The 56,651-nt window shown below is 70.9% G+C and carries 51 protein-coding genes, 1 tRNA gene and 1 pseudogene; 19 read left to right on the top strand and 34 right to left on the bottom strand.

Annotation, left to right across the window (positions count from 1 at the left end; all coding sequences use genetic code 11):
* The first annotated feature begins 177 nt into the window (after window positions 1–177).
* Entirely contained in the window at window positions 178–3,063 is a 2,886-nt protein-coding gene (locus IG62_RS48915; RefSeq protein ID WP_037839026.1) for a beta-glucosidase family protein, read from the top strand.
* Window positions 3,064–3,567: 504 nt separating this feature from the next.
* Here IG62_RS48915 and IG62_RS0122620 read toward each other — a convergent pair.
* The 3 genes from IG62_RS0122620 to IG62_RS0122610 all read right to left on the bottom strand — a co-directional run bounded on the left by IG62_RS0122620 (window position 3,568) and on the right by IG62_RS0122610 (window position 6,680).
* Entirely contained in the window at window positions 3,568–4,266 is a 699-nt protein-coding gene (locus IG62_RS0122620; protein ID WP_030806136.1) for a DUF4097 family beta strand repeat-containing protein, read from the bottom strand.
* Between the two features lie 222 nt (window positions 4,267–4,488).
* Entirely contained in the window at window positions 4,489–5,550 is a 1,062-nt protein-coding gene (locus tag IG62_RS0122615; protein ID WP_030806133.1) for an aldose epimerase family protein, read from the bottom strand.
* Window positions 5,551–5,750: 200 nt separating this feature from the next.
* Entirely contained in the window at window positions 5,751–6,680 is a 930-nt protein-coding gene (locus IG62_RS0122610) for an SGNH/GDSL hydrolase family protein (protein ID WP_030806130.1), read from the bottom strand.
* 323 nt (window positions 6,681–7,003) lie between these two features.
* Between IG62_RS0122610 and IG62_RS0122605 the strand changes: the two genes are divergently transcribed.
* Together IG62_RS0122605 and IG62_RS0122600 are read left to right on the top strand one after the other, a co-directional pair.
* Window positions 7,004–7,498, top strand: a complete 495-nt coding sequence (locus IG62_RS0122605) for a DUF3145 domain-containing protein (RefSeq protein WP_030414591.1) — start codon at window positions 7,004–7,006, stop codon at window positions 7,496–7,498.
* Between the two features lie 119 nt (window positions 7,499–7,617).
* Entirely contained in the window at window positions 7,618–8,508 is an 891-nt protein-coding gene (locus IG62_RS0122600) for an NAD(P)-dependent oxidoreductase (protein WP_030806128.1), read from the top strand.
* 80 nt (window positions 8,509–8,588) lie between these two features.
* On the opposite strand, the gene fabF is transcribed toward IG62_RS0122600, so the two are convergent.
* The 5 genes from fabF to IG62_RS0122575 all read right to left on the bottom strand — a co-directional run bounded on the left by fabF (window position 8,589) and on the right by IG62_RS0122575 (window position 13,582).
* Complete coding sequence (fabF, locus tag IG62_RS0122595; protein ID WP_030806125.1) at window positions 8,589–9,854, bottom strand: beta-ketoacyl-ACP synthase II; 1,266 nt, start codon at window positions 9,852–9,854, stop codon at window positions 8,589–8,591.
* Between the two features lie 77 nt (window positions 9,855–9,931).
* On the bottom strand, window positions 9,932–10,180 hold the full coding sequence (locus IG62_RS0122590) for an acyl carrier protein (protein ID WP_006605825.1): 249 nt from the start codon (window positions 10,178–10,180) through the stop codon (window positions 9,932–9,934).
* A 105-nt stretch (window positions 10,181–10,285) separates the two neighbouring features.
* Window positions 10,286–11,332: a ketoacyl-ACP synthase III gene (locus tag IG62_RS0122585; protein ID WP_030806121.1), complete on the bottom strand. Its 1,047-nt coding sequence runs from the start codon at window positions 11,330–11,332 to the stop codon at window positions 10,286–10,288.
* Between the two features lie 13 nt (window positions 11,333–11,345).
* Window positions 11,346–12,308: an ACP S-malonyltransferase gene (locus tag IG62_RS0122580; protein WP_030806117.1), complete on the bottom strand. Its 963-nt coding sequence runs from the start codon at window positions 12,306–12,308 to the stop codon at window positions 11,346–11,348.
* 89 nt (window positions 12,309–12,397) lie between these two features.
* Window positions 12,398–13,582 (bottom strand): PucR family transcriptional regulator, encoded by a 1,185-nt coding sequence (locus tag IG62_RS0122575; protein WP_030806114.1) that lies wholly within the window; start codon window positions 13,580–13,582, stop codon window positions 12,398–12,400.
* A gap of 57 nt (window positions 13,583–13,639) precedes the next feature.
* Here IG62_RS0122575 and IG62_RS0122570 point away from each other — a divergent pair, with 57 nt between their 5' ends.
* Window positions 13,640–14,311, top strand: coding sequence for a pirin family protein (locus IG62_RS0122570; RefSeq protein ID WP_030806111.1), 672 nt, complete (start codon window positions 13,640–13,642; stop codon window positions 14,309–14,311).
* A gap of 115 nt (window positions 14,312–14,426) precedes the next feature.
* Here the strand turns inward: IG62_RS0122570 and IG62_RS0122565 are convergent, their stop codons facing one another.
* Window positions 14,427–15,248 (bottom strand): serine hydrolase domain-containing protein, encoded by an 822-nt coding sequence (locus IG62_RS0122565; RefSeq protein WP_199812512.1) that lies wholly within the window; start codon window positions 15,246–15,248, stop codon window positions 14,427–14,429.
* Between the two features lie 168 nt (window positions 15,249–15,416).
* Here IG62_RS0122565 and IG62_RS0122560 point away from each other — a divergent pair, with 168 nt between their 5' ends.
* Both IG62_RS0122560 and IG62_RS0122555 read left to right on the top strand, forming a co-directional pair.
* A complete protein-coding gene (locus tag IG62_RS0122560) occupies window positions 15,417–15,908 on the top strand; it encodes a MerR family transcriptional regulator (protein WP_030806105.1) in 492 nt (163 codons plus the stop codon).
* A 6-nt stretch (window positions 15,909–15,914) separates the two neighbouring features.
* Entirely contained in the window at window positions 15,915–16,940 is a 1,026-nt protein-coding gene (locus IG62_RS0122555; RefSeq protein WP_030806102.1) for an aldo/keto reductase, read from the top strand.
* 169 nt (window positions 16,941–17,109) lie between these two features.
* Here the strand turns inward: IG62_RS0122555 and IG62_RS0122550 are convergent, their stop codons facing one another.
* The 7 genes from IG62_RS0122550 to IG62_RS0122520 form a co-directional block, all read right to left on the bottom strand.
* On the bottom strand, window positions 17,110–18,330 hold the full coding sequence (locus IG62_RS0122550; protein WP_030806099.1) for an acyltransferase family protein: 1,221 nt from the start codon (window positions 18,328–18,330) through the stop codon (window positions 17,110–17,112).
* Window positions 18,331–18,454: 124 nt separating this feature from the next.
* Complete coding sequence (locus tag IG62_RS0122545) at window positions 18,455–19,624, bottom strand: alpha/beta hydrolase (protein ID WP_030806096.1); 1,170 nt, start codon at window positions 19,622–19,624, stop codon at window positions 18,455–18,457.
* 469 nt (window positions 19,625–20,093) lie between these two features.
* Window positions 20,094–20,777 carry a response regulator gene (locus tag IG62_RS0122540; protein WP_030806093.1) on the bottom strand — a complete coding sequence of 228 codons (684 nt, stop codon included), beginning with the start codon at window positions 20,775–20,777 and terminating at the stop codon, window positions 20,094–20,096.
* Window positions 20,774–22,207 (bottom strand): sensor histidine kinase, encoded by a 1,434-nt coding sequence (locus tag IG62_RS0122535; protein ID WP_037839002.1) that lies wholly within the window; start codon window positions 22,205–22,207, stop codon window positions 20,774–20,776. Before IG62_RS0122535 ends, IG62_RS0122540 begins: the two co-directional genes overlap by 4 nt.
* A 159-nt stretch (window positions 22,208–22,366) precedes the next feature.
* Entirely contained in the window at window positions 22,367–23,248 is an 882-nt protein-coding gene (locus IG62_RS0122530) for a DUF4429 domain-containing protein (protein WP_030806087.1), read from the bottom strand.
* A gap of 213 nt (window positions 23,249–23,461) precedes the next feature.
* A complete protein-coding gene (locus tag IG62_RS0122525; RefSeq protein WP_030806084.1) occupies window positions 23,462–24,676 on the bottom strand; it encodes an alpha/beta hydrolase in 1,215 nt (404 codons plus the stop codon).
* Window positions 24,677–24,874: 198 nt separating this feature from the next.
* The gene (locus tag IG62_RS0122520; RefSeq protein WP_030806082.1) at window positions 24,875–25,534 is read right to left on the bottom strand and encodes a TetR/AcrR family transcriptional regulator; all 660 of its coding nucleotides are present in this window, start codon (window positions 25,532–25,534) and stop codon (window positions 24,875–24,877) included.
* Between the two features lie 115 nt (window positions 25,535–25,649).
* On the opposite strand from IG62_RS0122520, the gene IG62_RS0122515 reads away from it, so the two are divergent.
* Entirely contained in the window at window positions 25,650–27,251 is a 1,602-nt protein-coding gene (locus IG62_RS0122515; RefSeq protein ID WP_030806080.1) for an MFS transporter, read from the top strand.
* Between the two features lie 583 nt (window positions 27,252–27,834).
* Window positions 27,835–28,260 (top strand): peptidase inhibitor family I36 protein, encoded by a 426-nt coding sequence (locus IG62_RS0122510; protein WP_030806077.1) that lies wholly within the window; start codon window positions 27,835–27,837, stop codon window positions 28,258–28,260.
* Between the two features lie 128 nt (window positions 28,261–28,388).
* Here IG62_RS0122510 and aceE read toward each other — a convergent pair whose 3' ends face one another.
* Entirely contained in the window at window positions 28,389–31,121 is a 2,733-nt protein-coding gene (aceE, locus tag IG62_RS0122505; protein ID WP_030806075.1) for a pyruvate dehydrogenase (acetyl-transferring), homodimeric type, read from the bottom strand.
* A 519-nt stretch (window positions 31,122–31,640) separates the two neighbouring features.
* Here aceE and IG62_RS0122500 point away from each other — a divergent pair.
* The 6 genes from IG62_RS0122500 to IG62_RS0122475 all read left to right on the top strand — a co-directional run bounded on the left by IG62_RS0122500 (window position 31,641) and on the right by IG62_RS0122475 (window position 36,209).
* A complete protein-coding gene (locus IG62_RS0122500; RefSeq protein WP_030414571.1) occupies window positions 31,641–32,072 on the top strand; it encodes a DUF3052 domain-containing protein in 432 nt (143 codons plus the stop codon).
* A gap of 145 nt (window positions 32,073–32,217) precedes the next feature.
* A complete protein-coding gene (locus IG62_RS0122495) occupies window positions 32,218–32,676 on the top strand; it encodes a peroxiredoxin (RefSeq protein WP_030806072.1) in 459 nt (152 codons plus the stop codon).
* Window positions 32,677–32,846: 170 nt separating this feature from the next.
* Window positions 32,847–33,422 (top strand): TerD family protein, encoded by a 576-nt coding sequence (locus IG62_RS0122490; RefSeq protein ID WP_030806070.1) that lies wholly within the window; start codon window positions 32,847–32,849, stop codon window positions 33,420–33,422.
* A 178-nt stretch (window positions 33,423–33,600) separates the two neighbouring features.
* A complete protein-coding gene (locus IG62_RS0122485; protein WP_030806064.1) occupies window positions 33,601–34,176 on the top strand; it encodes a TerD family protein in 576 nt (191 codons plus the stop codon).
* 52 nt (window positions 34,177–34,228) lie between these two features.
* Window positions 34,229–35,368, top strand: coding sequence for a DUF475 domain-containing protein (locus IG62_RS0122480; RefSeq protein WP_030806058.1), 1,140 nt, complete (start codon window positions 34,229–34,231; stop codon window positions 35,366–35,368).
* Window positions 35,369–35,465: 97 nt separating this feature from the next.
* A complete protein-coding gene (locus IG62_RS0122475; protein ID WP_030806057.1) occupies window positions 35,466–36,209 on the top strand; it encodes a TerD family protein in 744 nt (247 codons plus the stop codon).
* A 31-nt stretch (window positions 36,210–36,240) separates the two neighbouring features.
* Here the strand turns inward: IG62_RS0122475 and IG62_RS0122470 are convergent, their stop codons facing one another.
* A complete protein-coding gene (locus IG62_RS0122470; RefSeq protein WP_030806056.1) occupies window positions 36,241–37,353 on the bottom strand; it encodes a TerD family protein in 1,113 nt (370 codons plus the stop codon).
* 218 nt (window positions 37,354–37,571) lie between these two features.
* Between IG62_RS0122470 and IG62_RS0122465 the strand changes: the two genes are divergently transcribed.
* The 4 genes from IG62_RS0122465 to IG62_RS0122450 all read left to right on the top strand — a co-directional run bounded on the left by IG62_RS0122465 (window position 37,572) and on the right by IG62_RS0122450 (window position 42,815).
* Window positions 37,572–38,744: an HpcH/HpaI aldolase/citrate lyase family protein gene (locus IG62_RS0122465; protein WP_030806051.1), complete on the top strand. Its 1,173-nt coding sequence runs from the start codon at window positions 37,572–37,574 to the stop codon at window positions 38,742–38,744.
* A gap of 28 nt (window positions 38,745–38,772) precedes the next feature.
* Window positions 38,773–41,256, top strand: a complete 2,484-nt coding sequence (locus tag IG62_RS0122460) for a phosphoribosyltransferase (protein ID WP_030806049.1) — start codon at window positions 38,773–38,775, stop codon at window positions 41,254–41,256.
* Window positions 41,253–42,083, top strand: coding sequence for a hypothetical protein (locus IG62_RS0122455; RefSeq protein ID WP_030806047.1), 831 nt, complete (start codon window positions 41,253–41,255; stop codon window positions 42,081–42,083). Before IG62_RS0122460 ends, IG62_RS0122455 begins: the two co-directional genes overlap by 4 nt.
* Window positions 42,084–42,191: 108 nt before the next feature.
* Window positions 42,192–42,815 (top strand): O-methyltransferase, encoded by a 624-nt coding sequence (locus tag IG62_RS0122450; protein ID WP_199812514.1) that lies wholly within the window; start codon window positions 42,192–42,194, stop codon window positions 42,813–42,815.
* A 223-nt stretch (window positions 42,816–43,038) separates the two neighbouring features.
* Here the strand turns inward: IG62_RS0122450 and IG62_RS0122445 are convergent, their stop codons facing one another.
* The 7 genes from IG62_RS0122445 to IG62_RS0122415 form a co-directional block, all read right to left on the bottom strand.
* Window positions 43,039–43,257: an FmdB family zinc ribbon protein gene (locus IG62_RS0122445; RefSeq protein ID WP_030806040.1), complete on the bottom strand. Its 219-nt coding sequence runs from the start codon at window positions 43,255–43,257 to the stop codon at window positions 43,039–43,041.
* Window positions 43,258–43,282: 25 nt separating this feature from the next.
* A complete protein-coding gene (locus tag IG62_RS0122440; protein WP_051798427.1) occupies window positions 43,283–44,260 on the bottom strand; it encodes a sugar kinase in 978 nt (325 codons plus the stop codon).
* A gap of 269 nt (window positions 44,261–44,529) precedes the next feature.
* On the bottom strand, window positions 44,530–45,150 hold the full coding sequence (locus tag IG62_RS0122435; RefSeq protein ID WP_030806029.1) for a bifunctional 4-hydroxy-2-oxoglutarate aldolase/2-dehydro-3-deoxy-phosphogluconate aldolase: 621 nt from the start codon (window positions 45,148–45,150) through the stop codon (window positions 44,530–44,532).
* A gap of 340 nt (window positions 45,151–45,490) precedes the next feature.
* Entirely contained in the window at window positions 45,491–46,636 is a 1,146-nt protein-coding gene (dgoD, locus tag IG62_RS0122430) for a galactonate dehydratase (protein WP_030806026.1), read from the bottom strand.
* Window positions 46,637–46,940: 304 nt separating this feature from the next.
* Window positions 46,941–47,645, bottom strand: coding sequence for a FadR/GntR family transcriptional regulator (locus tag IG62_RS0122425; protein WP_030806024.1), 705 nt, complete (start codon window positions 47,643–47,645; stop codon window positions 46,941–46,943).
* A gap of 401 nt (window positions 47,646–48,046) precedes the next feature.
* Window positions 48,047–48,874 carry a DUF4383 domain-containing protein gene (locus tag IG62_RS42150; RefSeq protein ID WP_051798425.1) on the bottom strand — a complete coding sequence of 276 codons (828 nt, stop codon included), beginning with the start codon at window positions 48,872–48,874 and terminating at the stop codon, window positions 48,047–48,049.
* A 375-nt stretch (window positions 48,875–49,249) separates the two neighbouring features.
* Window positions 49,250–50,638, bottom strand: coding sequence for a hypothetical protein (locus IG62_RS0122415; RefSeq protein WP_030806020.1), 1,389 nt, complete (start codon window positions 50,636–50,638; stop codon window positions 49,250–49,252).
* Window positions 50,639–50,780: 142 nt separating this feature from the next.
* Between IG62_RS0122415 and IG62_RS0122410 the strand changes: the two genes are divergently transcribed.
* Window positions 50,781–50,855: transfer RNA gene (locus tag IG62_RS0122410), tRNA-Val, on the top strand.
* 63 nt (window positions 50,856–50,918) lie between these two features.
* On the opposite strand, the gene IG62_RS0122405 is transcribed toward IG62_RS0122410, so the two are convergent.
* The 9 genes and pseudogenes from IG62_RS0122405 to IG62_RS42145 all read right to left on the bottom strand — a co-directional run.
* Entirely contained in the window at window positions 50,919–52,070 is a 1,152-nt protein-coding gene (locus IG62_RS0122405; RefSeq protein ID WP_030806019.1) for a tyrosine-type recombinase/integrase, read from the bottom strand.
* On the bottom strand, window positions 52,070–52,270 hold the full coding sequence (locus IG62_RS0122400) for a helix-turn-helix domain-containing protein (protein WP_030806017.1): 201 nt from the start codon (window positions 52,268–52,270) through the stop codon (window positions 52,070–52,072). The genes IG62_RS0122405 and IG62_RS0122400 overlap by 1 nt, the downstream gene beginning before the upstream one ends.
* Window positions 52,271–52,461: 191 nt before the next feature.
* Complete coding sequence (locus IG62_RS0122395; RefSeq protein ID WP_030806015.1) at window positions 52,462–52,650, bottom strand: helix-turn-helix transcriptional regulator; 189 nt, start codon at window positions 52,648–52,650, stop codon at window positions 52,462–52,464.
* Window positions 52,651–52,714: 64 nt separating this feature from the next.
* Complete coding sequence (locus IG62_RS0122390) at window positions 52,715–52,924, bottom strand: helix-turn-helix domain-containing protein (protein WP_030806012.1); 210 nt, start codon at window positions 52,922–52,924, stop codon at window positions 52,715–52,717.
* A 341-nt stretch (window positions 52,925–53,265) separates the two neighbouring features.
* A complete protein-coding gene (locus IG62_RS0122385) occupies window positions 53,266–54,804 on the bottom strand; it encodes a YfjI family protein (protein ID WP_030806009.1) in 1,539 nt (512 codons plus the stop codon).
* Window positions 54,801–55,151, bottom strand: a complete 351-nt coding sequence (locus IG62_RS48910) for a hypothetical protein (RefSeq protein WP_234326685.1) — start codon at window positions 55,149–55,151, stop codon at window positions 54,801–54,803. Before IG62_RS48910 ends, IG62_RS0122385 begins: the two co-directional genes overlap by 4 nt.
* On the bottom strand, window positions 55,148–56,053 hold the full coding sequence (locus tag IG62_RS0122380; RefSeq protein ID WP_030806006.1) for a bifunctional DNA primase/polymerase: 906 nt from the start codon (window positions 56,051–56,053) through the stop codon (window positions 55,148–55,150). Before IG62_RS0122380 ends, IG62_RS48910 begins: the two co-directional genes overlap by 4 nt.
* A gap of 98 nt (window positions 56,054–56,151) precedes the next feature.
* Window positions 56,152–56,475, bottom strand: coding sequence for a hypothetical protein (locus tag IG62_RS0122375; protein WP_030806003.1), 324 nt, complete (start codon window positions 56,473–56,475; stop codon window positions 56,152–56,154).
* Window positions 56,472–56,651, bottom strand: a pseudogene (locus tag IG62_RS42145) (DNA cytosine methyltransferase); the annotation flags it as partial. The gene IG62_RS0122375 and the pseudogene IG62_RS42145, both read right to left, overlap by 4 nt.

Raw genomic sequence — 56,651 nt, 5'->3', positions numbered from 1 at the left:
TCAACAGCGAGACCGGAGAGCTGTATGACCGATGCCCAGCCAGACCGCCCGTCCCGCGACACCGCCCCCGTCCATGCCTCCACCCGTGCGGATGCACACGCCGAGATGCACGCCGACGACCACACGGAGGCATACGGCGAGATGCACCCCGGCGACCACGCGGAGGCATACGGCGGAATGCACCCCGACGAACACGAGGAAGCACTCGCAGGCGAACACGCCGCGGCCGTCGAACGGGCGCTCACCGCGCTCGACCTCGACACCAAGGTCCGCCTGCTGTCCGGTCAGGACATGTGGACCCTGCCGGCCGTCCCCGAGATCGGCCTGCGGTCGCTGGTGATGTCGGACGGCCCGATCGGCGTGCGCGGCCAGGAGTGGAGCGCCGAAGACCCCTCGGTCGCCCTGCCCAGCCCCACCGCGCTGGCCGCCACCTGGGACCCCGAACTCGCCCGCCGCGCCGGGCACCTGCTCGCCCAGGAGGCCCGCCGCAAGGGCGTGCACGTCCTCCTGGCGCCGACCGTCAATCTGCACCGCTCCCCATTGGGCGGCCGCCACTTCGAGTGCTACTCGGAAGACCCGCTTCTCACCGGCGCGATCGGCACCGGATACGTACGCGGGGTGCAGGAAGGCGGCGTCGCCACCACGGTCAAGCACTTCGTCGGCAACGACGCCGAGACCGACCGGCTCACCGTCGACAACCGCATCGCTCCCCGCCCGCTCCGCGAGCTGTACCTCGCGCCGTTCGAGCACATCGTCACCCACGCCCGCCCCTGGGGCATCATGACGGCGTACAACCAGGTCAACGGCTCGACGATGACCGAACACCGCTACCTCGTCCAGGAGGTCCTGCGCGGCGAATGGGGCTTCGACGGCTGCAACGTCTCCGACTGGACAGCCGCCCGTGACACCGTCCGGGCGCTGCGTGGTGGCCTGGACGTGGCGATGCCCGGCCCGCGTACCGTCTACGGCGCACCGCTCGCCGAAGCCGTCCGAGCCGGCGAGGTGGCCGAATGCGAGGTGGACGACGCGGTCCGCCGCGTACTCCTGCTCGCCGCTCGGACGGGATGCCTCGCGGGCGTACCAGCCGCCGTCGCCCCGGCCGACGTTCCCCAGTACGTCGACGGTCCCGCGATGGCCCGCGAGATCGCCCGACGCGCGTTCGTCCTGCTCCGCAACGAGCCGGTCGGCGGTGAACCGCTGGCCGACGCGCCGGTAGCGGACAAACCAGCAACCCAGGCTTCGGGGACCCATACGTCGGCGGCCCATACGTCGGCAACCCAGGCTTCGGCTATCCACGCGTCGGTAGCCGAGGAACCGGGAGCCCACGAAGCGGCAGCCCACGACCCGGAAGGACGTGAAGCGGCGGCCCACGAACCGGAAGGACGTGGAACGGCGGTGATCGGTGAGGCGGTGGGGGCCCAACCAGTGGGGGATGCCGCCCGCCGGGTACTACCCCTCGACGTAACGACGATCCGCTCCCTCGCCGTCATCGGAGCCACCGCGCGCGACGCCCGCGTCCTCGGCGGCGGATCCGCGACCGTCTTCCCCGACCGGATCGTCGCCCCGCTGGACGGACTACGCGCGGCCCTGCCCGACGACGTCGAGGTCACCTTCGCCGTCGGCGCCGACCCGCGCACCCGGATCCCACACGCCCGTGCAGGGTTCACCCTGCACGCCCGTTACCTCGACTCGAACGGCAACCTGCTGGCCGAGACTCCGCAGTTCGACGGGAAAGTGCAGGTGATGGGGCGCTTCCCCGCCGGCGTCACCCGGCACAACCTCAGTGCCGTCGAACTGACCGGCACCTACACCCCACACCTCGGCGGCGCCCACACCTTCGCCGTCGCCGGCACCGGCGCCCTCCGGCTGACCGTGGGCGGGACAGTCCTCTTCGACGACACCGTCACACCCGAGGGCAGCGACCCCTTCGAGGCGTTCATGAACCCCGTCGAGCAGAAGCTGACGGCGGAACTGGCAGCGGGGGAGCAGGTCGACGTCACCCTGCGGTTCGTACCGCGCAGCCTCGGGCCGGGAGAGGGGCTGGACGCGCTGAACTTCACCCTCGGCCACAACGCGCCGCAGCTCGACGCGGACGCCGAGATCGAGGAAGCGGTCCGCGCCGCGGCCGCCGCGGATGTCGCGGTCGTGGTCGTCGCCACGACCGAAGAGGTCGAGTCGGAGGGCTACGACCGAAGCGATCTACGTCTTCCCGGCCGCCAGGACGAGCTGGTCACCCGCGTCGCCGCGGTCAACCCGCGCACCGTCGTCGTGGTCAACTCCGGCTCCCCGGTGGAACTTCCCTGGCGCGAGCAGGTCGCCGCCGTCCTGCTGAGCTGGTTCCCCGGACAGGAGGCAGGTGCCGCACTCGCCGACGTCCTGCTCGGGATCCACGAGCCCGGCGGCCGGCTCCCCACCACCTGGCCGGCCCGCCTCGACGATGCCCCGGTCACCACCGTCACCCCCACCAACGGTCAACTCGCCTACTCCGAAGGCCCGTTCATCGGCTACCGCGCCTGGCAACGCTCCGCGTCGCTCCCCGCCCCCGCCTACCCCTTCGGCCACGGCCTCGGCTACACCGACTGGGAGTACGAGTCCCTGGACACCACCCCCGACTCGGTACGCGTACGCCTCCGCAACACAGGCCCCCGCCCCGGCCGCGAAATCATCCAGATCTACCTGGCCCCCGCCCTCACTCCCACCACCCCGAACAGTGCTGAGCCCGCCCCGACGGCGACCGCCCACGCCACCTCGCCCACCCTGAACGGCACCGATCCCGCCCCGTACACCGCCACGTCCGAGCCCGGCCCCGCCCCGACCGCAACCGCCGACGCCACCCCAAAGGCACCGGCACCCGAACGACCGGCCCGCTGGCTGGTCGGCTTCGCCGTCGTCGAGGCCGGCCCCGGTGAGAGCACCGAGGCCGAAATCCCGCTCCCGGACCGCGCCTTCGAGATCTGGGACGAGGAGGCGGGCCACTGGCGCCGAATCAAGGGCGTCTACACCGTCGAGGCAGCCCACAGCCTCACCGACCGCCGCCTCACAGCGGAGGTCACCGCCACCTGATAGCCGTGGTCACCGCCGGTTGATAGCGAGGTCACCGCCACCTGTCAGCCCAGGCCACCGCCACCTGACAGCCAGAGTCGGTCACCGCCGCCTGACTCAAGCCCCCGAGCCTGGGCCCCCGCGGAGCGCATCCACATCACGGCACCCGGATACAGCACGTCCATATCGCGGCACCCTGGCTACAGCGCATCCACATCACGGCAGTCCTGATACGCCCGTCCACAAACACGGCCCCCCGGCGCGCTGCACCCACTCGCCCTGCCGATGCAGCACCGCACACACGCACCGTTCGAGACCGCCGCCCTGCCAGGGGCCCGCATCGGCCCGAACCGAAGGGGGCTCCGAGAAGTGCGGCCGACAGGCGATGACAGTTGCCCACAAGTGACGACTGGTGCCCAGAGACGATGACAGGTGACAAGAGGTGCCGACGGATGGCGACGACCCGTGGGTGGGCGATGAGAAGGTGGGCGATGAGAAGACGGCGACCGCGACCGCGATCGGTCCTTAAGAGGTCTGCACCGACACATCGCCTCCGCTCGTGTGGGCCGTCACCTTGTGCGGGGAGCGCGGGTCCGTCGGTACGGAGACCTTGCTGGTGCCGCCGGCGGTTGTGGCCTTGACCGCGTAGCTTCCCTTCGGGAGGCGGACGGTGACGTCGCCTCCGCTGGTGCGGGCCGAGATGTCGTCGGGCATCGTGGTCAGCGTCAGGTCGACGTCTCCGCCGCTGGTTCTGGCCTGGGCTCTGCGGGCCGTGGAGTCCGCGATGGTGACGTCACCGCCGCTGGTCTCCGCGTCGATGGCGCCCGAGGTGCCGCGGACGGTGACATCCCCGCCGCTGGTGTGCAGATTGACGGAGGCATCGCGCGGCAGCAGCACGCGGAAGTCCACCTCGCACTTGCGGCCCATGCCGCAGTCCTCGGCCTTCAGGGTCAGCCGGCTGTCCTTGACGCTGTGGGCCGGGGTCGGCTTGCGGTCGTTGTAGCGGTACTTCTCCGTGACCTTCACCGAGCCGCCGGCCGCGACCGGGATCACCTCGATGTCCCCGCCATGGGTCGTCGCCGAGAGAGCAGTGATCTTTCCGTCCACGGTGTACGTGCGCTTCGCCTCTTTGGTCGGGCCGAAACCGGAGAGCGAGCAGCCGGCCACCAGCGCGGTCAATGCCGCACAGGACAGGACGAGATGAGGAGCGCGGAGGCGGGCCATGGTGATACGTCTCCCGAGACGAAGGAAAGGGGACCGAAGCGGTTCCGGACCGGGTGGGCCGGACACTGATCATCTTCGGGTATCGCGAATCGGGAATCGTCACCGCAGGGTATGACCTTTGGCATCACCGCACGGTATGAGAGGCCCCTAGGGGAGACGCCCCAGCGACGCCCCAGAACCCCTAAGGGGTGCCCCCTGGGGAGTCCCGCAACAGCCCCCGGCTCACGCCGCGCCCGCCTCCGCCGGGCGTACCGAGAAGCGGTACACGGTCTCCGAGTGGTAGACCTCGTTGGGGCGCAGGACGGTGCTGGGGTAGTCCGGGCGGTGGGGGGAGTCCGGGAAGTGTTGGGTCTCGAGGGCCAGGCCGGCCGCCGGTCCGTAGGGCAGGCCGGAGAAGCCGGTGAGGGAGCCGTCGAGGTGGTCGGCGGTGTAGAGCTGCAGACCGGGTTCTGTCGTGGCCAGCTCCAGGGCACGGCCGGAGGCCGGGTCGTACAGCTCCGCGACCGGGCGTGGGGTGGTGGTCACGCCGCCGTCCAGCACGAAGTTGTGGTCGTACGGGCCGCCCACTGCGCGGGCGGTCCGGAAGTCGAAGCGGGTGCCGGCGACCTCGGCCGGCGCGCCGGGCAGCGGAATGCCGGTGTCGTCGACGGGCGTGTAGCGGCTCGCGGCGAGCCGCAGCTCGTGCCCGGTGGCGCTGCCGCTGCCGTCCCCACCCAGGTGGAGATAGGTGTGGTTGGTGAGGTTCACGACGGTGGGGGCGTCGGTGTGCGCGTCGTAGGAGAGGTGCAGGGCGCCGCCGCGCGGGCCGGGGGAGAGGGTGTAGGCCACCCGCACGTCCAGGTTGCCGGGGAAGCCCTCCTCGCCGTCGGGGCTGACCCGGTGGAGCTCCACTCCGTTCTCGATCTGCCGCGCGTCCCACACCACTCGGGAGAAGTTGCGCGGCCCGCCGTGCAAGCTGTTGCGCCCGTCGTTCGCCGTCAGCGGGTACGTCCTGCCGTCGAGGGGGAAGGCGGCCCCGGCGACCCTGTTGGCGTAGCGGCCGACCAGCGCGCCGAAGTGGGAGCCGCCGTGGGCCACGTAGGAGGTCAGGTCGCGGAAGCCGAGCGCCAGCTGGCCGGACCTGCCGTCCCGGTCGGGAGCCTCGACGGTCTGGACGATGCCGCCGTACGTCAGGATCCGCACCCGTAGTGCGTCCGGGCCGGTGCCCGACTCCAGGGTCCAGCGGTCGACGCCGGTTCCGTCGTCCAGCATGCCGAAGGGTTCCCTGCTGACCTGCGTCTTCATGGGCATGAGCCTATGCCTGGTCGGGAGCCGATGCCTGGGGGAGGCGATCTGCCGCGCGCCCACGGGGCAACGCTGCCCACGCGCAGACCGTCCGCCCAACACGCCGAGCATCACCCGCCCAACACGCCGAACCCCACCCGCCCAAAGGTACGAGCCTGCCCAACGGACCCGCTGGACCGACCGCCCGCTGGCCGGCCCCGCTACCCCTGCCTGCGCGTGATCGTCCGGAACGCCAGTTCCGCCAGTTCCTTCTGGCCGCCGGCGCCCGGGTGGAACCAGTCCCAGGTGCTCAACTGGCGGCCGCTGAAGCGGTAGTCGAAGACAGCGGGGTCGAAGCGGCACAGCGGGTCCTTGCCGCAGACCTCGGCCAGCGCCGAGTTGTAGGCCATGACCCGCTCGCGCACCTTCTCCCGCCGGTCCTGGGCCGACTTCGTCAGGTCGTCCGGGTCCCGCAGCATCGAGCCGCAGATGCCGAGCTTCCAGACTTCCTTGCCGAGCGGGTTCTTGCGCCCCTCGGCCCACAGCCGCAACAGGTCGGGCACCGACGCGACATAGACCTGTGTGTGCGGCAGGGCGCGCCGCAGCGCCTTCAGGGAGCGCGTGAAGTCGGCGCGGAAGGAGGCGGTGGGGGTCATCGCCCCGACGTTGGGGCGGCAGGCGTCGTTGGCGCCGATCAGGACCGTGACCAGCTCGGGCTTCCGTACGGCCGCGGCGGCTACCTGGCCGGGCAGGTCGTTCATCAGGGCGCCGGCCCGGGCGAAGTTCCAGCTGTGGGTGGCGGGACGTTTCACCAGGCGTCTGGCGAGGCTGTCGACCTTGGGGTCGGTGCCGGTGGACCAGGAGACCTCGGGGCATTCGGAGAGGATGGTGCAGGCGTTGAAGCCGACGGTGATCGAGTCGCCGAGCGCCGCGATCGAGCCGGGGTGGGTGCGCCAGGCGGACGCCTGTTTCGCCTGCCGTCCGGCCGACGGGCTGGAGTGGGGACGGGCGCTGTCGCCGGCACTACAGGAAGCGAGGGCGAGCAGCAGGGTGAAGACGGCGGAGACGGCGGAGACAGCGGTGACGGTGCGTGTGCGACGTGCGCGACGACCGTGGCGACGGAGGCGAAAGGGCCGATCGATCTGGGTCATCCCCTGTCCCCTCCGGCGTGCGAGTGATATCTCTTCGGGTACCGACGGTACGTCACCCCCTCGTCCGGCACCGCGCGGTAGCTTTGCCCCGTGCCTGCCGGGCGGTGACCCAAAGTGGCACGTGCGGTCGGCACAGACAAATTACATGACGTCATTTCCTGTCCCTTTTGCGGCAAATTCCGCCTAATGGTGTTTACTGTAGGTCACCTCGCATGCTGGTGCCGAAGTGATCACTGGGGCAGAATGGCAACTGTCCCGGCCGCAACCGGAACGGGCACGAGGCCGCTGGGGAAGGCGAACCTCGAACCGCACTGGAGGTCCCGGTGACGACACGTGGAGTTCTGTACGTCCACTCCGCTCCGCGCGCGCTGTGCCCGCACGTCGAATGGGCCGTGGCGGGCGTCCTCGGGGTGCGCGTCAACCTCGACTGGATCCGACAGCCGGCGTCGCCGGGCACGTGGAGAGCCGAATTCTCCTGGCAGGGCGAGGCCGGTACGGCCTCCAAGCTTGCCTCCGCGCTGCGCGGCTGGCACCTGCTGCGCTTCGAGGTGACCGCGGAACCCTGCGCCACCGCTGAGGGTGAGCGTTACAGCTCCACCCCCGACCTGGGCATCTTCCACGCCGTCACGGGCATCCACGGCGACATCCTGATCCCCGAGGACCGGCTGCGCGCCGCCGTCGCCCGCTCCGCGCGCGGCGAGACCGAGCTGGCCGCCGAGGTCGCCAAGCTCCTCGGCAAGCCCTGGGACGACGAACTGGAGCCCTTCCGGTACGCCGGTGAGGGCGCCCCGGTGCGCTGGCTCCACCAGGTCGTATGAGGTGTCACCCGCCCGTGCGCTGCCTCCGCCAGGGCGTCTGACGTTTCCACCGCTGCGTCCGTAGGGCGACACACCGCCCCGGTTGCCCTGGAGTGCGCTCTAAGACTTAGCGTGCCCTCATGGCCGACAACAACTCTTCCGACACCCTGTCAGTAGCCGTCCTGGGCACCGGAATCATGGGCACGGCGATGGCCCGCAACCTCGCCCGGGCCGGGCTGGACGTCCGTGCGTGGAACCGTACCCGGGCCCGGGCCGAGCCGCTGGCGGCCGACGGGGTGCGGATCGCCGACACGCCCGCGGAGGCGGTGGGCGGCGTCGATGTGGTGCTCACCATGCTGCTCGACGGAAACGCCGTCCTCGACGCGGTGCGGCAGGCCGCCCCGGCGCTGCCCGACGGCGCCCTCTGGCTCCAGATGAGCACCGTGGGCGACGAGGCGGTCGACCCGCTCGCCCGTTTCGCCGACGACCATGGACTGCGGTTCGTCGACGCCCCCGTATTGGGCACCAAGGCACCTGCCGAGAAGGGGGAGTTGACGATTCTGGCGGCCGGCTCACCGGACGTGCGGGAGCGCGCCGAGCGGGTCTTCGGGATCGTCGGCAGCCGCACCCAGTGGGTGGGCGAGGACGGCGCGAGCGGGGCCGCCAGCCGGCTCAAACTGGTCGTCAACAACTGGGTGATGACCCTCATCACCGGCACGGGGGAGACCATGGCGCTGGCCAAGGGACTCGGTGTGGACCCGGGCGATGTGCTCGCGGCGGTCGCCGGCGGGGCGTTGGACGTGCCGTACCTGCGGATGAAGTCCGACCTCATCCTCTCCGGTGAGTACCCCGCGAGCTTCACCGTCTCCGCCGCCCGTAAGGACACCCGTCTGATCACCGAGGCCGCCCACCGGGCCGGCGTACGGGTGGACCTGACCGAGGCGGCCGCCGAGCGCTTCCGCCGGGCCGAGGCGCAGGGCCACGGCGACGAGGACGGCGCCGCGGCGTACTTCGCCAGCTTCGACGACTGAGAGCAGCGGACCGGGAAAGACGGAGGGCCCGCCCGGTGAACGTCACCGGGCGGGCCCTCCTACGCGTCTACCGGCGCGCCTCAGACCGTGCGGAAGGCGAGCACGACGTTGTGGCCGCCGAAGCCGAACGAGTCGTTCAGAGCTGCGATCGTGCCCTCGGCCGGCAGCTTGCGGGCCTCGCCGCGGACGATGTCCGCGTCGGCCTCCGGGTCGAGCTGGTCGATGTTGATCGTCGGCGGGGCGATGCGGTTCTTGAGCGCGAGGATCGTGGCCACCGTCTCGATGCCGCCCGCGCCGCCCAGGAGGTGGCCGGTCATCGACTTCGTGCTGGTGATGGCCATGTGATCGACGTCGTCACCGAACGCCTTGCGCAGCGCCCTGAGCTCACCGACGTCACCGGCCGGGGTCGACGTCGCGTGCGCGTTCACGTGCACGATCTCCGCCGGGTTGAGACCGGTGTTGTCGAGCAGGTTCGTCAGCGCCGCCGCGATGCCGTTGCCGGACGGCTCGGGCTGCGTGATGTGGTGTGCGTCGGCGGAGATGCCCTGGCCGATGGCCTCGGCGTAGATCGTGGCTCCGCGGGCCTTGGCGTGCTCCTCGGACTCCAGGATGATCACGCCGGCGCCCTCGCCGAGCACGAAGCCGTTGCGGTCGACGTCCCACGGGCGGGAGGCGCCCTGCGGGTCGTCGTTGTTCTTGGACATCGCCATCATGTTGCCGAACGCGACGATCGGCAGCGGGTGGATGGCGGCTTCCGTGCCACCGGCGACGACGACGTCGGCGCGGCCCGAGCGGATCATCTCGATGGCGTAGCCGATGGCCTCGGCGCCCGACGCGCACGCCGAGACCGGCGTGTGCACACCGGCGCGGGCGTTGAACTCGATGCCGACGTTGGCTGACGGCGAGTTCGGCATCAGCATCGGCACGGTGTGCGGGGAGACGCGGCGTACGCCCTTCTCCTTGAGCACGTCGTACTGGTCGAGCAGGGTCGTCACACCACCGATGCCGGAGGCGATGACGGCGCCCAGACGGTCGGGGTTGACCGACGTGTCCTCGCCCGCCTTGGCGGTGAAGCCCGCGTCCTTCCAGGCTTCCTGGGCCGCGACGAGCGCGAACTGCGCCGAGCGGTCCAGCTTGCGGGCCTGCGGCCGCGGGATGATCTCGGACGGCTCAACGGCGATCTGCCCGGCGATGCGGACGGGCAGCTCGGCGGCCCAGTCCTGGTCGAGGGTGCTCACGCCGGAGCGTCCGGCGAGCAGGGCCTCCCAGGTCGAAGCGCTGTCGCCACCCAGCGGTGTGGTTGCGCCGATACCGGTGACGACCACGGTGCGATTGGTCGTGTTCACGGGAATTCTTACTCCACGGGTAGAGGGGTCTGAATCGACGGCGCCACCGCGGGGTGGCGACATGCGCGGGAGCTGGATCAGCTCTGGTGCTTGAGGATGTAGTCGGTCGCGTCGCCGACGGTCTTGAGGTTCTTGACGTCGTCGTCCGGGATCTTCACGTCGAAGCGCTCTTCGGCGGCGACGACGACCTCGACCATGGACAGCGAGTCAACGTCCAGGTCGTCGGTGAAGGACTTGTCCACCTGGACGTCCTCGGTGGGGATCCCGGCGATCTCGTTCACGATCTCGGCGAGACCGGCAACGATCTCTTCCTGAGTGGCGGCCATGATGGCGCTCCTTCGGTCATTTTAAGGGGAAACTGCGTTACTTGCGGTGAAGATCCGTGCGGCGACCGGCACGTCCGGAGACGGACGGTGCTGCGCAGATCTTGCCTAGGGGAGGGTAACGACCGTCGCGGCGTACACGAGACCCGCCCCGAAGCCGATGACCAGCGCGGTGTCGCCGCTCTTGGCCTGTCCGGTCGCCAACAGCCGCTCCATGGCGAGCGGAATGGAGGCGGCCGAGGTGTTGCCGGTGGTCTCCACGTCGCGGGCGACCGTCACGCTCTCCGGCAGCTTCAGAGTCTTCACCATCGAGTCGATGATCCGCATGTTGGCCTGGTGCGGGATGAAGACGTCCAGGTCGTCCGGGCTGACTCCGGCCGCGTCCAGCGCCTGCTGGGCGACCTTCGCCATCTCGAACACCGCCCACCGGAAGACCGCTTGGCCCTCCTGGGTGATGGCGGGGTACCGGATCTCCTCCAGGGCGGGGCGCGCCTCGGGCCCGTCGCCTCCGGGGACCGGCGTGGAACGGTAGACGTCCCAGCCGAGGGTCTGCTTGATCGTTTCGGCCTTGTCGCCCTCCGAGCCCCAGACCGTCGGGCCGATCTCCGGCTCGTTGGCCGGGCCGACGACCACCGCGCCGGCTCCGTCACCGAACAGGAAGGCCGTCGCACGGTCCTCCAGGTCGGTCAGGTCCGACAGTCGCTCGACGCCGATGACCAGGACGTACTCCGCCGAACCCTCCGTCACCAGGCCCTTGGCGAGGGTCAGTCCGTAGCCGAAGCCCGCGCAGCCCGCCGAGATGTCGAAGGCGGCCGGCTTGCCGGCGCCGATGCGGTGCGCGATCTCGGTCGCGATCGCCGGGGTCTGCTTGAAGTGCGAGACGGTGGAGACGATCACGGCGCCGATCTGCTCGGGCGTGATGCCGGCGTCGGCGATGGCCTTGCCGGACGCCTCGACCGACATCTGCGCCACGGTCTCCTCGGGGCCCGCCCAGTGGCGGGTCGCGATGCCGGACCGCGAGCGGATCCACTCGTCGGACGAGTCGATGTGCTTGAGGATCTCGTCGTTGGGCACGACACGGGTCGGCCGGTAGCCGCCGACGCCCATGATCCGGGCGTACGGAGCGCCCTTGGAGGGCTTGATCTTCGAGGTCATGCGCTTCGGACTCCTATTCGACCGGTGCCGAGCCAGCTGCGGTGGCGGCGGACGCCTCGGCGATCAGCGTGCGGGCCGCGTCGAGGTCGTCGGGCGACTTGAGGGCGAGGGTCCGCACGCCGGGCAGGGCGCGCTTGGCCAGGCCGGTGAGCGTGCCGCCGGGGGCGGCCTCGATGAGCGCGGTGACGCCGAGCGCCTTGAAGGTCTCCATGCACAGGTCCCAGCGCACGGGGTTGGCCACCTGGCCGACCAGCCGCTGCACCAGTTCCTGGCCGGAGGAGACCAGCTGCCCGTCCTTGTTGGAGACGTAGCGGGTGTGCGGATCGGCGACCGACAGCGAAGCGGTCGCGGATTCCAGCGCGGAGACGGCGGGTGCCATGTGGTGAGTATGGAACGCGCCGGCCACCTTCAGCGGTACGACCCGGCGAGTGCCCTCCGGCTTGTTCTCGACCAGCGCGGCGATCTGCTCGGCGGTGCCGGCCGCGACGATCTGGCCGGCGCCGTTGACGTTCGCCGGGGTCAGGCCCAGTCGCTCCAGATGGGGGAGCACGACGGCCTCGTCGCCACCCAGGAGGGCGGCCATGCCGGTTTCGGTGACGGCGGCGGCCTCGGCCATCGCCAGGCCGCGGCGGCGTACCAGCCCCATCGCGGCCTCGTCGGAGAGCGTGCCGGTCAGCGCGGCGGCAGCGAGCTCACCGACGCTGTGGCCGGCCGCGGCACCGACCTTGGCGGAGAAGTCGTCGGCCGTCGCGAACAGCTGACGGGTGGAGATCAGAGCGGACGCCACCAGCAGCGGCTGCGCCACCGCGGTGTCGCGGATTTCCTCTTCGTCCGCCTTCGTGCCGTAGTGGACCAGGTCGAGGTCGATGGCGGCCGACCACTCACGGAGCCGGTCTTCGACACCGGGGAGGTCGAGCCATGGGGTCAGGAAGCCGGGCGTCTGGGCGCCTTGGCCGGGAGCGACGAGTACGAGCACCCTCACACTCTCTCTTGTGGGTGGTTCCGCCCGCCCGTGGGGACAAGGACGAAGAACCATCGGGGGAATTGTTGGTCTCCGACAAAAGTCTAGAGTTGCGCCTCACCGTCAGCCAGACGCCCCAGAATCAGCGCGATACGGAGGGTGAAGGCCGAGCGCACATCGGAGGGTGACCACCCGGTGACGTCCGTCACACGTCGCAGCCGATAGCGCACGGTGTTGGGATGGACGAACAGCATCCGGGCCGCGCCCTCCAGACTGCTCGCCTGCTCAAGATAGACGCTCAGCGTCTCCAGGAGCGCCGACCCGGCTTCCTCCAGTGGTCTGTAGATCTCCTCCACCAACTGCTCCCGCGCGACCGGGTCCGAGGCCATCGCACGTTCCGGAAGCAGATCGTCCGCGAGCACCGGGCGCGGTGCGTCCGGCCAGGCCGCGCACGCCCGCAGACCGGCCGCCGCGGCCTGCGCGGAACGGGTCGCCGCCAGGAGGTCGGAGACCACCGGGCCGGCCACCACGGGGCCGGCGGCATACGGGCCGATCAGCGCCTTCGCCGCCTTGAGCGGATTGTCCGAACCGCCCGCGATCACCACCAGGCGCGTGCCCAGCACCCCGGTCAGCACCTGCAGCTTGGCGTGCCGGGCGGCCCGCCGGATCGCCTCCACGGTCAGCTCGCTGTCGCCGTCCGGGGCGGTGCCCAGCACCACACACACGTGCTCGGGGGAGTTCCAGCCCAGCGCCGCCGCCCGGGAGACCGCGCCCTCGTCGGCCTCTCCGGAGAGCACCGCGTTGACCACCAGCGACTCCAGGCGGGCGTCCCAGGCGCCGCGGGCCTCGGCGGCCTGCGCGTACACCTGGGCGGTGGCGAAGGCGATCTCCCGGGCGTAGACCAGGAGCGCCTCGCGCAGCACGGACTCGTCGCCGGGGGCCGCGACCTCGTCGATCGCCGCCTCCATGACCTCGATGGTCGTCCGGACCATCTCCACGGTCTGGCGCAGCGTGATCGCCCGGGTCAGCTCGCGCGGCGCGGTGCCGAAGACGTCGGTGCTGATCGCCTGCGGGGTCTCCGGATGCCGGAACCACTCGGTGAACGCGGCGATACCGGCCTGGGCGACCAGGCCGATCCAGGAGCGGTTCTCCGGGGGCATCGCGCGGTACCACGGCAGCGTGGCGTCCATGCGGGCGATGGCCGCGGCCGCCAGCGTGCCGGAGGAATTCTCCAGGCGCCGGAGGGTCGCGGAGTGCGGGTGCGCGTCGCGCGATGCGGGTTCAGACACGGGACAAGCCTGCACTATCGGGGCGAGGAGGTGAGGGGGCGGGGCTACCGTGGGCCCATGATTCAGGTGCGCAGGGGCGAGGAACGCTATCGGGGCGGCGATCCGGAGGCCGGGATCGAGTCACTCCACGCATTCTCCTTCGGGCCCCACTTCGACCCGGACAATCTGCGCTTCGGTGCACTTATCGCCTGCAATGAGGAGCGGCTGGCGGCCGGTGCCGGCTTCGACGAGCATCCGCACCGTGACACCGAGATCGTGACCTGGGTGGTCGAAGGTGAGCTGACCCACCGCGACTCGGCCGGCCACGAGACCACCGTACGGCCCGGCGATCTCCAGCGGCTCAGCTCCGCCGGCGGCGTGCGGCACGTGGAGCGCAACGCGGGCGGGGCCCCGCTGCGCTTCGTCCAGATGTGGCTGGCCCCGCACGAATTCGGCGGAGAGCCGGCGTACGAGATCGTCCGCGGCATCGCCGACGGCACGCCGTACGCGGTCCAGCGGGCCGGCGCCCTGCTGCATGTGCGCCGCCTCACGGACGGCGAGCGCACCGCCGTCCCGGACGCGGAGCGGGTGTACGTGCACGTCGTGCGGGGAGCGGTCAGGATCGGTGGGCAGCGCCTGGAGGCGGGCGACGCGGCGCGGATCACGGACCGGACCGGGCTGGAGATGACGGCGCTGGCGGCCGCGGAGTGCCTGATGTGGGAGATGGGGCCGGAGTCGGTCCACGGGTGAGCGGGGCCGCGGCGGGGTCGGGCGAGCCGCGGCGGGCCGCGATTCCGCACGAGCCGCGGCGGGCGCGGTTCCGCTTCGTGGTCCTACGGGGACACGCGCCCGGCCACCGGCCGCGTCAGACCGCCCGCGCCAGCTCGTCCAGCACCGCGTCGGTCAGCGTCGGCCAGACCTCGATCGCCCAGGGCCCGAAGGCCCGGTCGGTCAGCGCCACACAGGCGGCCCCGGCCTCCGGGTCCACCCACAGGAACGTCCCGGACTGCCCGAAGTGCCCGTAGGTGCGGGGCGAGGACCCGGCGCCCGTCCAGTGCGGCGACTTGCCGTCGCGGATCTCGAAACCCAAGCCCCAGTCGTTCGGCTTCTGGTGGCCGTAGCCCGGCAGCACACCCGTCAGCCCGGGGAAGGCCACCTGCGTCGCCTCCGCGAGCGTCTGCAGTGCGAGCAGCCGCGGCGCCTGCAGTTCGGCCGCGAACCGGATCAGGTCGGCGACCGTGGAGACGCCGTCCTTGGCGGGCGAGCCGGGCAGTTCCGTCGCGGTCATGCCGAGCGGCGCCAGCACCGCCTCGTGCAGATACTGCGGGAAGGGGATGTCGGTCGCCTTGGCGATGTGGTCGCCCAGCACCTCGAAGCCGGTGTTGGAGTAGATCCGACGGGTGCCGGGGGCGGCCATCACACGCTGCTCGTCGAAGGCGAGCCCCGAGGTGTGCGCGAGCAGATGACGGACCGTGGAACCCTCCGGACCGGCCGGCTCGTCCAGCTCGACGGCGCCCTCCTCGACGGCCAGCAGGGCGGCGTACGCGGCCAGCGGCTTCGTCACCGACGCCAGCGGAAACCGCTGCTCCAAAGGGCCGTACGATCCGGCCACCGACCCGTCGGCTCGTACGACGGCGGCCGCAGCGGTGGGCACCGGCCAGTTCTCGATCATCCGCAGGCTCTGCATGCTCCGAGCCTAGCCTTCCCAAATTCAGGTCAAGTCTGCGCCCGATCCGCGCTTGCTTGGAGTGCGCTCGAACTCTCTAGCGTTGAAGACGTCGCAAGGCATCCGGCGTGAAGCCGCGAGGTCCGCGGCGAAGTCGAGAGCAATCCGGCGAAACAGGGGAGACGGGGCATGACGGTCACGCAGAGCGAACCGGTGACGAGCGGCCTGGCAGCGACCGCCGAACGGCCGGTGAAGGTCCGCAACTGCGGCCCCCCGCCGCTCCCGCACCCCAAGCCCACCGGCCAGGACCGGTACACGATCAGCGAGGTCTCGGAGCACACCGGGCTCAGCGCCCACACCCTCCGCTGGTACGAGCGGATAGGCCTGATGCCGCACGTGAACCGTACGCACACCGGGCAGCGCCGGTTCAGCAACCGCGATCTGGACTGGCTGAGCCTGGTCACCAAGCTGCGGCTGACCGGCATGCCGGTCGCCGACATGGTCCGCTACGCCGAACTTGTCCGGCAGGGCGAGAGCACCTTCGCCGAGCGTGAGCAGTTGCTGACCGCGCACCGCGAGGACGTGCGGCAGCGCATCACGGAGCTGCAGAGCACGCTGGACGTACTCGACTACAAGATCGACATCTACGCCGACGCCCGGCGGGCGTCCGAGAGGTTCTGAGGTTTCATGGGTAGCGAGAAGATCGAGACGGTCGAGCTGGGCACCGGCGGCCCCCGCGTCGGAGTGCAGGGCCTCGGCTGTATGGGCATGAGTTTCGCCTACGGGCCCACGGACGCCGACGAGGCACGGGCCACCCTGGAGCGCGCGCTGGAGCTGGGCGTGACGCTCTACGACACCGCCGACATGTACGGCAGCGGGGAGAACGAGAAGTTCATCGCCCCCTTCATCCAGGCGCACCGCGACGAGGTCGTCCTGGCCACCAAGTTCGCCATCTCCCCCGACCCGGACGCCCCGGACGACCCGTACCGGCGCATCATCCGCAACGACCGCGCCTACATCCGCCAGGCCGTCGAAGGCAGCCTCAAGCGGCTGGGCGTCGACGAGATCGACCTCTACTACATGCACCGCCGCAACCCGGACGTCCCCCTGGAGGAGTCGATCGGGGCGATGGCCGAACTGGTCACCGAGGGCAAGGTCAAGCACCTGGGACTGAGCGAGGTGACCGGCACCGAACTGCGCGCGGCGCACGCCATCCACCCGATCGCGGCCGTCCAGTCCGAGTGGTCCCTCTTCAGCCGGGACATCGAGTCCGGCGTGGTGCCCGCCGCGGCCGAGCTCGGCGTCGGCCTGGTGCCCTACTCGCCGCTCGGCCGCGGCTTCCTGACCGGCGCGTTCGTGCACGCCGACCAGGAGCTCAGCACGGACGACTTCCGTCGTACCCAGCCGCGCTTCACCGGCGACAACGCGGCCGCCAACGCCGCACTGCTGGAACCGGTCCGGACGGTCGCCGACTCCCACGACGCCACGCTCGGGCAGATCGCCCTGGCCTGGGTGCAGCAGCAGGCCGCCGTGCACGGCCTGGCCGTCGTCCCGATCCCCGGCACCCGCAAGCGCCACCGGGTCGAGGAGAACACCGCCGCCACCCGCATCCGGCTCACCCACGAGGAACTGGCCCTCCTGGAGCCGATCGCCGACAAGGTGGCGGGCGAGCGCTACGCGGACATGACGCACACGTCGGCGGGGCGGGAGTAGCCCGCGGGCTGGGGGTGGGCCGATCACGGGGTGTCCTGCTTGGGCGTCGGTCCGGGGCCGCCCGGGTGGCCCGGGCCGTCCGGGGGCTCGGATGGGCCGGGTGGCTCGACGGGCATGCCCCGGGCTGCCGAGGCCTGGGCCGCTGCGCCCGGGCTGCTGCGCCCCGGCCCTACGCCAGCCCCAGCGCGAACGCCGCGAACGCGGTAGCCAGGACCGCGGCGAGGCCGCGGCGGGCACGGGTGACATCCGTCCAAGGGGCCTCGAAACGGCGGGTGCTGCGGGCGATCAGCAGCAGGGCGACGGCGAAGACCGGCAGCCAGGCGAGCCGGACGAGGATCCACCCCGGCGTGACGGGCGCGACGGTCAGACCGGGCACCGCTCCGAGGAAGGACGCGGGCACCGCCGCGGACAGCATCGCCGTCTGGTGCCAGCACAGGATCGTCATCGCCGACAGGTTGATGACCACGACCGGCGCCCACAGCGCGGGCCGGCGCAGAAGGCGGGCGATCCGGTCCCGGAGCAGGATCGCTGCACCGGACTGGGCCGCCGCCAGCGCCAGGACCAGCAGCGACGGCGGATGCGAGTTCGTACGGTCCTGGCCGGGGACGCCCACCATGCTCGCCGGGTAGTGGAAGAACAGCAGCAGTGCCGCGAACAGAGCCGCCCCGCCGAACAGGAGCGTCCAGGCGGCCCGCCGGCCGAGCCGCCGCTCGCCCCAGGAGACGCCCAGCTGATAGGCGAACATCCACCCGGGGACCAGATTCAGCAGGCTCAGCCAGGACGGCATGGCGTCGGCGAACGGCCCGTAGCGCAGGAAGTCCACCGCCGCCACGGCCACCAGCAGCGGCGCGGCAGCCCAGGCGCCCATACGGCTCGCCGCGCGGACGCAGTACGGCGTCAGCGTGGTGATCGCCGCGTACACGCCGACGAACCACAGTGGCTGGATGACCAGCGTCGCGCCCGTCCGCAGGGTCGCATCCGGTACGCCCACGCTGTAGAGCAGCGGCAGCAGCGCCGCCCATACGGCCGTGACGCCGAGCACCGGCCGGCCAAGTCTGATGAGCCGTCCGCGCAGCCAACCGCCCACGGACTCGTCGCGCCCGAGGGCGCGCCGGTAGGACAGCACCGAGGCGTAGCCGCCGACCAGGAAGAAGATGCCGAGCATCTGCAGCACCCAACTGGCGGGCGCGAGTAAGCCCAAGGCGGTCAGCGGACTGGCGTTGTGCAGCGCACCCTCGGCGTCCAGGGTGAAGCCACCGAGCAGCCAGTGGCCGGTGGGTACCGCGAGCAGCGCGAGCGCCCGCAGCCCGTCGATCGCCCGGTCCCGCTCCGCGGGGGTACGCGCCTCGATCGCGCGGACGGCTGAGCGGACTGTGGATGTGGTTTTCATGGGGATCCTTGGCCTCTGCGTCCTGAAGGTGGGTGATGCAGGGAGGTGCAGGGAGGTGGAGGGGTACGGGGCGACCATGCGGTGACGTGCCGCGTGGTGACATGCCGCGCCCCGCTTGTGCGCGTCAGCTGACGCGGCCGTACCGGCCCAGCACGATGGCCGCGAAGTTCTGGAGCGAGTCCGTACCGGGGGCGAAGTAGCCGGTGTGGCCCTCGGCCCGCTTCGCGGAGACGTGCCGGGCGCCGAATTCGGGGTCGGTGGGGTCCTCGCCGTGGCCGAGGCCCAGCAACTCGACGTTCGGGACATCGCCGATCCAGTCGGACGCGTCCCGAGCCGCCCAGACCCGGGCGGAGGTGTGCAGTTCCGCCACATCGTCCCGGCGCATACCGGGGGAGCCGAAGACGATCAGATCGGCGATGCGACCCTGACCACCCAGCCGCGGCACCGCCAGTCCGCAGACCACCGAGCCGTAGCTGTGGCACAGCACGGCCGGTGCCGGCACGCCGGTGGCCGCCAGCCCGGACAGGAAGCGGGCCAGCCGGGGCGCACCGGCCTCGGCGAGCCGGCCGGTGACGGCGTCCGGGCCGATGCCGACCGGGGTGGTGTACCCGACCCAGGCGATGACGGCGGTACGGGTTCCGGGAGCGTCGGCGGTCATCTGGGTACGCAGCGACCTGGCCATCCCGGTCGGCGTGCCGTACGGGTCCTTGGCGCGGTCGAACGACGCCAGGTCGATGTCCGAGCCCGGCACGATCACGGCGGTGTGTTCCGCGGCGACCAAGTCCCCGTACACCTCCGCCACTTGACCACGTCCGCGCGGGTCGAAGGCGAGGATCCGGCGGCCGGGCTTGAGCAGTGCGGCACACCGGTCGGCCGCCTTCCTGGCCTGCTGGTGGTCCTGGAGGGTGCCGGCCGGATCCGCCGCACGGGCCAGCTGACGGGCTCGTTCCGCCTTCAGGGCAAGGGAGTTTGCCCTGTACCGCAGGGTGATCGGGGCGCCGTCGAGATTGCCCACGGTGAGCGGGTGCCGGACGGCGAGAGCCTGCTGCTGGGCATCGGTCAGCGAGGCGAAGAAGCGGGCGACGGCGGTCGGTCGGGCGGTCGCCGGATCCGGCAACCGCACGCCGAGGGAGTGGTCCGCGCGCCAGGCGGAGGCACCGGGCGGCGGGCCGGTAACGGCGGTCTGCGCGGAACCTGCCGCCCAGCCGCCGGTTCCGGCGGCCACGGTCACCGCGAGCGCGGCGGCGATCAGCGTGCGCTTGCTGCGTCGTGCGACGGTGCGCAGCACGGACATGGTGTGTCTCCCTCTCCCGTTGGTGTGGCGGAGGAAAGGTAGGAAGACGGTGCATGACACGGCGTCACACCGCGGAGCCAACTCCGGGGTGATACCGGGGTAGGGGGTCCGGCACCGCGCTCGTCCTCAGGAAGGAGCGCGCGCGAAAAGGGCGTTGGGGGAACGTAGGGGGCCGTGGAGGGAACGTAGGAAACGGAGGAGGGGCGTAGGGGTTGCGCGGGTGGACGGGCTACGCGAATCGCGTCAGGGGGCGGGCGACGGGCCACGGCCCCAGCCACCGGCCCGAAGAGGACCGGCAACCGGGGCCGCGTTAGCCGAGGCGTGTCGCCCCCACCGCTTCCACTCCAGCTCCAGCTACAGCTCCAGGGAAAGCTGCAACCACAGCTCCCACCACAGCCTCACCGACGCTTCAACCACAGCTGCCACCACAGCTTCAGCTACAGCTTCAACGACAGCTCCCTCTACTGCTCTAACTGCCACTCCCCGGCGCCACCAGCCCCGACTCGTACGCGAAGATCACGGCCTGCGCGCGGTCCCGCAGTTCCAGTTTGGCCAGCACCCGCCCGATGTGGGTCTTCACGGTCTGCTCGGCGAGGATCAGCGCCTCGGCGATCTCCTGGTTCGACAGACCGCGGGCGATCAGCTCCAGCACCTCGGTCTCCCGCGGAGTCAGGCCGTTCAGCCGCAGCGAGGCACGGTCCTTGCGGGGCGCCGGCCGCTGGCGGGCGAAATCGGCGATCAGCCGACGGGTCACCGACGGCGCGAGCAGGGCCTCCCCCGCCGCCACCACGCGCACCGCGGAGATCAGATCGGCCGGCGGGGCGTCCTTGAGCAGGAACCCCGAGGCCCCCGCGCGCAGCGCCTCGTACACGTAGTCGTCGACGTCGAAGGTGGTCAGCATGAGCACCTTGGGGCGGTGGGTGACGCCGCGCGGCGGAGCGAGCAGTTGCCGGGCCGCTTCCAGCCCGTCCATCTCCGGCATCCGGACGTCCATCAGCACCACATCGGGGTGCGTCCGACGGCTCAGCTCCACCCCTTGCACACCATCGGGAGCGTCGCCCACCACATCGATGTCGCTCTGCGCGGCGAGCAGCGCGGCAAACCCCGCGCGCACCATGGCCTGGTCGTCGACGATGATCACGCGCGTGGTCATGAAGAGGCGGAATCCTTCGCTGAGAGGGGAGATCCCGAGGGGGAAGCGGCGGAGCCGGACGCGGGGGAGCCGGGCGCGGGCGCGAGAGGCAGCTGGGCCGCGACCCGGAAGCCGCCGTCGGGCAGCGGACCGGTGTCGAGCGAACCGTCCACCAGCCGCACCCGCTCCCGCATCCCGACCAGGCCGTGGCCGGTCCCGCTCGTCTCGAACGGCGCGGAGGGCGCGGATGCCACGGGCGGGGCGGAGTTGACGATCAGCACCGTCAGCCGGGTGCGGTCCGCGGTCGGTATGACCGACACCCGGGTCTGTGCGCGGGGGGCGTGCCGCACCACATTGGCCAGCGCCTCCTGCACGATGCGGTACGCGGACAGATCCACCGCCGGTTCGAGCACCACCGGCTCCTCCGGCAGCACCAACTCCACCGGCACACCGGCCCGTACGGTCCCCTCGACCAGCTTCGGCAGCATCGCCACCCCGGGCTGCGGGGTCTTCTCCGGGCCGCCGCCCTGCCGTTCCGTCTCCTCGCTGCGCAGCACGCCGAGCAGCCGGCGCATCTCCGTCAGGGACTCGCGCGCGGTCGCGGCGATCGACCCGAACTCCTCCTCCGCCTCCTTGGGTATCCCGCTGATGCGGTACGGGGCGCTGTCCGCCTGGACCGTGATCACCGACATGTGGTGGGCGACCACGTCGTGCAGTTCGCGGGCGATCCGGGTGCGTTCCTCCAGGAGCGTTCGGCGGGCGCGTTCGGCCTCGCTGATGGTCTCCTGCTCGATCAACTTCCGCTGTGCGTCGCCCCGTTCTCGCAGAGTGGCGCCCATCAGCAGCATCACGCCGGCGAGCACGAACGTCAGCACCCAGGTGCTCTGGCTGCGCTCCGGGGTCATTATCTCGGAGAGTATTCCGGCGAAGCCGGTCGTCAGCCAGACGGCTATCAGGGTGCGCCGGCGCTCGCGCAGGGACAGTGCCAGCATCAGTGCGAGATAGCCGACGATCGCCGGGGGCGTCCAGGGCCAGGCGCGGTCCGCCACGCCGTCGACCACGGTGAGCCCCAGGGCGCAGACGACATCCGCGGCGAAGATCACCCACCAGGCCTGCAGCGGCCGGGTCACGGCCAGCATCAGGGGCACGGTCTGGGCGGTGGCGAGCGCGCCGGCCAGACCGCCGCTCATGCCGTAGTCGTTGCCGAGGACGTTGATGGTCGTCGGCAGCAACGACACCGTGAACGGGAAGGCGACGAGGTACGGCACCCGGCGCAGCCAGCGGCTCTGCACGCCGGCGAACAGTGGGATGCCGGGTTCGGTCGGGGTGCCGAGCTCGACGGCGAGGATGCGCAGCGCCTGCCGTGCGGCGCGCAGCGCTCTCGACCGGGCCGGCTCGCGCTCGGCGCTGCGGGCCGCCTCGGGGGCTGGGGTTGGGGATCGTCCGTTCATCGCGGAGTCAATGTAAGCGGACGGCCTGGGCCCGGGCGTCATACCACGGGTCGGCCTTCGGCCCCGTACCACGGTATGACCCACCACCGCACGAAACCGCCGCACGAGACCGCGGCACGACACCGCCGGTCGGCAGCCGGCCCGCGGTGAGCCGGGGTCCTACAGCTCGGCCAGCAGTTCGGCCTTCTTCATACTGAACTCGTCGTCCGTCAGCAGCCCGGCGTCGTGCAGCTCGCCCAAGTGCCGTATCCGGTCCGCGATGTCCGCGGGGTCCCGGCCTGCGTCCCCGGCCCGGCGGCACACCGGTTCGCGCTCCGCGCTCTCCTGCTCCGGCTCGGCGGCGCGCACCGCCTGCAGTACCGCTGCGGCGAACGGCAGCGACTCGTGGACGGGGCCGTACCCCAGCCCGAACACCACCGCTGCCGGGTCCTGATCGGCCTCGCCCTTGCCTGGTTCGGCCGCCCCGCGTTCCAACAGCCGGAGGTAGCCGTTGAAGATCTCCGGCGAGCGCCACTCGACGCCGGCCAACTCGCCGACCGTGAAGGTCTGGTCGCCGCACTTCCACTTCGCCGACGATGCCCCGGTCCAGAACCAGCGGAAGGCGACCGAACGGCCGTCGAAGGAGGCCTTGCCGTCGTACGCCTTGAAGTGGAGCGGAGGTTCCGGTGCGGTCACCAGATGACGCTCGGCCGGTTCCTTGGCGTCGGGGCCCAGCGCCGTGCGCAGCTCGTCCGCGTAGAACTCCGCCAGGGTCGCGCGTTCGGCCGGCAGCACCAGCCGATACGGATCGGCCTCCTCCTTCAGCTGCCCGTTCGCCGCCTCCATCAGGGGGTCGGCACCAGGCCTGGGCACGGCGTGCAGCACCACCGTGCCGCGTCTGCCCTCGGACAGCTCGACGGAGCTCAGCGCCTCGTACGGAATGCGTCGCTCGCCGAGCGCCTGGAAGAGCTTCGGCCTGCGGATCCCCCGTTCGAAGCGGATGAGTACGGAGTCCGTGTCGAACTCCCAGACGGCATGAAAACCGGCCAGCACATCACCCATGCGGCTCATCGTATGCGGGCGGTTGCCCGCCCGTCCCCCTTCCGGACACCTTGAAGGCGCCTGCCAGGACTACGCGCGTCACGCGCCTCGGCCCAGCCGCTTCCGGCCCTCGCCCCATTGACGCGCTCGCCACCGGGGACGGTTCCCGTCGGCACGGCCCGTCCCCGGGCGCCGGGCCGTGCCGGCGGGAACCGGCCGTATCCGCGCGGGAGTTCAGGCCAGGCCCGTGCTGCAGTGCGGATCGTCGGTCGCGCAGTCCACCGAGTCGAGCGCCCCGACCCCGACCAGAGCGAAGTTGCGCAGGCTGCGGGTGCCGGGCGCGAAGTAGCCGGCGTGTCCGACGGCACCGTCGGCGGACAGGATCCGGGAGCCGAAGGACGGATCCACCGGGTCGGCGCCGTGGCCGAGGCCGCCGACCTCCAGGTACGGCACGTCCTGGATCCAGTCGTCGGAGTCCCGCATCGCCCAGACCCGGGCGTGGGTGCCGAGCCCGGAGAGGCTCTCCGCCCGCATGCCGGGGCTGCCCGCGACCGTGATGTCCTCGACGTTCGCCGGCAGGTGCCGGGCGGCGACGCCGCACACCACGGAGCCGTAGCTGTGGCAGAACAGCGAGACGGTGTCGGAGGACGGCAGTGACTTCACCAGGGCGCGCAGCCGGATCGCGCCGGCCTCGGCGAGGTTCCCGGTGGCGGCCTCGACGCCGAGGCCGGACGGCGTGGTGTAGTCGGCCCAGGCGATCACGGCCGTCCGCACGCCCGGCTTGGCCGTGCGCTCGGCGGCGTAGAGGGAACGCGCCATGCCGACGGGCGCCGCGGTGGCCCGTGCGGTCCGTTCGAAGGTCGAGAGGTTGGTGTCCACACCGGGCACCACTACGGAGACCCGCTTCGCCGCCGGGAGGTTGCCGAAGACCTCCGCCGCCCGGCCGCCGCCGGCCGGATCGAAGGCGAGGATCTGTCGCCCGGGGCTCATCATCGACTCGAAGCGGTGCATCAGCCGGCCGGCTTCCTGGCGGCCCACGGGCGTGAGCCGGTGGTCGCCCATCCGCCGCTTCTCCACGGCGCGGGCGTCGTCGATCGCCATCCGGTTGGCCCGGTAACGCAGTGCGGCGGGCGCGCCGCCCATGTTGCCGACGACCAGCGGGTACCGAGCGGCGAGCTGCTGCTTCTGTGCGCCGGTGAGCGCGGCGAAGAAGGCCCGCAGGGTGGCCGGGGAGCCGTTGGGGTCGGGCAGCGGACGCCCGAGGAAGGTGGCGTGCTTCCAGGCCGTTCTGGCCGTGGCCAGGGGATTGGCATCGTCCTTGGTGCCTCTGACGGCCGTCCAGCCGGTCATGGCGAGCATCACGAACACCACCGCCAAGGCGAGTGCCGCACGCCAGGCGGTGGACTGCAGAAAACCGGAGGAGGGGCCCAGGCCCGGGAAGGAAGTCACCGCGGGCCACCCTAGGAGACGAGGAAGGCACGCTGCCGGGCCCGTGAGTGATATCACGTTTCGCGGTGGGTATTTCGACCAAACCGGACATGAATTGCCGATTTCCTGCGCTCAGTCGTGCAGGAGCGGTCTCATCATGCGGTTAATGGGTTGCTCAGCGGCGGCTGTCCGTTACGGGTAGTTGCGGGGGATTCGGCCTCAACGGGCGGAGCGCCAGTCGCCGCCGATCGCCGGCTGGATGTGGTCGAGATAGGACTGGGTCAGCTCACGGATGGACTCCACGCTGCAGTCCGGACCCTCGCCCCATACCTTGCCGGCCACCCGCATCACCCCGCAGAACGCGGCGACCAGCACCCGCGGCCGCGGATCGGCATCGACGTCCAGCCCCTCGCGCCGGGCGATCAGTCCCGCGATCCGCTCCTCCAGCTCGGACGAGCGCCGCAGATGGGAGGCCACAAGCGTGGGCGTGGACTCGATCATCCGGTACGTCCGCATGTGCAGCTCCACCGGGACCACCGATGCGATGGCGCTGCCGATGTCGTCCCAAGCCACCAGCACCGCGCTGCGCAGTGCCGTCAGCGGATCCTCGGAGGCGGGCCGCGCGGTCAGCTCGTCGAGGAAGCGGGCCTCGACCATCTCCTGGACCGCGAAGGCGACGTCCTCCTTGTTGGCGAAGTACCGGAAGTACGTCCTCTGGGAGACGTCCACCGCCTCGGCGATCTCGTCGACGGTCGTCTCTTCGTAGCCCTGCTCCGTGAACAGTTCGAGCGCGGCGCGGATCAGGGCGTCACGGGTGCGCTGCTTCTTGCGTTCGCGCAGTCCGCCTCCGGGGGCCGTCTGCGGCGTCGAGGTGGCCATCCTGCGCCGCCTTTCCGTGGTGTTCTCGCTGCTCAGATTACCTGTGAGGGAGATGACAGTTACCGACTCATGGATTGCTTTGTCAATTGTCAGTCGCTGACATTAGCCTCGGGGTATGAGTTCCCAGACCCCGGTCGCCCACGCCGCGCCGGAACTTCCCGTACCGGAGCCCCCGCGGGGGCTGCGAGGCCATCCGTGGCTGACCCTCTTCTCCGTCGCCATCGGCGTCATGATGGTGGCCCTGGACGGCACGATCGTCGCCATCGCCAACCCGGCGATCAAGGATGACCTCGGTGCCTCGTTCGGCGACGTGCAGTGGATCACCAACGGCTACATGCTCGCGCTGGCCGTCTCGCTGATCACGGCCGGAAAGCTCGGTGACCGCTTCGGTCACCGTCAGACCTTCCTCATAGGCATCGTCGGTTTCGCCGCCGCCTCCGGAGCCATCGGCTTCTCCAGCCAGGTCACGCTGGTCATCGTCTTCCGCGTGTTCCAGGGCCTGTTCGGCGCGCTGCTGATGCCCGCCGCCCTCGGACTGCTGCGCGCCACCTTCCCGGCCGAGAAGCTCAACATGGCGATCGGCATCTGGGGCATGGTCATCGGCGCCTCCACCGCCGGCGGCCCCATAGTCGGCGGACTGCTGGTCGAGCACGTCAACTGGCAGTCCGTGTTCTTCATCAACGTCCCGGTCGGCGTGCTGGCCCTGGTCCTCGGCCTGGTGATCCTCAAGGACCACCGCGCGGAGAACGCCCCCCGCTCGTTCGACATCCCCGGCATCGTGCTGCTCTCGGCCGCGATGTTCTGCCTCATCTGGCCGCTGATCAAGGCGGCCGACTGGGGATGGGGTGACATGAAGACCTGGGGCTTCCTGATCGGGGCCGTGGTCCTGTTCGCGCTGTTCGCCCTCCTGGAGACCAGGGTCCGCGAACCGCTCATCCCGCTGCGGATGTTCCGCTCCGTGCCGCTGACCGCCGGCACGATCCTCATGGTGCTGATGGCCTTCGCCTTCATGGGCGGCCTGTTCTTCGTGACGTTCTACCTGCAGAACGTCCACGGCATGAGCCCCGTGGACAGCGGCCTCCACCTCCTCCCGCTCACCGGCATGATGATCGTCGCGTCGCCGCTGGCAGGCGTCCTGATCACCAAGTTCGGCCCGCGCATCCCGCTGGTCGGCGGCATGGTCTTCACCGCAATCGCGACGTACGGCATGTCCGGCCTCGACACCAACACCGGCACCGGGCCGATGTCCGTCTGGTTCGCCCTGCTCGGCCTCGGCCTCGCGCCCGTCATGGTCGGCGCCACCGAGGTCATCGTCGGCAACGCGCCCCTGGAGCTCTCCGGCGTCGCCGGCGGCCTCCAGCAGGCCGCCATGCAGGTCGGCGGCAGCCTCGGTACGGCCGTGCTCGGGGCGGTCATGGCCTCCCGCGTGGAGAGCGACCTCCCGGGCAAGTGGCAGTCGGCCGGCCTCCCGCCGATCCCGCCCGCCCAGATGCCGAAGGTCTCGGACGCGGTCTCGGCCGGTATCGCGCCGGTCCCGAAGCACACCCCGCCGGAGTTCGCCCAGAAGATCACCTCGGTCGCGCACGACACCTTCGTGTCCGGCATGGGCCTGGCCTTCACCGTCGCCTGCGGTGTCGCGGTCGTCGCGGCGATCGTTGCGCTCTTCACCAAGCGCGGAGCGAACGCCGAGGCTGGTGCCGGCGTCGGCCACATCTGACCCCGGCGCCGAGGGCCGTTGAGCGCCCCGGGCCCACCCGCAGTACCCCGGCGCGCGGCCGGTCGAGGCACTCCTCGGCCGGCCGCGCGCCGTCGCGTACGCCAGCGTCGCGTGCTCCGCCGCTGCCTACGCCCCCGCCGCGTGTCCGCCGTCGCCTGGCCGCGGCGCGGAGCCGCGGGGCCGGCCGTGTCAACCACCCGTCCCGGGCCACCGCACGGCCCACCTTCCGGGCGCCAAGCGGCAGTTGACCCCTTCCGGAACGCCGAATCCCTCATCCGGGTGAGCCGTGCCGGGAACCGGGCCCGGCCCCTGCGCGCATTACAGGTGACGCCCCTGCCCCCGTGCCCGCAAGGCGGCCGCGAAGAACGGTTTCCGCGGCCCGTCCGGCCGCCCCGCACCACGTCAACCTCGTACGCCGCAGCCCCGCTTCCGGCCGGTCCGCTTGTCCACATACCTGATCCGGGTGGTGGACCCGGCCGGGCCTTGGCAATCGCCCCGCGGCCCGGCGAAGGTCGATGACGAACCCGCCGCGGGCAGCCCGCCCGCCGCGGCACGTCACGTACCTCACGGGGGAGAGATTCCTATGCGTCTGCGTCTGCGCACGTCCGCCACCACCGCCACCGCCCTGTTCACCGGCCTCGCCACCCTGGCCGCCGCGCTCACCCTCCCGGCCGCGCTCGGCACCGTCCCCGCACACGCGGCCACCACCGGCCGCGCCGCCGCGGCCTCGGGCGAATGCGCGGCGGGGCAGCTGTGCCTCTGGCCGAAGGCGGACTTCACCGGCAAGCGGCAGACCCACGAGCTGTCCGACACCGACATCGAAAGCTGCATCACGTTGCCCAAGGGCGTCAGCGCCGCCTCGTTCGCCAACCGGATGGGCCGGCCGGTCACCACGTACCAGAGCGCGGAGTGCGCCGAGACCGCCGAGTACAACACCTACCCCGGCGGCGGCACCTGGGTGCCCCGATCCCCTTACCAGGTAAGGGCGTTCAAGGTGTGGGAGCGATGAACCGCGCAGCGGCGGTCCCACCGCGAGGTGCCGGCCCGCCGGGCCGCACACCACCGCGCCCCCCGGCCGGTGGAGGACACCGGCCGGGGGGCGCGACGGAAGCGGTGCGGCGGCAGGCCGCGGGGGGATCAGGCGTCGCCGCCGGCCTCACCCGCGTCGGCGGCCGCGACGTCCAGGAGCTGGTAGCGGTCGATGGCCTGCTTCAGCAGGGAACGGTCGACCTTGCCCTCCTTGGCGAGCTCGGTGAGCACGCTCAGGACGATGGACTGCGCGTCGATGTGGAAGAAGCGACGGGCCGCACCACGGGTGTCCGCGAAGCCGAAGCCGTCGGCGCCCAGCGACTGGTACGTACCCGGGACCCAGCGGGAGATCTGGTCCGGGACGGAACGCATCCAGTCCGACACCGCGACCTTCGGGCCCTCGGCGCCCTGGAGCTTCTGCGTCACGTACGGGACGCGCTGCTCCTCCTCCGGGTGCAGCAGGTTGTGCTCCTCGACGTCCACCGCGTCGCGGCGCAGCTCGTTCCAGGAGGTCGCCGACCACACATCGGCCTTGACGTTCCACTCGTCCGCGAGGATCTGCTGGGCCTCGACCGCCCACGGCACCGCGACGCCGGAAGCGAGGATCTGGGCCGCGTGCTCGCCCTTCTCGCCGGCCTTGATGCGGTGCAGACCCTTGAGGATGCCCTCGACGTCGACGTCGGCCGGCTCCGCGGGGTGCTGGATCGGCTCGTTGTAGACGGTCAGGTAGTAGAAGATGTCCTCGGCGTTCTCGCCGTACATCCGCCGCAGACCGTCCTTGACGATGTGCGCGATCTCGTAACCGTAGGCCGGGTCGTAGGCGACACAGGCCGGGTTCGTCGAGGCCAGCAGCTGGGAGTGGCCGTCGGCGTGCTGGAGGCCCTCACCGGTCAGCGTGGTACGACCCGCGGTCGCGCCGAGCACGAAACCGCGCGCCAGCTGGTCGGCCATCTGCCAGAACTGGTCACCGGTGCGCTGGAACCCGAACATCGAGTAGAAGACGTAGACCGGGATCAGCGGCTCACCGTGCGTGGCATAGGCGGAGCCGGCCGCGATCAGCGAGGCCGTGCAGCCCGCCTCGGTGATGCCGTCGTGCAGCATCTGGCCGGTCGGCGACTCCTTGTAGGCCAGGAGAAGTTCGCGGTCCACCGACTCGTACTGCTGGCCCAGCGGGTTGTAGATCTTGGCCGACGGGAAGAACGCGTCCATGCCGAAGGTGCGGTACTCGTCGGGCGCGATCGGCACGAAGCGCTTGCCGATCTCCTTGTCCCGCATGAGGTCCTTCAGGATGCGGACGAACGCCATGGTCGTGGCGATCTTCTGCTGGCCCGAGCCCTTCTTGGCACCCGCGTAGGCCTTGTCGTCCGGCAGCGCCAGCGGCTTGGCGCGCACGACACGGGTGGGCACGTACCCGCCCAGCGACTTGCGCCGGTCGTGCATGTACTGGATCTCTTCGGAGTCGCGGCCCGGGTGGTAGTACGGCGGCAGGCCGTCCTCCAGGTCCTTGTCCGGGATCGGCAGGTGCAGCCGGTCGCGGAAGCCCTTGAGGTCGTCGACCGTCAGCTTCTTCATCTGGTGGGTCGCGTTGCGGCCCTCGAAGTTCGGGCCGAGCGTCCAGCCCTTGACGGTCTGCGCGAGGATCACGGTCGGCTGGCCCTTGTGCGCCTTGGCCGCCGCATAGGCCGCGTAGATCTTCTTGTGGTCGTGACCGCCGCGGCCCAGGTGCAGGATCTGGTCGTCGGTCATGTTCTCGACCATCTTCCGCAGGCGGTGGTCGTCGCCGAAGAAGTGCTCGCGGATGTACGCGCCGGTCTCGGTCGCGTAGGTCTGGAACTGGCCGTCGGGGGTGCTGTTGAGCTTGTTGACCAGGATGCCGTCGCGGTCCTGCGCGAGCAGCGGGTCCCAGCTGCGGTCCCAGACCAGCTTGATGACGTTCCAGCCCGCGCCGCGGAACTGCGACTCCAGCTCCTGCATGATCTTGCCGTTGCCGCGGACCGGGCCGTCCAGGCGCTGCAGGTTGCAGTTCACGACGAAGGTCAGGTTGTCCAGGCCCTCGCGGGCGGCGATGGACAGCTGGCCGAGCGACTCGGGCTCGTCCATCTCGCCGTCGCCGAGGTAGGCCCACACGTGCGACTTGGAGGTGTCGGCGATGCCGCGGGCCTCCATGTAGCGGTTCATCCGGGCCTGGTAGATCGCCCCGAGCGGGCCGAGGCCCATCGAGACGGTCGGGAACTCCCAGAAGTCCGGCATCAGCCGCGGGTGCGGGTAGCTGGACAGGCCGTTGGGGGCCTTGGACTTCTCCTGACGGAAGGCGTCCAGCTGGGCCTCGGTCAGCCGGTCGAGGAGGAACGCGCGGGCGTAGACACCGGGGGAGGCGTGGCCCTGGAAGAAGATCTGGTCGCCGCCGTCACCCTCGTCCTTGCCCCGGAAGAAGTGGTTGAAGCCCACGTCGTAGAGGGAGGCGGAGGACGCGAAGGTGGCGATGTGACCGCCGACGCCGATGCCGGGACGCTGGGCGCGGGACACCATGACGGCGGCGTTCCACCGGGTCGCGTTGAGGACCTTGCGCTCGATCTCCTCGTTGCCGGGGAAGAACGGCTCGTCCTTGGTCGCGATGGTGTTGACGTAGTCCGTGCTGCGCATCTCCGGCACGGCCACGCGCTTCTCGCGGGCCCGCTCGATCAGCCGGAGCATGAGATAGCGGGCACGTTCCCGGCCTCGCTCGTCGACGGCCGCGTCGAGCGAGTCGAGCCATTCCTGGGTCTCTTCGGGATCGAAGTCCGGGACCTGGCTGGGAAGGCCGCCAATGATGATCGGGTTTCGATCGGATCCGGAAGCCACGCTGTTCCTTCGTGTTCGGGTCGTGTCGTGCTCCGCACGTTATTCATGCCGTGCACGGGACGAATGCTGTCTCTGCCTTGGTGTCGCGCCGTCTTCCATCGTGTACCGAGCCACAGCGATACGTCACCTCTACCGATGGGTAACCATCCGCTGAGAGATGGCGCTGAAAAGGCCGATTTCTCAGGTCGGCCAAATCGCAACCATACGCCCACGTCGAAAGTGCTTCGCGTACGGACGTACGCCCTCCGAAATGAGATCCGGCACCGGGCCCGGCCACCCCCCGAAGGGACCAGTCGCGCGCATCTACCCGATAAACCCCGCAGAACGCTGTGGTGTGAATCACTTCACCCTGTCTCCCGGGGGTCGCGGTTGCGGCGAGACGCCGCGAAACGTCACCGTTTCGGCGGTCTGGACCGCCGGGTACTTGCGCGATCCGCCCGGCCCGTGTGGACTACGCCCAATGCTCCGCGCACGCGCGGGGTCCCCGAGCATTTTCCGAAACATGACAGGAGGCAATCCGTGAGCGCGACCGCGGACCACGCGGAGGAGCGGACCAACCCTGCCGCCAGGCTGGGGTTCGAGCCCGGACAGGTGGTCCAGGAGATCGGCTACGACGATGACGTCGATCAGGATCTCCGCGAAGCCATTGAGACCGTGATCGGCCAGGATCTCGTCGACGAGGACTACGACGATGTGGCCGACGTCGTTCTGCTGTGGTTCCGCGATGAAGACGGCGACCTCACGGACGCGCTGGTGGATGCCATCGGTCTGATCGACGAGGGCGGCCAGATCTGGCTGATGACGCCCAAGACCGGCCGTGACGGCTACATCGAGCCCAGCGACATCAACGAAGCCGCGCAGACCGCGGGCCTGTCGCAGACCCGGAGCATCAACGCGGGCAAGGACTGGACGGGCAGCCGGCTGGTCACGCCCAAGTCCGGCAAGCGCTGAGCCGCAGGCCCCTCACTCGCCACCGAGCCCCCTCCGCCCTGTTCCGGAGGGGGCTCGGCCCCGCTCGGACCGGGTCCCCGACGGGGCGCCCCGGCGCGTAGGGTGGTCGCGTTCTGTTGAGCGTGAGCGGAAGGGATGCACCCCCATGGCGATCGAGGTCGGCACGAAGGCTCCGGATTTCGAGCTGAAGAACCAGCACGGCGAGCTGGTCAAGCTCTCCGACTTCCGCGGTGAGAAGGCCGTCGTCCTCCTCTTCTACCCGTTCGCCTTCACCGGCGTGTGCACCGGCGAGCTGTGCGCCCTGCGCGACGAGCTGCCGAAGTTCGTCAACGACGACGTCCAGCTGCTGGCCGTCTCCAACGACTCCCCGTTCTCGCTGCGCGTCTTCGCCGAGCAGGAGGGCCTGGAGTACCCGCTGCTGTCGGACTTCTGGCCGCACGGCGAGGCCTCCCGCGCCTACGGCGTCTTCGACGAGGAGAAGGGCTGCGCGGTGCGCGGCACCTTCGTCATCGACAAGGAGGGCGTGGTCCGCTGGACGGTCGTCAACGGCCTGCCCGACGCCCGCGACCTGAACGACTACGTCAAGGCCCTCGAAGCCCTCTGAGCCGGGGCGCGCTCCCACCCGCCGGTGCCCGCCGCGCCGACATCCGCAGCGATCCAGGTGCGATATCTGCAATCGGTGGGAACCGGTCACTAGGATCAATTCGTTGATCCGATGCCATGCACGATGGGGGCGCAGATCTCTACGTACCCCTCGAATCTACGGGAGGACTCGTGGGAGTCAGCCTCAGCAAGGGCGGCAACGTCTCGCTGACGAAGGAAGCCCCCAATCTGACCGCGGTCGTCGTCGGTCTGGGCTGGGACGCGCGTACCACCACCGGTACGGACTTCGACCTGGACGCCAGCGCCCTGCTGACGAACGACCAGGGCAAGGTGGCCAACGACCAGAACTTCGTGTTCTTCAACAACCTGAAGAGCCCGGACGGTTCGGTCGAACACACCGGTGACAACATCACCGGCGAGGGCGAGGGCGACGACGAGCAGATCAAGGTGAACCTCGCCGCCGTGCCGGCCGATGTCGCCAAGATCGTCTTCCCGGTGTCGATCTACGACGCCGAGACCCGCCAGCAGAGCTTCGGCCAGGTCCGCAACGCCTTCATCCGCGTGGTCAACCAGGCCGACGGCAACGAGCTGGCGCGCTACGACCTGAGCGAGGACGCCTCGACCGAGACCGCCATGGTCTTCGGCGAGCTGTACCGCAACGGCGCGGAGTGGAAGTTCCGCGCCATCGGCCAGGGCTACGCCTCCGGCCTGCGCGGTATCGCCCAGGACTTCGGCGTCAACGTCTGACCGGCCCGAGCCGATCGCCGACGTTCGGCCGGGCGGCCACCGCGGTGGCCGCCCGGCCAGGAGAGTGACCGCGCCCGGCGCCGTACGCCCCCGTCCCGGGGAGTGCGGCGCCGGGCGCTCGTGAAGGAGCCGGGCCGCGCCAGGGCGGGCCCGTACGACACCGGGGAGGAAGCGAACGATGAGTGTCACGCTCGCCAAGGGGGGCAACGTCTCCCTGTCCAAGGCCGCGCCGAATCTCACCCAGATCATGGTCGGCCTCGGCTGGGACGCACGGTCCACGACCGGCGCGCCCTTCGACCTCGACGCCAGCGCGCTGCTGTGCCAGGCGGGCCGGGTGCTGGGCGACGAGTACTTCGTCTTCTACAACAACCTCACGAGCCCCGAGGGCTCCGTCGAGCACACCGGTGACAACCTCACCGGTGAGGGCGAGGGCGACGACGAATCGATCCTGGTGGACCTCTCACAGGTGCCCGAGCAGGTCGACAAGATCGTCTTTCCGGTCTCGATCCATGAGGCGGATCTGCGTGGCCAGAGTTTCGGCCAGGTCAGCAATGCCTTCATCCGGATCGTCAATCAGTCCGACGGCAGTGAACTCGCCCGTTATGACCTGAGCGAGGACGCGTCGAGCGAAACCGCAATGATCTTCGGTGAGGTGTACCGCTACAACGGCGAATGGAAGTTCCGGGCGGTAGGACAGGGGTACGCGTCAGGCCTGAGGGGCATCGCTCTAGACTTCGGGGTCAACGTTTCGTAAAGCGCCGCGCGCTGCGCGCGGGGGACCCACACAGCGAGGGATTGGGTAGGCAGTGCTCCTGAAAACCTTTGGCTGGTCGTTCGCCATCACGGTGGTCGGTCTCGCCTTGGCCGGCGTGCTCTGGGGGTGGCAGGGGCTCGCGATCGTCGGGATCCTGTCCGTTCTGGAGATCTCGCTCTCGTTCGACAACGCCGTCATCAACGCAGGCATCCTGCGCAAGATGAATGCCTTCTGGCAGAAGATCTTCCTCACCGTCGGCATTCTCATCGCGGTGTTCGGCATGCGGCTGGTCTTCCCGGTCGTCATCGTCGCGATCACCGCGAAACTGGGGCCGATCGAGGCGGTCAAGCTCGCCCTCAACGACAAGGCGCACTACCAGGAGCTGGTCACCAGCGCCCACCCGGCCATCGCGGCCTTCGGCGGGATGTTCCTGCTGATGATCTTCCTCGACTTCATCTTCGAGGAGCGCGACTACAAGTGGCTGTCCTGGATCGAGAAGCCGATGGCCAAGATGGGCAAGCTCGACATGCTCTCCGTCATCATCGCGCTGGTCGCCCTGCTGGTGAGCGCGATGACGGTGGCGACGAACGTCGCGCACGGCGGCGGTGACAAGACCGCCACGGTCCTGCTGTCCGGCGTCGCGGGCCTGATCACGTACCTCGTCGTCGGCGGCATCTCGGGGTACTTCGAGGGCAAGCTGGAGGAGGACGAGGACGAGGACGACGAGGAGGCCACCGCGGTCGCCGCGCCGCCCGCGACGAAGGGCGCCGGCTCGGCGCTCGGCCTGGCGGGTAAGGCCGCGTTCTTCATGTTCCTCTACCTGGAGGTCATCGACGCGTCCTTCTCCTTCGACGGCGTCATCGGCGCGTTCGCCATCACCAACGACATCTTCATGATGGCGCTGGGCCTGGGCATCGGGGCGATGTACATCCGGTCGCTGACCGTCTTCCTGGTCCGCAAGGGCACCCTGGACGACTACGTCTACCTGGAGCACGGCGCGCACTACGCCATCGGCGCGCTCGCCGTCATCCTGCTCATCTCGATCAAGTTCGAGATCCCCGAGGTCGTCACCGGTCTGATCGGCGTCATGCTGATCGCCCTCTCGTTCGCCTCCTCGGTGGTCCGCAACCGGCGCGAGGGCAAGCCGGGCGACAGCTCCGGGGCAAAACCGGAAGTCGCGTCCGGAGTGTGACGCGTCGCTGAATGAGGAACGCTCTCTGCGGGGCGGCCTGGGGTACGGACCCCGGGCCGCCCCGCGGTAATTGGGGCCGAGCAATGGGGTGGGCAAGGTGTCGTTCCTGGGGAACCTGTGGCGCGGTGGCGCCCAGAAATACGACTTCGACAGCGGCGGGGCGTCGTACGTCGTCGAGCTGACGAAACGCAGTCCGGTCATCTCGCTGACCAAGCAGGGCGCGGCGGCCGGTCATCTGCGGGTCAATCTGCACTGGCAGATGCGGACGTCCGACTTCCACGAGCGGGGCGGGCAGGGAAGGGGCGGGCTGCTGCGGCATCCGGGCAAGCTGTTCAAGCCCGAGATCGTCCAGGCGCAGGGTCCGGCCGTGGTCAACGTCGACCTGGACCTGGCCTGCCTGTACGAGCTGAAGGACGGCACCAAGGGCGTGGTGCAGCCGCTGGGGAACTTCCTCGGGGACCTCAACGGTCCGCCGTTCGTCCAGCTCAGCGGGGACGACCGGTTCGGTTCGGGCTCCGGCGAGACGCTGTACATCAACCTGGACCACCGCGACGAGATCAAGCGGCTACTGATCTTCGTCTACATCTACGACGGCACCCCGGCGTTCGACCGCACGCATGCGGTCGTGACGCTCTACCCCAGCAGCGGACCGCGGGTGGAGGTCAAGCTGGACGAGCGCGCGCCACAGGCCCGGTCCTGCGCGATCTTCACGTTGGAGAACACCAAGGGTGAGCTCACGGTGCGCCGCGAGGTCAAGTACGTCTACGGCTTCCAGGCGGAGCTCGACCGGCTGTACGGCTGGGGGCTCCAGTGGGGGCGCGGGTACAAGTCCAAGGTCTGACCCGCACCCCGCCCGGTCGGCCGGACGTCGGCTAGCGGCGCTGGAACTGGGGGCCCTGCGGCGGCAGCACGAAGGACGGGTCCGGCGCGGGGTACTGCTGGGTCGGGTAGCCGTACGCCGGGGCCGGGGCCGGCGGTTGCTGCGGATAGCCGTACGCGGGCGGCTGCTGCGGTGCGTACTGCGGCGGGCCCGGGTAGCCGTAGCCGGGCTGGGCCGGGGGCTGGGTGGGCGGCGGCGGGACGTGCGCCGGGTAGCCGTAGCCGCCGCCGGTCGTCGGGGCGGCCGCGGGCGCCTGGGGCGGGGCGCCGGCCGGGGGGAGCGGGGCGGCCGAGAACGGCTCGGGCATCGCGTCCGCCACGTGCTGGGTGACGGCCTCCGGGTCCGCCAGCGGGTAGCTCTCCGGGTCGCCCGTGGCTCCCGGGCCGGACGCCCCTTCGGGCCAGGTGCTCGGCGGCGGGGTGACGGCGCCGGTACCGGTCGGCCCGCTCTGCGGGGCCGGGGTGACCGCCGTCGTGGCGGCCGAGGCGGACGCCGCTGCTTCCGGGGCTGCCGCGGGGGCCGTTGCCCCGGCATCCGACGCGGCGCCGCCGACCGCTTCGTCGTTCTCCTCCACCGAGATGCCGAATTCGTTCGCCAGGCCCGTCAGGCCGCTCTCGTACCCCTGCCCCAGGGCGCGGAACTTCCAGGACTCGGCACGGCGGTACAACTCCCCGCAGATCAGCGCGGTCTCGTCGCCGGTCTCGGGCTCCACGTCGAAGACCGCGATCGGCTCACCGTCGCCCGCCGCCGCGTCGTACAGCAGAACCCGCAGGTCGGCTACGCCCGCGAAGGCACCGCCGTCGGACGATGCGGCCAGTACGACCCGTTCGATCGACGGATCCAGGCCGGCCAGGTCCGCCTCGATGGTTTCGGCCAGACTTTCGTCGAGCCGGGCCTTGGGCAGATGCCGCACCAGACCGCTGGGATGCCGCGGCTGGTTGTAGAAGACGAAGTCCTCGTCGGAACGCACACGCCCCTCGGGCCCCACCAGCAGCGCCGAGGCATCGACGTCGGGGACGTCGGCGCCGGGCGTCCAGCGCAGGACGGCCCGGACGGCCGTGGCGTCGAGGGGTACGTTCGACCCTTTCAACATCGCGTGCGTCATGCCGCAATCCTGCCTTCCCGGAGGTGGCAGGGACAACGCGGGGCACGCGAGCCGGTGCGTCGGGCGTCCGGCCCGACACCCGGGCGCCTCATGAGGGTTACGTGATTTTCACGCGCGTGGGAACCAACCCCACCCCGCCGGACGTACGATTACCGGCTGGATCCAGACAGCGAGACGCAGCGGGGGTGCCCGGGTCCCGCAGGTAATCGGGGAGTTATATGCGGCATTTTGGGCATCTTCCGCCCGCCATCCGGAAGACACTGTTCCACCAAGAGCCGGTGGAGTTCACCGCCGATTCCCCGGCCCGCACGCTCGCGGTCGCCCTCGGTGCCACCCTCTACAGCCCCGCCACCCGGCCGCGACTCGCCGCCGACGTCCTCAAACAGGCCGGGCGCGGCGTGCTGTCCATGGTGCTGTGTCTGGAGGATTCCATAGGCGACGCGGACGTCGCGGCCGGTGAGGAGAACCTCGTACGGCAGCTCGGACTGCTCGACGAGGCGGCCGAGGCGGGCACGGACCTCCCGCTGCTGTTCATCCGGGTACGAGCGCCCGGGCAGATACCGGATCTGATCCGCCGTATCGGACCGGCCGTGCGCCGGCTGTCTGGATTTGTACTTCCGAAGTTCACCGAAGAACGTGGTGTGCCGTTCCTCGAAGCGCTGACCGCGGCCGAGTCCGCAGGCGACCGGCGGCTGTTCGCGATGCCGGTACTGGAGTCCCCGGAACTGCTCCACCTGGAGAGCCGCCCCGAGACGCTCCAGGGCATCGCCCGCACCGTCGACAAATACCGGGACCGCGTCCTCGCCCTCCGGCTGGGCGTCACGGACTTCTGTTCCGCCTACGGGCTGCGCAGGGCGCCCGACATGACCGCGTACGACGTCCAGATCGTGGCCTCCGTCATCGCCGACGTGGTCAACGTGCTGGGCCGGGCGGACGGCACCGGCTTCACCGTCACCGGTCCGGTCTGGGAGTACTTCCGGCTGCACGAGCGGATGTTCAAGCCCCAGCTGCGCCGCTCGCCGTTCCTCGGACGCGCCGAGGAGCTGCGCACCGCGCTGATCGAGCACGACATGGACGGCCTGCTGCGCGAGATCGAGCTGGACCGCGCCAACGGTCTGCAGGGCAAGACCTGCATCCACCCCTCGCACGTCGCGCCGGTGCACGCCCTCTCGGTCGTCAGCCACGAGGAGTTCAGCGACGCGGTCGACATCCTGCGGCCGGAACGCTGCGACGGCGGGGTCCTGCGCTCGGCGTACACGAACAAGATGAACGAGGTGAAGCCGCACCGCGCCTGGGCCGAGCGCACCCTGCTGCGCGCCGAGGCGTTCGGCGTCGCGCGGGAGGGCATCGGATTCGTGGAAATGCTGACGGCGAGCCTGCCGCAGACCTGAGCACCACCTGGGACAAACGGCGCACGACATGAACGGTACGACGGAGGAGACGGAACGCGTGGTCTGGACGGGAGAATGGGTCGCCGGCCGGCTCGGCGTCTCGCTGAGCGGCGGGGACGAGCTGACCGGCCTGCTGGGACTGGCGCTGCGGCGCAACCCCAAGCGGGCCCATCTGCTCGTGTCGAACGTGCTGGGCAAGCACGTGCCGCAGCGGCCGGACGTGGTGCACGGCGCCGGCGTGGGCCTGGGGCGCCGGGTGCGCACGCTGCTGGGGGACGAGGCGGCCGCCCGCGCCGTCGTCCTGGGCTACGCCGAGACCGCCACCGGCCTCGGGCACTCGGTCGCCGACGGCCTGGGGCTCGCGCCGTACCTGCACTCCACCCGCCGGCCGGTCGAAGGGGTGGCCCACCAGGCGGGGTTCGAGGAGGAGCACAGCCACGCCACCTCGCACCTGCTGCTCCCCGAGGACCGGCAACTCCTCGCGGGGGACGGGCCGCTGGTGCTCGTCGACGACGAGTTCTCCACCGGCCGGACGGTCCTGAACACCATCAGCGCGCTGCACGCCCGCTTCCCGCGCGACCACTACGTCGTCGTCGCCCTGGTCGACATGCGCTCCGACGCCGACCGCGGCCGGCTGGAGGAGTTCGCGGCGGAACTGGGCGCCCGGGTCGACCTCGTGACGCTCGCCGCGGGGGGCGTACGCCTTCCCGAGGACGTCCTGGACCGCGGGCAGGCGCTCGTCGCGGAGTACGAGGCCCGCACGCCGCTGGAACCAGCGGCTCCGGAAAGCCCGCCCGGATCCGGAGACGGCGGCCGCGCGGAGGTCGTACGCGTCGATCTCGGCTGGCCCGCCGGGCTGCCGGACGGCGGGCGGCACGGCTTCACCCCGGCGCACCGCGCCCGCCTGGAAGCCGCACTCCCCGGCCTGGCGGCCCGCCTCGCCCCGCATCTGGACGGCGCCCGCCGCATCCTCGTCCTCGGCAACGAGGAGCTGATGTACGCGCCGCTGCGGCTGGCCGGGGCGCTCGACTCCCACCTCGGCGCGGCCGCGGAGGTCCGCTTCTCGACCACCACCCGCTCGCCCGTCCTCGCCGTGGACGACCCTGGCTACGCGATACGCACCCGGCTGTCCTTCCCCGCCCACGACCGGCCGGCCGACGGACCGGGGGAGCGGTACGCCTACAACGTCGCGCCCGGCAGCGACCCGGCCCGCCGCTTCGACGCCGTCGTCGCCGTGGTGGACTCGCACGGCGACCGCCCCGAACTGCACGCACCCGGCGGGCTGCTGGACCGGCTCGCCGGCCACACCGACCGGCTGCTGCTCGCCGTCCTCCCCTCGTACGCCCCGCAACCCCAGGCCGCCCCCATGCCCCTCCCCGAGCCGCTGCGCGGCCCCGCCTTCTCCTCCTACGACGCCGACGAGGTCGGCTGGCTGCTGCAGGACCTGTCCGACGTCACCCTGGAAGCGCCCACCGAGGAACGCGAGGAGGCGATCCAGCGCGGCGGCGCCCACTACGCCGAGTCGCTGCCGGTCGAATACCAGCCGAGCGAGCGCTACCAGGCGCTGTTCCACAGCGCACTGCAGAGCTCCGCGCGCCGGATCGCGCGCGCCGTCGGTACCGTCACCGAGACCGTGCTCGCCGAGCGCAGCCCGCGCCCCGTATTGGTGTCCCTGGCCCGGGCCGGCACCCCGGTCGGCGTGCTGATGCGCCGCTGGGCCCGGCACGCACACGGCCTCGACCTGCCGCACTACGCCGTCTCGATCGTCCGCGGCCGGGGCATCGACACCACCGCACTGCGCTGGCTGGCCGCCCACCACGACCCCACGGACGTCGTCTTCGTCGACGGCTGGACGGGCAAGGGCGCCATCACCCGCGAACTCGCCCAGGCGCTGGCGGACTTCCCCGGCTTCGACCCGCGGATCGCCGTGCTCGCCGACCCCGGCGGCTGCGTCGAGACCTACGGCACCCGCGACGACTTCCTCATCCCGTCCGCCTGCCTCAACTCCACCGTCTCCGGCCTCATATCGCGCACGGTCCTGCGCGACGACCTGGTCGGCCCGGACGACTTCCACGGCGCCAAGTTCTACCGCGAACTGGCCGGCGCCGATGTCTCGCGGGCGTTCCTGGACACCGTCAGCGTCTGCTTCGACGAGGTCGCCGAGGACGTCACCGCCGAGGTGAAGGAGCTGGCCGGCGCCGACCGGGCCCCCACCTGGGAGGGCTGGGCGGCCGTCGAGCGGATCAGCGAGGAGTACGGCATCCACGACGTCAACCTCGTCAAGCCCGGCGTCGGTGAGACCACCCGGGTACTGCTGCGCCGGGTCCCCTGGAAGATCCTGGCCCGCCGCGGTGCCGGGACCGATCTCGACCACGTCCGGCTCCTGGCGGAACAACGGGGCGTGCCCGTCGAAGAGGTCGACGAACTCCCCTACAGCTGCGTGGGTTTGATCCACCCGCGCTTCACCCGCGGCGCCACCGGAGTCGACGGCAAGGCGGTGGTCTCCTCATGAGCACGGTCGTCGCCAGCGATCTCGACCGCACCCTGATCTACTCGGCCCCGGCCCTCGGCCTCGCCATGCCCGACGCCGAGGCCCCACGGCTGCTGTGCGTCGAGGTCTACCAGGGCGCACCGCTCTCCTACATGACGGAGACGGCCGCCGGGCTGCTCGCCGAACTCGCCGCCGGCACCACCTTCGTGCCGACCACCACCCGCACCCGCGAGCAGTACGGCCGGATCCACCTCCCCGGCCCGCCACCGGAGTTCGCGATCTGCGCCAACGGCGGCCATCTGCTCGTCCGGGGCGAGTCCGACCCGGACTGGCGGCGCACCGTCGCCGAGCGGCTCGCCGCGCAGTGCGCGCCGCTGGCGGAGGTCCGGGAACACCTGGTCCGCACCGCCGATCCCGCCTGGCTGCTCAAGGAACGGGTCGCCGAGGACCTCTTCGCCTACCTCGTCGTGGAGCGGGCGCTGCTGCCCGACACCTGGGCGAAGGAGCTGGCCCGCTGGGCGGAGGAGCGCGGTTGGACCGTCTCCCTGCAGGGCCGCAAGATCTACGCGGTGCCCCGGCCGCTGACCAAGAGCGCGGCCGTGGCGGAGGTGGCCCGGCGTACCGGGGCGTCCCAGGTGCTCGCGGCCGGTGACTCCCTGCTCGACGCGGACCTGCTGCTGGCCGCGGACCGCGGCTGGCGGCCGGGCCACGGCGAACTGGCCGACTCCGGCTGGCGGGCCGACCACGTCACCGCGCTCGACGCCCGGGGCGCCGCCGCGGGCGAGGAGATCGTCCGGGCCTTCCTGGGGGCTGTGGATAACCGGGGGATGGCCCCGGCCCTCGGCTAGTCTCGCCATGGCGCGGTCGGCCGCCCTTCCGATGATCGGCCGACACCCGATCGTTGATCCGGAGGAGAGCCAGTGGCCGAGTCCAAGAGCACGCCGATCACGGCGGAGATGTACGACTACGTCCTCGCCCACAACCCGCCGCTGAACGCCGCACAGCGCGACATCGTGGACCTCACCCACCAGAAGTTCCCCGAGGCGGCGGGGATGCAGTCGGCCGAGGAGCAGGGGGCGCTGCTGGCGTTCCTGGTGCGCCTGATCGGGGCCCGGCACGTGGTCGAGGTCGGCACGTTCACCGGCTTCTCGGCGCTGTCCATGGCCCAGGCGCTGCCCGCGGACGGCACGCTGATCGCCTGCGACATCTCCGAGGAGTGGACGGCTTACGGTCGGGAGGCGTGGGCCGGCGCCGGCGTCGCGGACCGTATCGACCTGCGGATCGCGCCCGCCCTGGAGACGCTGCGGGCGATGCGGGCCGAGCCGCACATCGACCTCGCGTACCTCGACGCGGACAAGGGCGGCTACATCGCGTACTGGGAAGAGCTGGTACCACGGCTGCGGCCGGGCGGCCTGATCGTCGCGGACAACGTCCTCTACCGCGGTGAGGTCATCGACCCGGCGGCCACCGGATCGGCGCTGGCGATCCGGGCGTTCAACGACCATGTCCAGGCGGACGCCCGGATGGAGGCGGTGATGCTCACCGTGGCGGACGGGGTGACACTGGCTCGCAAGCGGTAGCGGGGGCGGGGCAGGCCGGCAGGGGTGGGGCCACGAGCGGGCGGGCAGGTCCGCCCGGGGTGACGGGGTGAGCGGCGGGCAGGTCTGCTGGGGGTGACGGGGTGAGCGGCGGGCAGCTGATCGGCCGCCCGCCGACGGTATGGTGCGGGTCCGCGGTGGCTCGGGTCCGTGGCGGGGCAGGTCCGAGGTGGCTCGGGTCCGCGGTGGGGCGGGCCGTGGCGGGTCAGCCGCAGCAGCCGCCTCCGCAGCAGCCGCCGCCCCCGCCGCTGGGCGCGCTCCGGGCCGGGGCGGCCGCCGAGCCGCCGACGGCGACCGTGGAGAGCAGCTTGACGGTGTCCTCGTGACCTTCCGGGCAGACGGCCGGGGCGGAGGACTCGGCCATCGGCCGGTTCAGCTCGAAGGTGGAGCCGCAGGGGCGGCACCGGTATTCGTAACGAGGCATGGCCACAGATTAACGGTGGCGCCGGTCAGCGCACGACGGTGCCGGGCGGCGCGCCCAGCAGGCCCAGCTCCGCGCGGGTCGGCGCGCCCTCCCAGTCGCCGTGCGAGGCGACCGCGAACGCACCGGTGGTGACGGCCCGCTCCAGGCGTTCCGCGGGCCCCGCGCCGTCCAGCAGCGCCGAGAGATATCCCGCCACGAACGCGTCCCCGGCGCCCACGGCGTCCACGGCGCGGACCGGTGTGGCGGGCCGGTGGAGGGACTCCTCGCCGGTGAAGACCGCCGCCCCGTCCGCGCCCAGTTTCGCCACCACTTCGGCGACGCCCAGCTCCAGCAGCGGCGCGGCCCGTTCGGCGAGCGCGGCGACCCGCCCGGCGCCGGCCCCGTCTGCTGGGCGCGCACCGGGCCCGTACGCACCGCCCGCCCCCTCCGGCAGGCAGAGCGGGAGCTCGTCGTCCGAGGCGATCAGCACGTCCACGAACGGGATCCACTGCCGGAGCACGGCGGCAGCGTCCTCGGCGGTCCACAGGCGGCCCCGGAAGTTGACGTCGAGGCAGATCAACGAGCCGTCCCGGTGGGCGAGTTCGAGGGCGTGCCGGGACGCCGCGAGGGCCGCGGGGCCGAGGGCCGGGGTGATGCCCGTCAGATGGAGGATGCGCGGCGGAGCGGCGGCGAAGGCAGCCTCGACCGCGTGCGCCGTGAGCCGGGAGCCGGCCGAACCCGCGCGGTAGTAGTGCACCCGGGTGACGTCGGGCAGCCGCGGCTCGAACATCAGCAGCCCGGTCGGCGCACCGGGGTCGACGGTGGCGCCGGACACCCCGACACCCTCGGCCCGCAGCGTACGGAGCACCAGCTGCCCGGCCTCGTCGTCGCCGACCGCGCCCGCCCAGCTCACGGCGTGCCCGAGCCGGGCCAGGCCGATCGCGACGTTGCTCTCCGCCCCGGCCACGGACACCTGCATCGTGCCGCCGAGCTTCAGCGGGCCGCTGCCGCGCAGCGCGACCATGGTCTCGCCGAAGGTGAGGACGTCGGGCCGGCCGGGCCGGGGCAGGGGAAGCGGCCGCGCCGTTGCCTCCGCTTTCGCCTCCGCCCTCGGCTCCTCCCCCTCCGGCTCCTCCGGCTTCGTTCCTGCCTCCGCCTCTGTCTCTGCTGCTGGCCGTGGGCCTCCTGCTTCCGCTTCCGCCCCCGCCTCTCTTGCGATCGGGCCCTCACCCGTCACCGGGGTTTCCCCTCTCACCGGGGTTTCCCTGGGGGCTTTCCTCGGGGCCTCTCGCTTCATCGGGCGCATACCGCCCGGAACTCCGCCGCGCGCTTGCGCAGCTCGTCCAGATCACCGCCGTCCGCCGCGTCCCCGACCAGTGGTGAGCCCACCCCGACGGCCACCGCCCCGGCGTCGAAGTACGCCTGCGCGATCGCCGCGTCCACCCCGCCGACCGGAACGAACGGCAGCTCGGGGAAGGGCGTGCGGAGTGCCTGCAAATACGCCGGACCGCCCGCCGACGCCGGAAACAGCTTCAGAGCCGACACGCCCAGCGCCTCCGCCGCGATCACCTCGGACGGCGTCAGCACACCGGCGAGCGTCGACAGCCCCTGCCGGACGGATTCCTCCAGCCCGGCCCCCAGGCCGGGCGTGACGATGAGGTTCGCTCCCGCCTCCGCGGCGCGCCGGGCGTCGCTGCCGGTCAGGACCGTGCCCGCGCCGATCCAGGCGGCGTCGCCGAGCTCGGCGCGGGCCCGCCGGATGACGCCCAGCGCGTCCTTGCCGGTGAGCGAGATCTCGACCAGCGGCAGCCCCGCCTCCGCGAGGGCCATGACCGTACGGAAGGACGCCTCCGCGTCACTGCCCCGGATGATGGCGACCAGCCGCTCGGTGCGGAGCGCTGTGCTGAAGTCCATGGCGTTTCCTACTTTCTCCCGTTCCCGCCCGGCAGATGCCAGGCGGGCGGGTCGTCCGGTCGCGCGGGTGCTGCCTCCGCCTCCGATTATTCCGGTCCGGACTGACAGGCGCGCCGGACCTGCGGCGCCCGGTCGGGTCACCGGTCGGCGCGGCGGACGGGCCGGCATTCGGCTCACCGGGCGGATCAGCATTCGGCCCACGGGGCTGGGCACCGTTCGGCTCCCCTGGCGGGCCAGCGTCGCCTCACTGGGCGGGCCAGGATTCGGCTCACCGCTCGGCTCATCACCCGGCTCACCGTTGGGCTCACCACGCCGCTCACCATTCCGCTCACCGCTCGGCTCACCATTCCGCGAACGACCCGTCCTCGTGGCGCCACACCGGGTTCCGCCAGGCGTGTCCGCGCGCGTCGGCGGCGCGTACGGCGGCCTCGTCGACGTCCACGCCGAGGCCGGGACGCTCGGTCCGCAGCAGCGCGCCGCCGTGGAAGCGGAACGGCTCCGGGTCCACGACGTAGTCGAGCAGCTCGGCGTCCCGGTTGTAGTGGATGCCGAGGGACTGCTCCTGGATGAGGAAGTTCGGGGTGGTGAACGCGACTTGGAGGCAGGCGGCCAGGGCGACCGGCCCGAGGGGGCAGTGCGGGGCGAGCTGCGCCCCGTAGGTCTCCGCGAGCGCGGCGATCCGGCGCAGCTCGGAGACGCCCCCGGCATGCGAGATGTCGGGCTGGAGGATCGCCACCCCGGCCTGAAGCGGAGCCAGGAACTCCCGTCGGCTGAAGAGACGTTCACCGAGCGCGAGGGGGATGTTGGAGGCGTTGACGAGATCAGGGAGGGCTTGCATGTAGTCGGACAGCACCGGCTCCTCGACGAACATCGGTGCGTGCTCGGCCAGCAGGGGGAGGAGCCTGCGGGCGTTGGCGGGGGATACCCGGCCGTGGAAGTCGAGACCGAAGTCCCGGTCGTCGCCGAGGACTTCGCGTGCGGTCTCGGCGCGCCGCAGGCATGCCCGTACCTCGGCGCGGGTCGCCACCGGGCTCATCCGGCCGCAGCCGTTCATCTTGACGGCCGTGAAGCCGGCCTCGGTCTGCGCGGTGACGGCGTCGCGGATGGCTTCCGGCTCGTCGCCGCCGACCCATGCGTAGGTGCGGATCTTCTCCCGGACCGGCCCGCCCAGCAGCTGGTGGACGGGCAGGCCGTGCCGCTTGCCCTTGATGTCCCACAGCGCCTGGTCCAGCCCGGCGACGGCGGACGACAGGACGGGCCCGCCGCGGTAGAAACCGCCCTTGGTCATGACCTGCCAGTGGTCCTCGATCCGCTCCGGTTCCTGCCCCAGCAGGTACTCGGTCAGCACCTCCACGGCCGCCCGCACCGGCTCCGCCCGCCCCTCGACCACCGGCTCACCCCAGCCGACCAGACCCTCGTCGGTCCCGACCCGCACGAACATCCAGCGCGGCGGGGCGAGGAAGGTCTCGATACGGCTGATCTTCATGAGGGACCTCCGGAGCTTTGGGCCCGCCTGAGGGGGCGGGGTGGCGAGCTGTGCCGTCGGTGGTTTTGCAGTGGTGGCTTCCGCAACGGTGGCTTCGACAACGGTGAGTTCTGCGGGGGTGAGTTCTGTAGCGGTGGCTTCCGTGACGGTGGTTTCTGTGACGGGGGCTTCTGCCCCATGTGAAGGGTGTCGTAACGGGGCGCCGGGAACGGTGACGGGCGCGGCGGGGCGAAGGGCGCCGCGTAGAAGGGGAGTCGCGTAGCTGCGTGCAGCTTCCCCGTTCGCCTCGCCGCCACAGCGGTGCTCAGGGATGCTCGCGCGCGGACTTGTCGAGCAGTTCGAGCATCGCCATGTACGCGCCGTCCACGTCCCGGTCCCGCACCGCGTCGCGGACCGTGGCGTGCATCGCGTGCGGGTGCTCGAAGGCGCCGTCGGCACCGAGCACCGCCCGATCACGCTGGACGAGCACCGGCACGATCACCCGGTGCATCTGCGCATAGAACCGGTTGTTCGACGCGATCAGCAGCGCCGTGTGGAAGTCCGCGTCGGCCCGGACCAGCAGCTCCGGGTCGTCGTCGGTCGCGGCCATGGTGCTCAGCGCCGCGTCGAGGGCTGCCAGGTCCTCCTCGGTACGGCGTTCCGCGGCGAGCGCGGCCGCGGCCGGCTCGATGGAACGCCGTAGTTCGAGCACGTCCGCGAAGAAGTCGGAGGACACCCCGGCCGCGAGCTTCCAGCGCAGTACGTCGGTGTCCAGCAGGTTCCACTCCGCCCGGGGAAGGACGAACGTCCCGCGCTGCTGGTCGGTGCCGAGCAGCCCCTTGGTGGTCAGCACCTTGACCGTCTCGCGCAGTACGGTCTGGCTGACGTCCAGTTCTGCCATCAGCTCCGGCATGACGAGGGATTCGCCCTCACCGTACGCGCCCGTGAGGATCCGCTTGGCGAGCGCTTCGACCGCCGCGTGCTGCACACTGCTTCCCGCGGCGGGGGCGGGCTGCCCCGACCGGTTCATGCTTGCCACTCCCTGCTTCCCTGCTTCCCTGCTTCGTGCTTCCTGCTTCCTGCTCCCGGACTCGGACCCCGGGCCCCCGGCCTCGGCCTCCGGACCGATGCGTACGACGCTCACCGATACGCCTGACGTCACCGATGCGCCTGACGTCACCGATGCGCCTGACGCCCGAAGCGCCCGACATCCGATGCGTGCGACGGCTGACGCATGCAACGCCGATGCGTGCGAGGGCTGACGCATGCAACGGCTGACGCATACGACGGCTGATGCATGCGACGTCAGGGCGTACCGAACCCCGGTCCCTCCTCGGCACGCCCTGACGCCTCCGCGCGACGCCGGCTCACGGTCGGCTCACGGCTCGTTGCCGCCGGAACCACTCGCGCCGCACGCTTTACCGGATCCACTCAGGATCCACTCGTTCCGCTCGACCGGCCGGACGGCCGCGATTCCCTGCCGCTGCCGCTGGCCCCACCGCCACTACCGCCACTGGTCATCCCACTGCCACTGCCACCGCTGTCACTGCCACTGCCTCTGGCGGCTCCGTGCGCTTCGGTGACCGTACTGCGCCGGATGCCACTCCCGCTGGTCCCGGGCCCGAACGAACCGCGCCCGGCGTGCGACGCGCCCTGGATCTTGACGAGCATCGCCTGCCGTCCGGCCGTCATACCGGGTACGGGATGCCACTCGCCGCGGTCGAAGCGCTCCGCTTCCTCCGGGTGCCGGGCGCGCCAGTACGGGTTGTCGGACGGGAGGCCGCCGCTGACCCGTCCGTACATGCCGAAGACCATCAGCATCAGGCCCACCACGAAGCTGAACAGCACATTCTGGATCTTGAACGCGAGGAAGTTCGCGTCGGTCTGCAACAGCGCCAGATTCACGAACCCGCTGAGGAGGAAGAGGAGGCCGAAGGTGAGGTTGAGGTTCGAGGCGAAGTTCCCGCCGATCACCATGCCGACGAAGAGGATCACGCCGACGACGATCGAGAGCACGCTCAGGGCGCCGTTGGTTTGCAGCCCGGACACGGTGTCGCCGCCGGTGTCGAAGAAGCCGATGTGGTGGATCAGTCCGAGGATGCCGAATGCGAGCAGTACCAGGCCCATCAGCCCGGCGCCGATGCGGTAGACCTTGCTCAGCCCGTGGTCCACGGGCAGATGCTCATCGAGCCGGGTGCGTCGCTTCGCCCGGTGGAACCGCCCCCCGGGCAGAGCCTGGCCAGGAGCCCCAGTAGCCATGTCCGGCCTCCTTTGCACAGAGGTGCCGCCTGGGCCGTACTCAATCCAATCTCCAGGATCCGCCCACCCGCCGCATCACGCCATCTCTCCCGTGGGGCTCCCGACCGGGGACGACGCGATGGGAGCGCCATGGGAGCGCTATGGGAGCACTTCTGGGCCACTGCGAAGGGGAGCGGCCAGTCCCGTGCCGGTGCCGTACTGCTTCCGGGCTCAAGCCGCCCGTTCGTTGCGCGCGCAACGAACAGCCACCCAACGAGAATAGGTCGCCGCAACAAAGCGATACGGCCCCCAGCCGCCCAGCCGCCCAGCCGCCCAGCCGCCGGGCCCAACGCCAGCCGCCCAGCCGCGGGCGCGACGCCAGCCGCAGCCCCGACGTCAGCCGCCCGCCCCCGTACCGCCGCCCCGGCCCTCACGAATTTCCTGCACCACGCGGGCGACCGTCTGCCGTACCGCCTCGGTTTCCGTCAGGAAGTGCCACCAGTCCGGATGCCGCCCCTCCAGGCCCGCAACCGCACGGTCCAGCCGCGCCACCGCGTCGTCCAGCGGCTGCGCGTGCCGGGGGTCCGGGGAGCTGCGCCCGGCCATCGCCAGCCGCTGGGCGTCCCGGATCGCGAATCGCGTCCGGTCGACCTCCTTCTGCCGGTCGAACGAGACCGCATCGAGCCGCTGCAGCCGGTCACCGGCCGCCGACACCGCCTCGTCGGTGGTGTCCAGCAGCGCCCGTACGGTCGCCAGCCGGCTCGTCGCGTCCGCCCAGCGCTGTTCGTCCCGCGCCTGCTGCGCCTCTCGGAGCTTGACCTCGGCCTGCTCGACGGACTGCGCGGCCCGCTCCGGAACGTGCTGCAGGTCCTGCCAGCACGCCGCGCTGTAGCGCCGGCGCAGCTCGCTGAGGATCGGCTCGACCTTCCCGGCCCGCGTCGTGATCGCCTGCGCCCGGGTCCGCAGCGACACCAGCCGCTTGTCGATCTCCGCCGCTCGCGCCGGCAGCCGCTCGGCCTCGGCGCGGATCTCCCCGGCCCTGCGCTGTACATCGTCCGCGCGCCGGATCGTCTCCTGGACACCGTGCTGCCCGGCGCCCTGATTGAGCTTGGTCAGCTCGGGTCCGAGAGCCGCCAGCCGGGCGGCGAGCTCGTCCGCCCGCAGACCCTGCGCGCGTACGGTGTCCAGCGCATCGCTCGCCGCCAGCAGCGCCTGCCGAGCCCGCTCGACGGCCGGGGCGAGCTGCGCCAGCTGGGTCTCGGCCGACTGCAGCAGCGGCGCCAGCCCCTGCGCGAACCGGTCGAGCTCCCCCTTCACCCGGTTCAGCTCGTCCTTGGCGCGGTTCAGATCCGCCCGCGCCCGCGCCACCGCACCGCCGTCCAGATCGTCCCGGTCCAGGTCACAGGAGTCGACCGCGGTGATGTACGCCTGGCTGACCTCGTCGATCCGCCGCCCGAAGTCCTCGTATTCCTGCGCGGCCTGGCGCGCCCGCGGAGAGCTGTCGACCGCGGTGATCGTCTCTATGGTGATCCGCAGATCCCGCTGCGCGGTGTCGAGCTCATAGAACGCCGCGGCCGCGGCATCCTTCGCGGCCTGCGCGTCGGCCCGCTGGCTCTCCCCGCGCCCGAACCACCGACGTGTGCCGCCACCCGCGAACGACATCGTCGCCACCGCCGCCACCAGCGGCAACGGCAACAACATCAGCCCCACCACGTCACGGACCGGGCCCCCCCGCGCACGACGACGTTCTCGCTGCTCAAGCGGCTGCGTATGTGTCGCCGTCACTTCCCTCTCCCGACCGGATCGCCCCAGGACCGAATGTCATTCTCGCACCCACCGGAAACGAACACACCGGCCGGTAAGTTCGCACTTCGCCCACTGGTTTGCAGACCAACCCCGACGGCAAGGTAGTCTGTCGGCTCGGCCAGGGCGCATAGCTCAGCGGTAGAGCGCTGCTCTTACAAAGCAGATGTCGGCGGTTCAAATCCGTCTGTGCCCACCAGCGAAAACGCCCCCGCGGAGTCCCCTCCACGGGGGCGTTGACGGTAGAGCTTGACGGCAGTCCCTATTCCGGACGCCCCCGCCGGCGCCGCAAGAGCCGGTCCATATGACCCACCGCCTCCCGCCGTGAATCCTCCGAGACGTGGGTGTAGACGTTCATGGTCACCGCGATCTGCGAGTGCCCGAGGATCTCCATCACGACCCGTGGCTGGACGCCGGCGGCGAAGAGCAGAGACGCACAGCCATGCCGAGCGTCGTGCAGCCGGATGCGGGGCAGGCCCGCGGCCTGCCCGATCCGCTCGAAGGACCGACTGAGGTTCCGGGGCTCGATCGGTCGCCCTGTGCGCGTCGTGAAGACGTAGTCACCTTCGCTCGACCAGTCGTCTCCGGCGGCGCGTCGCTGGGCCTCCTGCCGCAGGCGCTGCCATCGCAGGGGAGCGATGCACATCAGGGGCAGGGGGATGGTCCGGCTCCGGCGGTTCTTCGTGGAGTCCGTGTACAGCTCCTTCTGTACGCGCTGGAGCTGAGTCCGCACCGACAGAGTCCGGCGGTCAAGATCGATGTCGCACCAGCGCAGCCCCAGGATTTCGCCCCGCCGCAGGCCCAGCGATACGGCCAGGACGAAGGCTGTGTACAGCGGGTCCCTTCGCGCTGCCTCCAGGAATGTGGCGGTCTCGTCCACCGTCCACGGCTTCAGCTCCCTGGCTTGGACGCGCGGGGCGGGTACCAGCTGGGCCACGTTCCGGTTGATCAGCTCCTCCCGGCACGCGGCGGCGAGGGCCGACCGCAGGACCCGGTGTGACTCCTTGGCCGTGGGTGCCGACACCTGACGCTGCACGGCTGTGAGCATGCGGCGCACGTCGGCGACGCCCAGGGTCTCCAGCCGCTTCACGCCGATCTGTGGCGTGAGGTAGAGGCGCACGTGCGTCTCGTACTTCGCGTACGTCGTCTTCTTGCGCTCGGGCTTCACGTACTCCTCCAACCAGTACGGCAACCACTCGGAGAGCTTGGCCGACCGGGTGGGCGTCGGGATGCACTGCCGGTCGCGACGGACCAGGTCCTGACGCTTGGTGTCGCACTCTTCCCAGGTGGCGCCGTAGACGGTCTTGCGCTTGCGGGTGCCGTCGGGCTGCGGGACATACACGCGGGCTTCGTAGCGGCCGTCTTTGCGCTGCCAGATGCTGCCGGCGCCGTTCGGGTTTCTCTTGCGCGCCATCAGGCGGCTGCCTCCTCGATCTGCTGAGTGATGAAGGTGCGGAGGGAGTCGGCAGCGATCCGGCGGGAGCGACCGACGGTGAAGCTCTGGAGCTGACGAGAACGGATGAGGTCGTAGACCTTGCTGCGGCTGAGGCGTAGGGCCTCCATGACCTCGGGGACCGTCAGCGCCTCATGGCTTGTGGTCAGTGAGTTGTGCACGGGAGTGCCTCCTGGGCGGCAGAAGGGCGGGCCTTGTCACGGGGCAAGGACGGTGCAGGGCTACTTCTGTGGTCTTGGGGCCGGGGGCGACAGAGGTCGTCCGGCCGTCCCCCGCCGGTGCTCTGGGTGGGTAGGGCGCGAAGAAGGGGCCTGCCAGCAGCTGGCAGGCCCCTTCTAGTGGGTGGCGAAGTTCAGGTGGCGTTCTGCTCGCACTTCGCCCACCAGGCGTCTAGGTCCGCCCTGCTGACTCGGAGTTGTCCGTTGGGAAGTTTGTGGAGCTTGGGAGCTTTGCCGCGGGCGCGCATGCGGTAGAAGGCGGCGCGGCTCATGCCGATCTCGTCTAGAACCTCGTGCAGCTTGAGCATCTTCGGGTGGGCCATGTGACAACTCCTCCTCGAAAGCGGGTGGGAGGGCCACAGTCCTCCCTGGGTGTGCTGGCGTGCGTCAGGTGTCGTCGTCCATACGGTCGGAGACCCAGGCTCGGACATCGGCGGGGTCGTACCTCAGGTGTTTGCCGATGCGGAAACCGGGCGGTCCAGTGCGCTTCTTGCGCCACTGGTAGACGGTCTCTAGGGGCACGTTGAAGAGCCTGGCGATGTCTCTGGGGCCCAGGTAGGTGTCGGGGAGGCACCGGTGTGCGGGTGAGGACGGCATACGTCGTGCTCCTTCACGTTCGCGATGCGTGGAGCTCGATAATGGCGGGAGCGCTGACAGAAATGACAAAAATCGCTGATTTGCCTTCTGACCTGCGCTGATACCCCCTCTGGGGCGCGTGACAAAAATCGCGGAAAATCTGACAGAAATCGCGGACCCGTCCGGCGGCGGCACCCTGACCAGGGAAAGGCTGGCTCGTGGCACGGAGGTGCAACCGGGGTCGGGGGATTTCTGTCAGATTTTTAATTCTTTCTGTCACGCGCTCCGCAGGCGGCATCTGTGCAGGTCAGAGGGCGGTTCGCGGATTTTTGTCATTTCTGTCAGCGGTGGCGGGATTTCTGTCAGGCGGCGCGAGTGAGCGTGGGGTGGGTGTCGTAGCGGGGGGAGGGCGGCCGGCCGCGGCCGGTGCGCGAGGCCTGCGGCTGCTGCCGGACCCAGCCGTGTTCTTCCAGGAGAGCCAGAGCGGGGTCGAGGTCGGCCATGGCGGGGAAGTCCGCGCGGGACAGGCCGCGGAACAGCTCTCGCTTGGTGAAGCCGCTGAAGCGGGTTTCGCGGAGGTGGGTCAGGACGGTGTGTGCGGCTTCCTGGGCAGGGTCGGCGCCCATGGCGTCGAAGACGTACTGGGCGTGGGCGGTGAAGTAGTTGCCCAGGTCGGTTGCGGCGGCCAGGGTGCCAGCCTCGATCGGGCGGGCCCATCCGTCGTCGGGGTGGGTGGCCAGGTGCAGCAGTCCCGCGATGCGGGCAACGGCACCATCGCGCTTGGAGGCCCACTTCACAATCGAAGCCAGGGAACCGCCCTTGCCGATACGTGCTTCGGTGATCTTCTGGTAGGCCAACATCACCGCGTCCGCCTCGGGCGTGAGGGTCAGTACGGCGGGGTCGGTCCAGTCGGCCATGGCCATGGCCAGGCCGCCAAGGCGGAGCGCGTAGGTCTGGGCGACATCGTCGGGGATGAGGTCCGGAGTCAGATTGCGGTGCCCGACCAGGGATTCGGGCTGTGCGTACAGGAAGCGAGCCAGCAGCCCGCGGCCGTCGGCGCCTTTGATGGTGCCGATGGACTCAAGGACTTCGGGCTGCACGGCCAGACCCATGGTCACGGCCGGCCGTTCGATGTGCTGGGCGTCGCGGCCCTGCCGGTTGACGCGCACCATGTCTCCGGCGTGGCCCTTGAGGAAGATCTCCATGTTGGGGGCGCCGCTGTAGCGACCGGCGATGATGTCGAAGATGCCGCCTTCCGGGGACAGCACGGAGATGCGTCCGTCCTGTTCGGTCAGCAGCGTCGCCAGGTTCTCCGGCGTCACATCGTCAGCGACGAGCTGTGTTTTGCCCGGCACCTTGATCTCGTCGGCCTGCTGAGCTAGCGCAACGGCCTCGGCGGTCAGCTCTGCGCGCTTGTCCGGCTCGGCGTTGGCTGCCTTCGCCGCAGCCTTGTCGGCTGCTGCCTTCGCCAACTTCGCGGTGGTCTCGGCCTCAGCGCGTGCCGGTCCCGACAACTCCACCAGGGACTTCTCCACTGCCATCAGAGGCTCGGTCATCAGGGCGAAAACCGCAGACTTGCGATTGCCGGGATCGAGAGCAACGGCGGTGTAGATGTTGACCGGCTCGCGCCACCGGCCGCGCACGCAGACGGTAGCGCGGCCCCCGGCGGCGGTCGCGATGACGGCCAGGGCGATGCATCCGGCGAGGTCCGCCGGGGTCTGGGTCTCCTCGGCGACGGCCGCGACCATGTTGCTCAGCCAGTCGGGCAGTGCTTCGACGGGGAAGGCGGGGAGGTCTCGGCGGGCCTTGAGCGGTACCGGCTCGTCCCATACTGGCCCGGTCAGTTCCTCGGCCGCCTCGGCGTCGAAGCCTGCCCACAGGTCCGTGTCCGGCACGCTCATGCGGCAGTCCTCCTCTCTGCTGCGGGGGCGTTGTGCGGGCAGTGCCCTACTCGTGCGCGGCCGTTCAGGGCAGCGACGGCGGCGCGGCCGCGGGCACGTTCGTAGTGGCCGCACAGGCACAGCCAGTCGGCTACCGGGATCTCGCCCCGGTCCAGGCCGCGGACCGTCAGACCGCGCTGGATGCCCGCGACGGTGATGTTCTGCAGGTCAGAACGAAGGGCATGAACGGACGCCCTTCGGGCGACGCCCTTCGGCGCGCCACTGCCGGCCGGGGCCGGTTCGGCGAGGCTGAGCGGGGCGTGGGCGGCCGGAGTGCTCTTAGTAGGGGGATGTGGGTGGGAGGTCATGCCGTCCCCCGGCTGCCGCTGTTGTGCTGGATGGACCAGTTCAGGGCGCTGGTGAGCGCCGAGCGATACTCGTACGGCTGCTGGCCGGCCGCTTCCGCCCCCCTACTAAGAGCCTCCTCGACCTCCTCCCGCGTGAGGTCGCCGGACGCGATCAGCCGCCCCAGTGCTCGCGCTGCCCTGACCAGGGCAGCGTTGCGCTCGCCTTCGGGGGCGGAAGCAACGTTCTGTTCCTCGTAGCGCAGCGCCGCCGTGGCGTAGCGCCAAACTCGGCTTGGCAGTACGTGACTTACGGCCTTTGCGGGCTTCTGAGGGGGCTTGAGAGCGTTCAGGAGCCATCCGGGCAACTGAAGTACCGGCGCGGCATCCTCGACCGTGTAGGCGCCGCTGCGGACGATGCTGCCGGGGGCGACCACGTATCCGCCCCATGCCCGGGTGTCGATGAGCGGCCCGAGCATGCCCGCGGTGTTCGTGAGCCGGGCGCCGGACGGCGCGGTGAAGTACAGGTGCCGCCCGCCGCTTGCAGTCCGGATCGTGCGGGTGGTGGGGGCGGGGTGGCCGGTGCGCTCGCAGAGCGCTTCGAAGGTCGTCACGCCGGAAGGCGTGTCCTTCTTGTTGTTGCTCTTGGGCATGTCGAGATCGACGACGACCAGGTCGGACGGGCCGGTGGCAATGCCCACGTTGAAGGGGAACGTGGCCCAGGCGGTTCGGATGCGGTCCGGGTCGGTGGTGGCGCGCTGCTCCCACTTGAGGTGCCCGCCCGCACAGTCCCCGGTGCCGGGGCAGGACGTCTCACCGTGCAGCGCCGGCCGCTTGTCGCCGGGCCGCAGCGGGATGACCGCCCAGCCCTGTTCGGCGGCGTCGAGCGCTGCACGCAGCAGCGCTGAGCGGGGTTCATGCGTCATGCTGGATGTCTCCTGTTCTGTGGAATGAGCGGAGAGACCAGGGCGGCCCGGTAATTGGCGTGTGTGGGCCGCCCTGACCATGACTGGGCAGAGCAGGGCTACAGGTCGAACAGCCCGCCCTGGAGGGCATCGGGTGCCGGTGCGGGCTTGCGGGCGGCGGCGTGACAGCCGGGGCACCAGGCCCGCAGTGCGCGGGCCGGGAGGGCGACGGCCTCCCGCTCGGGGGTGTGCGGGTCGGCCGGGGCGGCCAGGAGTCGGATGGGGCCGCCGTGCTTGTCGGCGTAGCCGTCGTGCTCGCGCGGGCAGCGTCCGTCGGACTTGGCGTGCGGTTGGCCGCATACTCCGGTGCACTGGCAGCGCCAGGCGGCCGCAGTCATCACGGCACGGAACACCGTTGCGGCGGCGATCGGTTCGGACTTCATGCCGCCCACCCCCACCGCTCCTGGCTGGTGTGGGCCGCGGTCAGGCAGCGGATGGCGGCTTCGGCCTGCTGGGGCATGACGCCGTTGCCCAGGGCCCGCAGTTGCTGGGTTCGGGTCAGTTCGGGTACGTCGGTGACGTGGCCGGCGGTCAGGCCCATCAGCCATTCCACGAACGG

It is taken from the genome of Streptomyces sp. NRRL S-337, assembly GCF_000720175.1.
Lineage (GTDB): Bacteria > Actinomycetota > Actinomycetes > Streptomycetales > Streptomycetaceae > Streptomyces > Streptomyces siderophoricus.
This window is presented reverse-complemented; position numbering and strand designations above follow the sequence as displayed.

Bases quoted from the DNA above. Each gene is read 5' to 3' on its own strand.
- IG62_RS48915 (WP_037839026.1), top strand. From the start codon at position 178: ATGCACCCCGACGAACACGAGGAAGCACTCGCAGGCGAACACGCCGCG.
- IG62_RS0122620 (WP_030806136.1), bottom strand. From the start codon at position 4,266: ATGGCCCGCCTCCGCGCTCCTCATCTCGTCCTGTCCTGTGCGGCATTG.
- IG62_RS0122615 (WP_030806133.1), bottom strand. From the start codon at position 5,550: ATGAAGACGCAGGTCAGCAGGGAACCCTTCGGCATGCTGGACGACGGA.
- IG62_RS0122610 (WP_030806130.1), bottom strand. From the start codon at position 6,680: ATGACCCAGATCGATCGGCCCTTTCGCCTCCGTCGCCACGGTCGTCGC.
- IG62_RS0122600 (WP_030806128.1), top strand. From the start codon at position 7,618: ATGGCCGACAACAACTCTTCCGACACCCTGTCAGTAGCCGTCCTGGGC.
- IG62_RS0122590 (WP_006605825.1), bottom strand. From the start codon at position 10,180: ATGGCCGCCACTCAGGAAGAGATCGTTGCCGGTCTCGCCGAGATCGTG.
- IG62_RS0122585 (WP_030806121.1), bottom strand. From the start codon at position 11,332: ATGACCTCGAAGATCAAGCCCTCCAAGGGCGCTCCGTACGCCCGGATC.
- IG62_RS0122570 (WP_030806111.1), top strand. From the start codon at position 13,640: ATGATTCAGGTGCGCAGGGGCGAGGAACGCTATCGGGGCGGCGATCCG.
- IG62_RS0122565 (WP_199812512.1), bottom strand. From the start codon at position 15,248: ATGCAGAGCCTGCGGATGATCGAGAACTGGCCGGTGCCCACCGCTGCG.
- IG62_RS0122560 (WP_030806105.1), top strand. From the start codon at position 15,417: ATGACGGTCACGCAGAGCGAACCGGTGACGAGCGGCCTGGCAGCGACC.
- IG62_RS0122555 (WP_030806102.1), top strand. From the start codon at position 15,915: ATGGGTAGCGAGAAGATCGAGACGGTCGAGCTGGGCACCGGCGGCCCC.
- IG62_RS0122550 (WP_030806099.1), bottom strand. From the start codon at position 18,330: ATGAAAACCACATCCACAGTCCGCTCAGCCGTCCGCGCGATCGAGGCG.
- IG62_RS0122545 (WP_030806096.1), bottom strand. From the start codon at position 19,624: ATGTCCGTGCTGCGCACCGTCGCACGACGCAGCAAGCGCACGCTGATC.
- IG62_RS0122540 (WP_030806093.1), bottom strand. From the start codon at position 20,777: ATGACCACGCGCGTGATCATCGTCGACGACCAGGCCATGGTGCGCGCG.
- IG62_RS0122535 (WP_037839002.1), bottom strand. From the start codon at position 22,207: ATGAACGGACGATCCCCAACCCCAGCCCCCGAGGCGGCCCGCAGCGCC.
- IG62_RS0122530 (WP_030806087.1), bottom strand. From the start codon at position 23,248: ATGGGTGATGTGCTGGCCGGTTTTCATGCCGTCTGGGAGTTCGACACG.
- IG62_RS0122520 (WP_030806082.1), bottom strand. From the start codon at position 25,534: ATGGCCACCTCGACGCCGCAGACGGCCCCCGGAGGCGGACTGCGCGAA.
- IG62_RS0122515 (WP_030806080.1), top strand. From the start codon at position 25,650: ATGAGTTCCCAGACCCCGGTCGCCCACGCCGCGCCGGAACTTCCCGTA.
- IG62_RS0122510 (WP_030806077.1), top strand. From the start codon at position 27,835: ATGCGTCTGCGTCTGCGCACGTCCGCCACCACCGCCACCGCCCTGTTC.
- IG62_RS0122495 (WP_030806072.1), top strand. From the start codon at position 32,218: ATGGCGATCGAGGTCGGCACGAAGGCTCCGGATTTCGAGCTGAAGAAC.
- IG62_RS0122485 (WP_030806064.1), top strand. From the start codon at position 33,601: ATGAGTGTCACGCTCGCCAAGGGGGGCAACGTCTCCCTGTCCAAGGCC.
- IG62_RS0122470 (WP_030806056.1), bottom strand. From the start codon at position 37,353: ATGACGCACGCGATGTTGAAAGGGTCGAACGTACCCCTCGACGCCACG.
- IG62_RS0122465 (WP_030806051.1), top strand. From the start codon at position 37,572: ATGCGGCATTTTGGGCATCTTCCGCCCGCCATCCGGAAGACACTGTTC.
- IG62_RS0122460 (WP_030806049.1), top strand. From the start codon at position 38,773: ATGAACGGTACGACGGAGGAGACGGAACGCGTGGTCTGGACGGGAGAA.
- IG62_RS0122455 (WP_030806047.1), top strand. From the start codon at position 41,253: ATGAGCACGGTCGTCGCCAGCGATCTCGACCGCACCCTGATCTACTCG.
- IG62_RS0122450 (WP_199812514.1), top strand. From the start codon at position 42,192: ATGTACGACTACGTCCTCGCCCACAACCCGCCGCTGAACGCCGCACAG.
- IG62_RS0122445 (WP_030806040.1), bottom strand. From the start codon at position 43,257: ATGCCTCGTTACGAATACCGGTGCCGCCCCTGCGGCTCCACCTTCGAG.
- IG62_RS0122440 (WP_051798427.1), bottom strand. From the start codon at position 44,260: ATGGTCGCGCTGCGCGGCAGCGGCCCGCTGAAGCTCGGCGGCACGATG.
- IG62_RS0122435 (WP_030806029.1), bottom strand. From the start codon at position 45,150: ATGGACTTCAGCACAGCGCTCCGCACCGAGCGGCTGGTCGCCATCATC.
- dgoD (WP_030806026.1), bottom strand. From the start codon at position 46,636: ATGAAGATCAGCCGTATCGAGACCTTCCTCGCCCCGCCGCGCTGGATG.
- IG62_RS0122425 (WP_030806024.1), bottom strand. From the start codon at position 47,645: ATGAACCGGTCGGGGCAGCCCGCCCCCGCCGCGGGAAGCAGTGTGCAG.
- IG62_RS42150 (WP_051798425.1), bottom strand. From the start codon at position 48,874: ATGGCTACTGGGGCTCCTGGCCAGGCTCTGCCCGGGGGGCGGTTCCAC.
- IG62_RS0122405 (WP_030806019.1), bottom strand. From the start codon at position 52,070: ATGGCGCGCAAGAGAAACCCGAACGGCGCCGGCAGCATCTGGCAGCGC.
- IG62_RS0122395 (WP_030806015.1), bottom strand. From the start codon at position 52,650: ATGGCCCACCCGAAGATGCTCAAGCTGCACGAGGTTCTAGACGAGATC.
- IG62_RS0122390 (WP_030806012.1), bottom strand. From the start codon at position 52,924: ATGCCGTCCTCACCCGCACACCGGTGCCTCCCCGACACCTACCTGGGC.
- IG62_RS0122385 (WP_030806009.1), bottom strand. From the start codon at position 54,804: ATGAGCGTGCCGGACACGGACCTGTGGGCAGGCTTCGACGCCGAGGCG.
- IG62_RS48910 (WP_234326685.1), bottom strand. From the start codon at position 55,151: ATGACCTCCCACCCACATCCCCCTACTAAGAGCACTCCGGCCGCCCAC.
- IG62_RS0122380 (WP_030806006.1), bottom strand. From the start codon at position 56,053: ATGACGCATGAACCCCGCTCAGCGCTGCTGCGTGCAGCGCTCGACGCC.
- IG62_RS0122375 (WP_030806003.1), bottom strand. From the start codon at position 56,475: ATGAAGTCCGAACCGATCGCCGCCGCAACGGTGTTCCGTGCCGTGATG.